The 57,671-nt window shown below is 63.1% G+C and carries 45 protein-coding genes and 11 pseudogenes (2 of these 56 running past the window's edge); 23 read left to right on the top strand and 33 right to left on the bottom strand.

Annotated features, from left to right (window positions below):
* Together JVH1_RS38660 and JVH1_RS38655 are read right to left on the bottom strand one after the other, a co-directional pair.
* Nucleotides 1–169: the 5' portion of a hypothetical protein gene (locus JVH1_RS38660; protein ID WP_009480258.1), read on the bottom strand. Its footprint begins 380 nt before the window's first position; 169 of the gene's 549 nt are visible here — the first part of the coding sequence; its start codon is at nucleotides 167–169; its stop codon lies beyond the left edge, outside the window.
* A 71-nt stretch (nucleotides 170–240) separates the two neighbouring features.
* The gene (locus JVH1_RS38655; protein WP_009480259.1) at nucleotides 241–729 is read right to left on the bottom strand and encodes a hypothetical protein; all 489 of its coding nucleotides are present in this window, start codon (nucleotides 727–729) and stop codon (nucleotides 241–243) included.
* A gap of 124 nt (nucleotides 730–853) precedes the next feature.
* On the opposite strand from JVH1_RS38655, the gene JVH1_RS38650 reads away from it, so the two are divergent.
* Entirely contained in the window at nucleotides 854–1,843 is a 990-nt protein-coding gene (locus tag JVH1_RS38650) for an IS481-like element ISRhosp6 family transposase (protein WP_009480260.1), read from the top strand.
* 55 nt (nucleotides 1,844–1,898) lie between these two features.
* Here JVH1_RS38650 and JVH1_RS38645 read toward each other — a convergent pair.
* From JVH1_RS38645 to JVH1_RS38625, 5 genes and pseudogenes are all read right to left on the bottom strand, one after another.
* A pseudogene (locus JVH1_RS38645) lies at nucleotides 1,899–1,997 on the bottom strand (DUF2510 domain-containing protein); the annotation flags it as partial.
* Nucleotides 1,998–2,142: 145 nt separating this feature from the next.
* Entirely contained in the window at nucleotides 2,143–3,864 is a 1,722-nt protein-coding gene (locus JVH1_RS38640; protein ID WP_009480262.1) for a hypothetical protein, read from the bottom strand.
* Nucleotides 3,865–4,060: 196 nt separating this feature from the next.
* Nucleotides 4,061–4,987, bottom strand: coding sequence for a hypothetical protein (locus JVH1_RS38635; RefSeq protein WP_009480263.1), 927 nt, complete (start codon nucleotides 4,985–4,987; stop codon nucleotides 4,061–4,063).
* Between the two features lie 113 nt (nucleotides 4,988–5,100).
* Entirely contained in the window at nucleotides 5,101–5,799 is a 699-nt protein-coding gene (locus JVH1_RS38630) for an IS6 family transposase (protein ID WP_043782594.1), read from the bottom strand.
* Between the two features lie 168 nt (nucleotides 5,800–5,967).
* A complete protein-coding gene (locus JVH1_RS38625; protein WP_009480265.1) occupies nucleotides 5,968–7,506 on the bottom strand; it encodes a LuxR C-terminal-related transcriptional regulator in 1,539 nt (512 codons plus the stop codon).
* Nucleotides 7,507–7,622: 116 nt separating this feature from the next.
* On the opposite strand from JVH1_RS38625, the gene JVH1_RS38620 reads away from it, so the two are divergent.
* Nucleotides 7,623–8,532 (top strand): IS5 family transposase gene (locus tag JVH1_RS38620; RefSeq protein ID WP_255284983.1). Its coding sequence is split into 2 segments (ribosomal slippage): nucleotides 7,623–7,973 and nucleotides 7,975–8,532, totalling 909 coding nucleotides; the frame shifts between segments, so codons are not numbered across the junction.
* On the opposite strand, the pseudogene JVH1_RS38615 reads toward JVH1_RS38620, so the two are convergent.
* Nucleotides 8,530–10,236: pseudogene (locus JVH1_RS38615) on the bottom strand (protein kinase); the annotation flags it as partial. The gene JVH1_RS38620 and the pseudogene JVH1_RS38615 overlap by 3 nt on opposite strands.
* A 744-nt stretch (nucleotides 10,237–10,980) precedes the next feature.
* Nucleotides 10,981–11,772, bottom strand: coding sequence for a winged helix family transcriptional regulator (locus tag JVH1_RS38610; protein ID WP_083849845.1), 792 nt, complete (start codon nucleotides 11,770–11,772; stop codon nucleotides 10,981–10,983).
* Between the two features lie 657 nt (nucleotides 11,773–12,429).
* On the opposite strand from JVH1_RS38610, the pseudogene JVH1_RS38605 reads away from it, so the two are divergent.
* Nucleotides 12,430–13,739: pseudogene (locus JVH1_RS38605) on the top strand (ISAzo13 family transposase); the annotation flags it as partial.
* Between the two features lie 15 nt (nucleotides 13,740–13,754).
* Here JVH1_RS38605 and JVH1_RS38600 read toward each other — a convergent pair.
* A pseudogene (locus JVH1_RS38600) lies at nucleotides 13,755–14,342 on the bottom strand (transposase); the annotation flags it as partial.
* Nucleotides 14,343–14,641: 299 nt separating this feature from the next.
* Complete coding sequence (locus JVH1_RS38595; protein ID WP_371113117.1) at nucleotides 14,642–16,015, bottom strand: APC family permease; 1,374 nt, start codon at nucleotides 16,013–16,015, stop codon at nucleotides 14,642–14,644.
* A 597-nt stretch (nucleotides 16,016–16,612) separates the two neighbouring features.
* Here JVH1_RS38595 and JVH1_RS38590 point away from each other — a divergent pair.
* Nucleotides 16,613–17,551 (top strand): annotated as a pseudogene (locus tag JVH1_RS38590) (IS630 family transposase); the annotation flags it as partial.
* A 63-nt stretch (nucleotides 17,552–17,614) separates the two neighbouring features.
* Here JVH1_RS38590 and JVH1_RS38585 read toward each other — a convergent pair.
* Together JVH1_RS38585 and JVH1_RS38580 are read right to left on the bottom strand one after the other, a co-directional pair.
* Nucleotides 17,615–18,103: pseudogene (locus JVH1_RS38585) on the bottom strand (SDR family NAD(P)-dependent oxidoreductase); the annotation flags it as partial.
* Nucleotides 18,100–18,297 (bottom strand): hypothetical protein, encoded by a 198-nt coding sequence (locus JVH1_RS38580; RefSeq protein ID WP_009478547.1) that lies wholly within the window; start codon nucleotides 18,295–18,297, stop codon nucleotides 18,100–18,102. The pseudogene JVH1_RS38585 and the gene JVH1_RS38580, both read right to left, overlap by 4 nt.
* 362 nt (nucleotides 18,298–18,659) lie before the next feature.
* Between JVH1_RS38580 and JVH1_RS38575 the strand changes: the two genes are divergently transcribed.
* Entirely contained in the window at nucleotides 18,660–18,872 is a 213-nt protein-coding gene (locus JVH1_RS38575) for a hypothetical protein (RefSeq protein ID WP_157174058.1), read from the top strand.
* A gap of 661 nt (nucleotides 18,873–19,533) precedes the next feature.
* On the opposite strand, the gene JVH1_RS38570 is transcribed toward JVH1_RS38575, so the two are convergent.
* The 6 genes from JVH1_RS38570 to JVH1_RS38545 form a co-directional block, all read right to left on the bottom strand.
* Nucleotides 19,534–19,662 (bottom strand): hypothetical protein, encoded by a 129-nt coding sequence (locus JVH1_RS38570; RefSeq protein WP_009478545.1) that lies wholly within the window; start codon nucleotides 19,660–19,662, stop codon nucleotides 19,534–19,536.
* Between the two features lie 465 nt (nucleotides 19,663–20,127).
* The gene (locus tag JVH1_RS38565) at nucleotides 20,128–20,520 is read right to left on the bottom strand and encodes a tautomerase family protein (RefSeq protein ID WP_009478543.1); all 393 of its coding nucleotides are present in this window, start codon (nucleotides 20,518–20,520) and stop codon (nucleotides 20,128–20,130) included.
* A gap of 1,063 nt (nucleotides 20,521–21,583) precedes the next feature.
* Nucleotides 21,584–22,327 (bottom strand): SDR family NAD(P)-dependent oxidoreductase, encoded by a 744-nt coding sequence (locus tag JVH1_RS38560; RefSeq protein WP_009478542.1) that lies wholly within the window; start codon nucleotides 22,325–22,327, stop codon nucleotides 21,584–21,586.
* Between the two features lie 475 nt (nucleotides 22,328–22,802).
* Nucleotides 22,803–24,185, bottom strand: coding sequence for an APC family permease (locus JVH1_RS38555; protein ID WP_009478540.1), 1,383 nt, complete (start codon nucleotides 24,183–24,185; stop codon nucleotides 22,803–22,805).
* A 167-nt stretch (nucleotides 24,186–24,352) separates the two neighbouring features.
* Nucleotides 24,353–25,258: a phytanoyl-CoA dioxygenase family protein gene (locus tag JVH1_RS38550; RefSeq protein WP_009478539.1), complete on the bottom strand. Its 906-nt coding sequence runs from the start codon at nucleotides 25,256–25,258 to the stop codon at nucleotides 24,353–24,355.
* Between the two features lie 40 nt (nucleotides 25,259–25,298).
* Nucleotides 25,299–26,063, bottom strand: coding sequence for an acetoacetate decarboxylase family protein (locus JVH1_RS38545; protein WP_009478538.1), 765 nt, complete (start codon nucleotides 26,061–26,063; stop codon nucleotides 25,299–25,301).
* A 340-nt stretch (nucleotides 26,064–26,403) separates the two neighbouring features.
* On the opposite strand from JVH1_RS38545, the gene JVH1_RS38540 reads away from it, so the two are divergent.
* The 5 genes and pseudogenes from JVH1_RS38540 to JVH1_RS38520 form a co-directional block, all read left to right on the top strand.
* Entirely contained in the window at nucleotides 26,404–27,036 is a 633-nt protein-coding gene (locus JVH1_RS38540; protein WP_009478537.1) for a TetR/AcrR family transcriptional regulator, read from the top strand.
* A 248-nt stretch (nucleotides 27,037–27,284) separates the two neighbouring features.
* The gene (locus JVH1_RS38535) at nucleotides 27,285–28,238 is read left to right on the top strand and encodes an NAD(P)-binding domain-containing protein (RefSeq protein WP_009478536.1); all 954 of its coding nucleotides are present in this window, start codon (nucleotides 27,285–27,287) and stop codon (nucleotides 28,236–28,238) included.
* A gap of 423 nt (nucleotides 28,239–28,661) precedes the next feature.
* Entirely contained in the window at nucleotides 28,662–29,516 is an 855-nt protein-coding gene (gene surE / locus JVH1_RS38530) for a 5'/3'-nucleotidase SurE (protein ID WP_051033773.1), read from the top strand.
* Nucleotides 29,517–30,132: 616 nt separating this feature from the next.
* Nucleotides 30,133–30,630, top strand: a pseudogene (locus JVH1_RS38525) (IS6 family transposase); the annotation flags it as partial.
* A gap of 83 nt (nucleotides 30,631–30,713) precedes the next feature.
* Nucleotides 30,714–30,992 (top strand): annotated as a pseudogene (locus JVH1_RS38520) (IS481 family transposase); the annotation flags it as partial.
* Between the two features lie 236 nt (nucleotides 30,993–31,228).
* On the opposite strand, the gene JVH1_RS38515 reads toward JVH1_RS38520, so the two are convergent.
* Nucleotides 31,229–32,236: a LacI family DNA-binding transcriptional regulator gene (locus JVH1_RS38515; protein WP_009478531.1), complete on the bottom strand. Its 1,008-nt coding sequence runs from the start codon at nucleotides 32,234–32,236 to the stop codon at nucleotides 31,229–31,231.
* 126 nt (nucleotides 32,237–32,362) lie between these two features.
* On the opposite strand from JVH1_RS38515, the gene JVH1_RS38510 reads away from it, so the two are divergent.
* The 5 genes and pseudogenes from JVH1_RS38510 to JVH1_RS38490 all read left to right on the top strand — a co-directional run bounded on the left by JVH1_RS38510 (nucleotide 32,363) and on the right by JVH1_RS38490 (nucleotide 37,704).
* Complete coding sequence (locus tag JVH1_RS38510) at nucleotides 32,363–33,634, top strand: MFS transporter (RefSeq protein ID WP_051033772.1); 1,272 nt, start codon at nucleotides 32,363–32,365, stop codon at nucleotides 33,632–33,634.
* Nucleotides 33,635–33,737: 103 nt separating this feature from the next.
* Nucleotides 33,738–35,411 (top strand): glycoside hydrolase family 13 protein, encoded by a 1,674-nt coding sequence (locus tag JVH1_RS38505; RefSeq protein ID WP_009478529.1) that lies wholly within the window; start codon nucleotides 33,738–33,740, stop codon nucleotides 35,409–35,411.
* A 655-nt stretch (nucleotides 35,412–36,066) separates the two neighbouring features.
* Nucleotides 36,067–36,785 (top strand): annotated as a pseudogene (locus tag JVH1_RS38500) (integrase core domain-containing protein); the annotation flags it as partial.
* Nucleotides 36,761–37,000 carry a DUF6308 family protein gene (locus tag JVH1_RS38495; RefSeq protein WP_371113116.1) on the top strand — a complete coding sequence of 80 codons (240 nt, stop codon included), beginning with the start codon at nucleotides 36,761–36,763 and terminating at the stop codon, nucleotides 36,998–37,000. The pseudogene JVH1_RS38500 and the gene JVH1_RS38495, both read left to right, overlap by 25 nt.
* 44 nt (nucleotides 37,001–37,044) lie before the next feature.
* On the top strand, nucleotides 37,045–37,704 hold the full coding sequence (locus JVH1_RS38490; RefSeq protein WP_043781396.1) for a histidine phosphatase family protein: 660 nt from the start codon (nucleotides 37,045–37,047) through the stop codon (nucleotides 37,702–37,704).
* A gap of 42 nt (nucleotides 37,705–37,746) precedes the next feature.
* Here JVH1_RS38490 and JVH1_RS38485 read toward each other — a convergent pair whose 3' ends face one another.
* The 5 genes and pseudogenes from JVH1_RS38485 to JVH1_RS38465 form a co-directional block, all read right to left on the bottom strand.
* Nucleotides 37,747–38,343, bottom strand: coding sequence for a Clp protease N-terminal domain-containing protein (locus JVH1_RS38485; protein WP_009478525.1), 597 nt, complete (start codon nucleotides 38,341–38,343; stop codon nucleotides 37,747–37,749).
* 969 nt (nucleotides 38,344–39,312) lie between these two features.
* Nucleotides 39,313–40,396, bottom strand: a pseudogene (locus tag JVH1_RS38480) (IS630 family transposase).
* 103 nt (nucleotides 40,397–40,499) lie between these two features.
* Nucleotides 40,500–41,177: a ScbR family autoregulator-binding transcription factor gene (locus JVH1_RS38475; RefSeq protein WP_009478521.1), complete on the bottom strand. Its 678-nt coding sequence runs from the start codon at nucleotides 41,175–41,177 to the stop codon at nucleotides 40,500–40,502.
* A 218-nt stretch (nucleotides 41,178–41,395) separates the two neighbouring features.
* The gene (locus JVH1_RS38470) at nucleotides 41,396–42,103 is read right to left on the bottom strand and encodes a class F sortase (RefSeq protein WP_043781328.1); all 708 of its coding nucleotides are present in this window, start codon (nucleotides 42,101–42,103) and stop codon (nucleotides 41,396–41,398) included.
* A complete protein-coding gene (locus JVH1_RS38465) occupies nucleotides 42,100–43,425 on the bottom strand; it encodes an ice-binding family protein (RefSeq protein ID WP_371113115.1) in 1,326 nt (441 codons plus the stop codon). Before JVH1_RS38465 ends, JVH1_RS38470 begins: the two co-directional genes overlap by 4 nt.
* Before the next feature lie 723 nt (nucleotides 43,426–44,148).
* Here JVH1_RS38465 and JVH1_RS38460 point away from each other — a divergent pair.
* Nucleotides 44,149–44,406: a hypothetical protein gene (locus JVH1_RS38460; RefSeq protein WP_009478518.1), complete on the top strand. Its 258-nt coding sequence runs from the start codon at nucleotides 44,149–44,151 to the stop codon at nucleotides 44,404–44,406.
* Between the two features lie 865 nt (nucleotides 44,407–45,271).
* On the opposite strand, the gene JVH1_RS38455 is transcribed toward JVH1_RS38460, so the two are convergent.
* The 3 genes and pseudogenes from JVH1_RS38455 to JVH1_RS38445 form a co-directional block, all read right to left on the bottom strand.
* Nucleotides 45,272–45,463: an EAL domain-containing protein gene (locus JVH1_RS38455; protein WP_009478515.1), complete on the bottom strand. Its 192-nt coding sequence runs from the start codon at nucleotides 45,461–45,463 to the stop codon at nucleotides 45,272–45,274.
* Nucleotides 45,464–45,700: 237 nt separating this feature from the next.
* Complete coding sequence (locus tag JVH1_RS38450) at nucleotides 45,701–46,465, bottom strand: hypothetical protein (protein WP_009478513.1); 765 nt, start codon at nucleotides 46,463–46,465, stop codon at nucleotides 45,701–45,703.
* 453 nt (nucleotides 46,466–46,918) lie between these two features.
* Nucleotides 46,919–47,418 (bottom strand): annotated as a pseudogene (locus JVH1_RS38445) (N-formylglutamate amidohydrolase).
* Between the two features lie 385 nt (nucleotides 47,419–47,803).
* Here JVH1_RS38445 and JVH1_RS38440 point away from each other — a divergent pair.
* Nucleotides 47,804–48,013 carry a hypothetical protein gene (locus JVH1_RS38440; protein ID WP_009478511.1) on the top strand — a complete coding sequence of 70 codons (210 nt, stop codon included), beginning with the start codon at nucleotides 47,804–47,806 and terminating at the stop codon, nucleotides 48,011–48,013.
* A gap of 134 nt (nucleotides 48,014–48,147) precedes the next feature.
* On the opposite strand, the gene JVH1_RS38435 is transcribed toward JVH1_RS38440, so the two are convergent.
* Both JVH1_RS38435 and JVH1_RS38430 read right to left on the bottom strand, forming a co-directional pair.
* A complete protein-coding gene (locus tag JVH1_RS38435; protein WP_157174057.1) occupies nucleotides 48,148–48,771 on the bottom strand; it encodes a TetR/AcrR family transcriptional regulator in 624 nt (207 codons plus the stop codon).
* 126 nt (nucleotides 48,772–48,897) lie between these two features.
* Nucleotides 48,898–49,533: a superoxide dismutase gene (locus JVH1_RS38430; RefSeq protein WP_009478508.1), complete on the bottom strand. Its 636-nt coding sequence runs from the start codon at nucleotides 49,531–49,533 to the stop codon at nucleotides 48,898–48,900.
* Nucleotides 49,534–50,603: 1,070 nt separating this feature from the next.
* On the opposite strand from JVH1_RS38430, the gene JVH1_RS38425 reads away from it, so the two are divergent.
* Both JVH1_RS38425 and JVH1_RS38420 read left to right on the top strand, forming a co-directional pair.
* Nucleotides 50,604–51,728 (top strand): LLM class flavin-dependent oxidoreductase, encoded by a 1,125-nt coding sequence (locus JVH1_RS38425; RefSeq protein ID WP_202803499.1) that lies wholly within the window; start codon nucleotides 50,604–50,606, stop codon nucleotides 51,726–51,728.
* A gap of 22 nt (nucleotides 51,729–51,750) precedes the next feature.
* Complete coding sequence (locus tag JVH1_RS38420) at nucleotides 51,751–52,410, top strand: NADPH-dependent F420 reductase (RefSeq protein ID WP_009478505.1); 660 nt, start codon at nucleotides 51,751–51,753, stop codon at nucleotides 52,408–52,410.
* A gap of 85 nt (nucleotides 52,411–52,495) precedes the next feature.
* Here the strand turns inward: JVH1_RS38420 and JVH1_RS38415 are convergent, their stop codons facing one another.
* A complete protein-coding gene (locus JVH1_RS38415; RefSeq protein WP_043781320.1) occupies nucleotides 52,496–53,002 on the bottom strand; it encodes a MarR family winged helix-turn-helix transcriptional regulator in 507 nt (168 codons plus the stop codon).
* Between the two features lie 73 nt (nucleotides 53,003–53,075).
* Between JVH1_RS38415 and JVH1_RS38410 the strand changes: the two genes are divergently transcribed.
* The 4 genes from JVH1_RS38410 (at nucleotide 53,076) to JVH1_RS38395 (ending at nucleotide 55,365) form a co-directional block, all read left to right on the top strand.
* On the top strand, nucleotides 53,076–53,297 hold the full coding sequence (locus tag JVH1_RS38410) for a BBE domain-containing protein (RefSeq protein WP_202803498.1): 222 nt from the start codon (nucleotides 53,076–53,078) through the stop codon (nucleotides 53,295–53,297).
* Nucleotides 53,294–54,211: an LLM class flavin-dependent oxidoreductase gene (locus tag JVH1_RS38405; RefSeq protein WP_009478502.1), complete on the top strand. Its 918-nt coding sequence runs from the start codon at nucleotides 53,294–53,296 to the stop codon at nucleotides 54,209–54,211. Before JVH1_RS38410 ends, JVH1_RS38405 begins: the two co-directional genes overlap by 4 nt.
* Before the next feature lie 235 nt (nucleotides 54,212–54,446).
* Nucleotides 54,447–54,884, top strand: coding sequence for a FadR/GntR family transcriptional regulator (locus JVH1_RS38400; RefSeq protein WP_009478501.1), 438 nt, complete (start codon nucleotides 54,447–54,449; stop codon nucleotides 54,882–54,884).
* Complete coding sequence (locus tag JVH1_RS38395; RefSeq protein WP_083849838.1) at nucleotides 54,874–55,365, top strand: FCD domain-containing protein; 492 nt, start codon at nucleotides 54,874–54,876, stop codon at nucleotides 55,363–55,365. Before JVH1_RS38400 ends, JVH1_RS38395 begins: the two co-directional genes overlap by 11 nt.
* Before the next feature lie 184 nt (nucleotides 55,366–55,549).
* Here the strand turns inward: JVH1_RS38395 and JVH1_RS38390 are convergent, their stop codons facing one another.
* Complete coding sequence (locus tag JVH1_RS38390; protein ID WP_009478499.1) at nucleotides 55,550–56,392, bottom strand: mycofactocin-coupled SDR family oxidoreductase; 843 nt, start codon at nucleotides 56,390–56,392, stop codon at nucleotides 55,550–55,552.
* Between the two features lie 1,216 nt (nucleotides 56,393–57,608).
* Nucleotides 57,609–57,671 carry the final stretch of a carboxymuconolactone decarboxylase family protein gene (locus tag JVH1_RS38385; protein WP_009478498.1) on the bottom strand. Its footprint extends 840 nt past the window's final position, so the window shows 63 of its 903 coding nt (coding positions 841–903); its start codon lies off the right edge, out of view; the stop codon is at nucleotides 57,609–57,611.

Below are 57,671 nucleotides of genomic sequence, written 5' to 3'. Positions count from 1 at the left end.
GAGCGAGGATCTCGTCCCACTCCTCGGACGTGCCCATCTCCTCGAGGGTGAAGTCTTGGAACGGGTTCTCCAGCCGGCTTCCCAGTTCTCCGACCACGATCTTCGAGATGAATCGGGTGGCTCGGGCGATGGTGATGTCATCCACGCCCTGCGCTGAGGGTTCGGTCATGTGGGCTCCGATGATCGTTGGGTAGAGGGGGACGTGCCTTGTCGATGCGCGCCGGCAGCCTATTTCGGCGGTTACGGGCAGGTCGCACCATCATTGAGGATGGTTGCAGCTTGGAACTTGTTGCGAAGTCCGGTCTGTGCAAGCCCCAGGTTGTCGAGCGCGAATGAGGACGTACCCAACCGTGTGCCTCCGGTCGAGTCGGCAGACGTACCGCAGTCGATGTTGACGTGCCACCCCCCGCTTTCGCTCGAGTGCAGGTCGACGACGTCCCGCATGACCTTGAGCATCTCGTCGCGGGGGTAACGGGTGGGGACGATGACCGTGATGTAGCGGGGGCCATTCGTCCGCATCCAGTATTCGGGGACGACATACGGTGTGATGGTCGCCGGCGCGGTGGTGAATCTGCTTGTCGATGGTTGCGTTGCCATCACAGGCATAGGCACCTGTGACGTGGTTGTCGGCGATGCGGTGGTGGCCTCGTCGTCGTCGGCGAGGTTCTGCAGAGCTGAGATACCTACGTAACCGGCGATGAGTGCTGCGATGAGGCCGACAGCGATCAAGTTGTTCCTACGTCTAGTTGTACTGACCACGGACGTTGGTGACGGCGTGGCGAGGTGACATAGAGAAGACCTCCGAGTGAAGTGCGAGCTGTCTAGGAACGCATCACTCACTCAGGAGGTCTTCGTGGTCCACCGTAATGCCCCGTTGTCCGAAACGGGTCGCCTGCGCCTTGCTCAATGTGTCGTTGATGATGGGTGGCCGCTGCGGCGGGCTGCTGAACGGTTCCAGGTCGCGGTCACCACCGCAGCACGCTGGAGCGCTCGCTACCGCGCCGAGGGGCCGGCCGGGATGGCCGATCGCAGCTCACGGCCACATCGCAGCCCGAACCAGACCCCGACGCGCACCGAGCGGCGCATCATCAAGGTCCGCGTCATCCGCCGCTGGGGTCCGGCCCGGATCGCGTATCTGCTGGGTCTGAATGTTTCGACAGTGCACAAGGTCCTGAGCCGGTACGGGTTGGCTCGACTGCGGTGGCTCGACCGCCCGACCGGACGGGTGATCCGTCGCATGCACTCACCGCACTGCGGCGATCTCGTTCATGTCGATGTCAAGAAACTGGGCAAGATCCCCGCCGGCGGCGGATGGCGGAAGGTCGGTCGCTCGGCAGGCAGCCGCAATGCCCGGGCCGACAAAAGCAGCGGCGAGGTCGACAAGTACTACCGTCCGGTCCGCGGCTACCACTTCCTGCACACCGCGATCGACGCACACTCACGGTTGGCCTACTCCGAACTGTTGGGCGACGAACGCAAAGCCACCGCCGCCGCGTTCTGGCTACGCGCCAACGCGTGGTTCACCGAGCACGGCATCACGGTCGAAAAGGTGTTGACCGACAACGGTTCCTGCTACCGATCACACGCGTTCCGAGACGCACTCGGTGAGATCAAGCATCGCCGAACCCGCCCCTACCGACCCCAAACCAACGGCAAAGTCGAACGCTTCCACCGCACCCTGGCCGACGAATGGGCCTACGCCCGCCTCTACACCAGCGACCGCGAACGCTGCGACGAGTTCCCGCGATGGCTGCACACCTACAATTACCACCGAGGCCACACCGCACTCGGCGGCCAACCACCCGCCACCCGCGTACCCAACCTCCCAGGTCAGTACATCTAGTCGTCGGATCGACGGGAGTCGGCGGTGCCGGCAGTGTCGGAGGTTGCTGCGGCGCGGCAGCTCTGTGGGTTTCCGAGGTCCATTGTTGGCCGTCCCACCAGCGGAGTCGCTGCGGTTCTTCGGGGTCCGGATGCCAGCCGGGCGGTGTTGTCATTGTGCATACATACCAGGGTGCGAAGATACTGCCCTCCAGTGTCATTCGCATGGACTACATCCCTGGAGCGGTCAGATGCGTGCCCTCAGGGCAAAGTCGAACCTTGCGCGCCGGCTCGACAACGCAGAAGTCATGACGAATGGGTTCACGCTGTTGCGGAGGTGTCGAGATCCTTCTTCGGGTGAAGCCGCGGAACCTCAGGGTCGTCGATCCCCGAGAGCTCCCACGGGGTGACCTCCGTCACTGTCTTGACGACATTGCCCAGGTAAGCCACGAAGACGGTGTCGTCGGTGCCCGTCATCCGGAAGGGGATGGAACCGGCCGCGTTTCGCTTCCCGCGGGCCTCGATCGACGTCGACGGGTGGAAGTAGGCGAGAGGGCCCGTGAGTCGGAGAGTCCTGTCGAAGAGCTGGACTGTATTCCCGAACACTGCCAGGGACGCACACAGCCCCGACTTGACCTCCCCGCCGGGGTGCGTGTGCCCGTCCAGTACCTGGCGGGGGATCGGCACGATACCGCCGTCGAGAATGATGCGCAGGATGCGGAGCCAGATCCGCTCGAGTCCGCTGATCTCCGTGGGCATCGCGAAGATGCTCCCTGTCCGGTCCTGTACCCGGTCCAGGTCGCGGGCGATGTCGGCGGTCACCGTGAAGTCGGCATCCTCGATCTCGCCGAATTGCTCATCGACACTCAGGGTGCTCAGCTTCTGGCCGTCCAGGTGGATCTGGATAGTCTCGGCTCGCCGGATGGCGTGCCTGAGATCAATGCCGCGGTACACCTCCCGTGGCTCGCAGCCGGTGGTGTCGAGCGTGATCGTGCTGCGGCCCTTCTCGCCGACCGTGAACGGCACCAGCATGGTGATCTCGAGTGACCGGTGGAACCCTGCGGTGATCGAGCAGCCATCGGACCCGTAGGAGCCGCGCGTGATCAAGCCTTCCTGGACCGTTGTTTCGAGGCCGGCGTCGTCGTACAGCGATAGCCGCACGGCCTTGCCCTTGAGGGCCTCGACCCCTTCGGCTTCGCCGATCAGCACCTTCGACAGCTCGCCGTCCGGTGACATGAACTCGGGGCCGAACCAGGTGAAGTCCTTGACGACCTCCGCGGGCAGCACGACCTCGCCTGGCGCACCGAAGCCGAGGACATCTCGAATGGTGCCGGCGAGTGCCTCGTCTGCTTCCGCAATGTCAATCCCGAACTTCACCCCCAACGGGCTCATTTCCGCCGCCCGAGGGTGCTTCGCACGGGGAGTCACGATGGTTGCTCCGCGGTACGAGGAGTAATCCAGGGTCCAATGCTCGTCCTGAGCGGCGACGACTCGGTCGAGGCCACGGATCCGAGAACCCAAGTCGGCGATGCCGCCGGTGAGCGCGGATTCCTCCGCGCGGTGCAACTTCACGAGCTCGTCGAAGTGACTGTCCCGCGAGAACATGTCCAGTAGGTCTGGATTGTCCAGGAGCTTCGCGTCCAACCGGGGTTGATCGAGCATGTCGAACTTCGGCTTCGGGTCCTCGACCTTGGCGACCAATTCGTCGGTCACGTACGTGACGATCGAGTCCTTGAACTTGCAGGGGACGACGAGGACCCATTCGTCCGGCCGCGGCGTCAGTTTCATCGCCTTCTCGAACGAACCCTTGATCTGCGCCTTGCGGGTGCGCTCGTTGCTGGAGAGACCGTCGGTGTAGAACTTGAGCTGGTAGACAATCCGTCGGTCCGGATAGTCGACGAGGATGTCGATTCCCTTGTCACCGCCGCGGTCATCGGGAATCCGCACGACCTTGGCCTCGCGGTGCTCACGGATCATCAGCTGCTCGACCACCCACTCGAAGTCTTCGCGTTCCGCGTACTTCCAGTTTGGACCGACGCCCATGCGTCCCCTCAATTGCGCCTCCCACCAGCGATTTCACGTAACAGTAGCGGAGCCTATCGCGAGTGATTCAGACGACATCGGCGGCGCGGTCCGGTTCGAGTGATCTGTCCGCGACGGCCGGCCGACAGCGTGCGCCGCGGACCCGCCGGTCCCAATCCCGCTGACGTGCCCCCGCGGAAATTGACAACCCGCTGTGTCAGCGGCGCCACGCGATGACCTTTTCCTTGACGATCAACGGTGCATCGTCCGGTCCCTTGACGTGTTCGTTGATCAATATCGGCTTGTTGGTCCCCAAGCTGGGATACCGCTGCTTGCGCCAGTGCCCGCGAACCACCCATCGGCGTGAGTACTGCACGGTGGTCGCAACATCGTCGCCGGCGCGCGGGTTCTGCTCTCGTCGCAGCGTGATGACGATGGTCGACTTCGGTTCTGTGCGGAACCGGCGTGCCGTCTTGCTCTGTTTGCCGGTGGGCTCGATGTCGCCGAGTGCTGCGAGCGGTTGCTGCATCAGTGTCCACAGAGCGCGTGCATGGCGGTTCAGGTTGATCGACGCCTGGTCGAGTGCGCCCAGGCGGAGGTCATTAGTCGAACGGAGTATCGCACCAGTGGGTAAGAACTCTCCGGAGAGAAGAGGGCTGAAAGGTCCGCTGAACTCCAGGTCTCCATCGTCCTCGGGCACCCGGTACCACTGCATCAGCGTGCCGTCGTCGACCTGGCCGGGGTGAGTTGCCGACTTCGGGACCGTCCGCCGAGCCGGCCGCCAGGCCAGGGCGTTGAGGTGGACGGCGCGGCCGAACTCCTCGGGGATCGGAAACACCAGGGGAACTGCGAACACGATGAATCCGTGCGGAGCGGGCGGGTGCTCGATGGCGACGTCGTCGTCAGGTATCGACCCCTGCGCGGTGACGAGAATTGCGCACATGTCCTCCGACACCCAGTAAGTCTCGGCCTGGTTCAGGCTCGCGATGTTGTCTGCGGGGCTGTCGGAGAGCCCTTGTGCTTCGTATCCGCTGCCCTGTTGCAGCGTGTACTCGTGTAGCTCTTGGGCTTCGGGAAGCCGTAGATGCCTGATGGCATCGAGTTTCGCATCGAGGGCGACGAGTGGATCGTTCAGCGGACGCACGAGCAGTAATCGTGCCAGAGCTGTCGATTGGGCACTGTCACGTTAGTCGAAACGCCCAGCAGCGACGCCTGTTTGAGGCAGGCTGTTACGGGACACCGCCGGGCCGTTCACTTTCAGGCGGCGGCGTCGGTCGCGGTGACTTCCTGCCAGACCGCGAAACGGTCGGTCATCTCGGTACGCCATTTGAGTGCTGTGAGCCGGTGTCGGCCGGGCCGGAAATACGGTGAGATGCCCGAGAAGGCGGACAGGAATCGTTGCGCGTGCCCGGGCGATGTGAACCGTTTCATAGCACGTTCTCGCTGCCTGGTGGGTTGATGCGAGTTCTCGGCTCGATTGTTCAAATACTTCGACCGGCGATGCTCGACCGAGGCCATTATCTCGCGGTGCGTCACTTGGTAGCTGCCGAGTTTGTCGGTGACGATCACCCGCGGCACATACGCCGGCCTTTCGAGCAGCTTGCGGAAGAATCGTTTGGCGGCGTTGCCGTTTCGGCGCGACTGAATCAGCACATCGAGCACGTTGCCGTGCTGGTCGACCGCGCGCCACAGGTAGTGCTGGGTGCCGTTGATGCGGATGAAGACCTCGTCGAGATGCCATGTGTCACCGGGCCGGGAACGCCGTCGACGCAACTGGTTGGCGTATGCCTGCCCGAACTTGGCGCACCACCGCCGGATCGTCTCGTAACTCACCACGACTCCGCGTTCGAGCATCATCTCCTCGACTTCACGGAAGCTGAGCGGGAAGCGGAAGTACAACCACACGCAGTGGTTGATGATCTCGACCGGGTAGCGGTGGCCCTTGTACGACAGCATTGGGGTGGTCACGCCACATTCTCCCAGTTTGCCGCGTTCAACAACGTGACAGTGCCTGCTCGGCGATGCGGCGTCGAACGGAGTGGTGACTGCTGGTGTTTCATTCGCTCCGTGATGCACTCTGTCGAGATCGCGACGCCCACTGCGCCTGAGCCCCCATCACGAAGTTCATGACGATTGCCTATCTTCTACGATCCAGGCTGCGATTTGTGTGCGTGAGGTGAATCCGAGTTTGGCGAGTACGTGCTCGACGTGTCCTTGTGCGGTGCGTTGGGAGATCACTAGGCGGGCAGCGATCGCCTTGTTGGTCAGGCCCTCGGCGATCAGTTCGGCGACTTCTCGTTCGCGTTTGGTCAGGTTCATCGATGGCCGCGGAGAGATCGGTGCTTTCGGGGGTTGCTCGCCGAGGGCGTAGGCGATGGCGGCGTCCAAGCCTAGCGCCTGCCCTTCGCTGCGGGCCGATTCAAACATTCGCTGACCGAGCGTTTGGCGTGTGGTTCGCTCACACTCGGCGTGGTACACGTCCAGGTTGGGAACGAACACCGGGGAGCTTCCTGCAGCGTGGCCTAGGTATTCGGCGGCACCCATGAGTACACCAGCCCGCTTGTGGTCTCCTCCGCTCCCGGCGGTCCAGGCGAGCGCCTCGAGGCAGTTGGCGGAGCCGACGGGGTCGTTGACAAGTCGCGCCAGTCGTAGCCCTTGCTTGAGAAGTTCGTTTGCTCTGCTGTGATTGTCCTGGCGCCACTGCGCAACTGCCATGGCCCACAGGGTGTACGACCGATACACCGATTCGCCCCGCGATTCCGTGATGGCCAGCACCTCCTCGTAGCACTCGATTGCCCGCACAGTGCTTTCATCGTGCAGCTCGTATGCCAAACCCAGCAGCAGCAGCGCTTCGACCTGCAGCATGAGATTGCCCGTTGCTCGAAACATCGTGAGGGCATCTTCCATGTGTGAGCATGCAGGACCGAGATCGCCGCTGAACAGACTGAGGAGGCCGTCGGCGTGGGCGACGAGAGCGTGGACCTCGGGGTCACTCGTATGCTCGGCGATAGAACGTCCTTCCTGCAGTAGAACACCTCCCCTATGAAGGTCGCCCTGTTGTTCGGCCAGTACGCTGTTTACATACAGTGCTTTGACCCTTCCAACGGTCGGAGAGCCGGTGTGACGGGCCAAGAATCGGTCGAGCCAGCGCCGACCCTCACTGAGCAGACCCCTCGTGCCCCAGATCAAATACATACCCGAAGCGATGCGCAGACCCGCCTGGACATCATCGTCGAGTTCCGACGACAGACAGAACTCCATCGCCTCCCGCAGATTCGGTTGCTCCCGGTCGTACCGGGCAATCCACTCAAGTTGTCGTGAACTGATCCAGTCGGCTTCGGCGTCCACGACGAACTGCCGAAACCAGTCCCGGTGTCGCCGGCATAGGCCTTCGTAGGCGTTACTCTGCTGAGCCTTCTCTCGGCCGTACTCGCGTAGAGTCTCGAGCAGCCGGAAGCGCACAACGGCGTTCGGTTCCTCACGGATCAGGATCGACTTGTCGACCAGCGAGGTCACGACATCGAGCAGATCGCCTGGCTTCATGTCGGAGCCGCAAATCTGTTCCGCCGCGTCCAGTTCGAAGCTTCCGGCGAATACCGATAGGCGACCCCATACCTGTTGCTCCTGTGCAGTGCAGAGTTCGTAGCTCCAGTCGATGCACAACCGCAGTGTTTGTTGCCGGGTCGGTGCGCCCCTGTTGCCCCGCGTCAGTAGTGCGTAGCGGTCCGCTAGGGCGTGTCTCCCAATGATTTGGGGTGTTGTGCTGCAGACTCTTCGCTGTGGCAGACGTTGTTAATCGGTTTGAGGTGTTGACGGACAAGCAGTGGGAGTTGCTTGCGCTGCTGTTGCCCAGTTCGGATGGGCTGCGGGGGCGGAAGTTCCAGAACAGCCGGCTCGTGGTGGAGGGGATGCTCTACCGGCTGCGTACCGGGCTCCCGTGGCGGGATCTACCTGCGCATTTCGGCCCCTGGAAGACGGTGTGGAAACGGCACCGACGCTACGCCGGGGATGGAACGTGGGATCGGGTACTCATAGCCCTGGCGGCGATGGCCGATGCCGGTGGCGACCTGGATTGGGCGGTGTCGGTGGATTCCACCGTGGTGCGGGTGCACCAGCACGGCGCCAACGCCGCGCGTGACACAGGGGGATCTACCGAATTACACGAATCTGCTTGACGAACCGGTCGATCACGGCATCGGCCGGTCCCGCGGCGGGCTGACCTGCAAAGTCCACCTGGCATGCGATGGCGACGGACGTCCCTTGTCGGTGCTGGTGGGTCCTGGCCAGGCAGGCGACAGCCCGATGTTCGGCCCGCTCCTGGAGGGCATCTGCGTGCCGCGCATCGGTGGCGGCGCACCCCGCACGCGCCCGGACGAGGTCCGTGCCGACAAGGCGTACACATCCAAGGCCAATCGAGAACTGCTACGCAGCAAGGGCATCAAGGCGGTCATTCCCGAGAAGTCCGATCAGGTGGCCAACCGCAAGAACAAGGGCAGCGCGGGCGGTCGGCCACCGAACTTCGATGCCGAGTCATACAAGGGCCGCAACGTGGTGGAAAGGGCCTTCAACAAGGCAAAACAGTGGCGAGCGGTGGCAACCCGGTATGACAAGCTTGCCCTGACTTACCGGGCTGGATTCCTTCTCGCCGGCATCGTCGAATGGCTCAAACTATTGGGAGACATGCCCTAGTCGCAGAAGGATCTGCTCGGGCGACATTGCCCGCAGCCTGGCCGCAGCCAACTCGATCGGCAGGGGCAAACCGTCCAGTCGGTGACAGATACGGGTCACGGCGACTTTGTTGCCTTCAGTGAGCTCGAAGTTAGGAACGGCGGCGGCGGCTCGAGCGGTAAACAAGGTCACCGCGTCGTAGCCCGGCAGTCCCTGTAACGAGGGCTCGCGGTCGGGATCGGGGACCGTGAGCGGAGGCACCCGCAACGCTACTTCCCCGTCGATCTCGAGGGGCTCGCGGCTCGTCGCGAGAATGCGCAGTCCCGGACACGTGCGTAGCAGCATCTCCGATAACTCAGCCACTGCGTCCACCAGTTGCTCGCAGTTGTCGAGGACCAGCAATAACTCTCGCGCGGCCAGGAATTCCGCAAGGATCTCGTATATCGGTCTCGCTGACTGGTCGCGTAATCCCAGCACACCGGCTATCACATCCACCAATAAGCTGTCGTCGCGTAGCTCACCCAATTCGACCAGCCACGCACCGTCGTTATAGCGCCGCTGTACGGTCGTTGCGAGCCGCAATGCCAGCCGCGTCTTACCGACCCCACCGATCCCCGTCAACGTCACCAGTCGGGACGTCGACAACAGGTTCTTCGCTTCGGTCAACTCGCGTCGGCGACCGACGAAACTGCTCAGCTCGAACGGGAGGTTTCCCGTGCCCTCGGCAGATGGGGGAGCAGCCCGGGCCCGCCCAGACGAAACAGATCCTTCCGCTTGAGAACCCGGATGCACGTCGGGAACTCCCTGCCGTCGCGTAGACCCCAACTCCGAGTGCAGCGCCATCTCGTCGACAGGGAGACCGTGCCGCACCTGGATCTCACGAAGTTCGTCCCCGAATTCCGCCGCCGATGGACGACCGTGCGGGTCACTCGACATTGCTCGCTCAACCGCCGCGCTCACGTCACCGGGGATGCCTTGGTCATGGAGATTCGGAACAGGCGAAGTAGTAATTCGTAGGAACTGGGCAATGAGTTGTTCCCCGCTGCGGCGCTCGAAGGCGGCGTGACCGGTGATGGCAGCAAACAGTGTCGCACCAAGACCGTAGGCGTCTGCGGCGGGGCTCGGGGAGTCCCCCGCCAGGACCTCCGGTGCGGTGAAAGCCGGTGAGCCCGTCACCACGCCGGTAGCGGTTTTGAAGCCTCCGGAGATGTGCGCGATGCCGAAATCCGTCAGTTCCGGCTCGCCGTAGTCGGTGAGCAGGATGTTTGCGGGTTTGATGTCGCGGTGCAGGATTCCGAGGCGGTGAGCGGTCTCCAACGCGCCCGCCATCTTCACCCCGATTTGAAGCGCGTCCGCCAGCGAAAGCGGACCATGGCGGCGGATCCGAACCTCGAGCGAATCCTGAGGGTGGTACTGCATCACAATGTACGGGCGACCGCTCTCGGTGGCATCCACCTGAAGGACGTTGACGATATTCGGGTGTCCGCTCAAGCGGCCCATCGCACGCTGCTCCCGGAAAAAGCGCTCCAGGTTTTCCTCGTCCAGGCTTGCGGCGAGTACCTTCACAGCTACCCTGCGGTCTAGGTTGGGCTGGGTACATCGATACACGACACCGAAGCCGCCGCGCCCGATCTCTTCGATATCTGAGAACCCGGCCGCGCTCAACTCCGACGTGACTGGGGCACCCACGTCGCGTTGTGTCGCGAACGGATCGACGTCGGCCATCGATCAGCTCGATTCATCCGGTCCGCAGCGCACTCGATGATGCAGCACTTTCTAACCTCTCGCTGAAGTCCAACCCAGAGTATCGCGACCCTCGACCCGCCCGCTCACGCTCGGAGCAAGACTGTGGCCGCGAGAAGCCGCAAGCCAAGGGGCGCAGAGCGGTTGCGTCGCCGGTAGCGCTCCGTCCGAAGTGGGACGGCACCGCAGGATTATCCTGCCAGGACCGCCGCAGCCGTTCGGGACCCGGATCGGTGGTGGCTGACCGATTCGGATGAGTCGCCCGAGTCTGGGTGCGGACGAGGCAGTACCTGTGGCGGATACCATCGCGCCTGCCCCGCTCAACGAAGTGGGGTGTTTGCGGCGCGGGTACGGGTGGGTACAACATCGATACTGCTATTCACCGAGTGCAGGTGCAGGTCCTCGCGGCGGATGGTCGGTGCGGCAGATAGCCTGCGCGTGCGCATAGTGCTGCGCCGCGGGGTGGACAGACGGGATGGTCGGGGTGGGTATTGAGCACGCAGAACACTTGCCCGCGCCGAGATGGTCCTGGGTCGGTTCCGGAAACAGCATTGAAGTGTGATCTAGAACTCCGCTTCTGAGACCGCAAAATCCGCGGCGCCAACATCGACAAGCGGGTCTCGTGGCACAGGATCTCGGCGACCACGCTCTCGCCATGCCATTTCGCATGCTGCCCGGTTCCGACCAGAGGTAGCGTCGTCCATCAAACGCACACTGTGCCGGCATTCAGATTGATTCGTGCAGAGCGAAACCCACTCCACGCATCGTCCGGATCGCGAGTGGGGCCCCGATCGACGCGAGCTTTCGGCGTAATGAACAGATATGTGCACCGACGACGTTGGTGGTGGTGTCACATGCGATTCCCCATACCACTAACAGGAGGTACTGACGTGAGAGGACGCGATCGGCGTTACGGATGAAGACTGATAGCAGATCGAGCTCGGTCTTGGTGAGCGCGATCTGGAGTCCGTCGTACTCGACGGTGCGACAACCCTCGCACACCGACAGCCGCGTACCTCGTGTCGTGAGCGGTGTGACCCTTACCCTACTGAGGGTGGAACGCACCCATGCAATCACTTCCCGGGCGGTTACCGGTACGTTCAAGACGTGGTCCGCGCCGGCATCGAGTAGCGCGATCCGATCATCGTTGGAGGCGAAGTCGCCGATGACGATCAGCGCTTCGTCGGACCGAGTGGTGGTCAAGATCTCGGCAGCCGCCAGCCTGTTGAGGTGGTGGGATCGAATGCCGACGATCGCGACCTCCGAAGGTAGCACGCCGGCTCTACGTAGAAAATCAACGTCGCGTCCGCCAGCATCCGAGTCGATGAGCAACACACAAGAAGGCGCCGCAGCCGCCTTCGGCAAAGGCTCAGATCCGCATGAACGACAACTCGTAGGGCCGTAAGAATTCCGGCGATGCCGACCGGTCGGTAGGAAATCGTTGATCGGCTGGCCGTGCCGCGGGCTCCAGCGGACAAGTTCCGCGGTCTCGTTTTGGTTGATCTCGTTCTCGGGCATTGTCACCGCTTGTTCTGGATGTGAGCTGATAATCGTTCTCGATCGGTCTATATGCGTTACGGGCGCGATGGCGCCAGCCGCACCGACACCGTGGTAACGGTCATACGGCTTTGAGTCCGCTCGGCATGGCGAAGCGCCACTGCCCCGCGGTACGGCGGTTTGCGGCAGCGGGTGTTACACATGCCGAGTCGGTTTCAACGTGGCGGGACCGTGCGCGTGCCTCGATTGAGGACGCCTCGGATCCGAATTGTGGTGTCACACGCGAAGATGGTTGGTCAAGAGGCTGGTCGGGAGTGTACATCGGTGATTGCCGCGGTCGCGAGATCAAGCTAGTCGCGCCCGGGGCCGACGGGTGGGCCGCTTCCGATCGGCAGGTTCGGGAAATGCCAATGCAACACCGGTACCTGCAGGTCGACAGGGTGTAACCGGAGAAACCGTCATCTGCCATCGCTGGCGAGACCGAACTACCTGGTCTTGATGAAGGGCATCTGAGTCGAACTCAGATCTTCTCGCTCGCTCTGGCGTCGTTCATCCCTGCCGTCGCGATAGCAACCTTCCCCGTGATTCTCGTGGCCACGGCAGGCAACGGTAGTTGGCTCGCTTCGCTGATCTCCGCGATTGCAACAACCTGCGTCGGTTTTGCCGTCATCACGTTCGCAGGCGCGCGGCGCCGCCGACTACCCGCACGCGCGCCGGCTGCTGATCACCGCCGACGCCGGTGGCTCCAACAGCTACCGGTACCGGTTGTGGAAGTCGGAATTGGCCGCGCTGGCATCCGAGACCGGGTTGGCGATCACGGTCTGTCATTTCCCGCCCGGCACCTCGAAGTGGAACAAGATCGAGCACCGGCTGTTCTCCCAGATCGCCATGAACTGGCGGGGACGGCCGCTGACCAGCCACGAGGTGGTGGTCAAGACCATCGCCTCCACCCGCACCCGCACCGGGCTGCGCGTGGACGCCGAGCTGGACACCGGCGACTACCCGATCGGGATCTCGGTTGGTCGAGACGAGTTGCGCGCGTTACCCATCCACCCGCACGCCCAGTGCGGAACGTGGAACTACACCATCGAACCCACCCACGCCGACGCCGCTCCGGTTCCCGGCCGCGACCGGGAAGGCGAGCGTGCCGTGGCCGTCGCGATGCTCGCCGACCCGCGTCTGACCGGCATGACCAGCGCCGAGCTGAACGCACTCACCGCACGGCTGGCACCAGCCCAGGCCGCGCGCGCCGAGCAACGCCGCTGGCACCAACGCGGCGGCCGGCGCCGCAATGCCCCGGGTGCAGGCGGGCGACGGCTGCTGTCGGACGCCGCGGCGCTGCTGGTCACCATCGTGTACCTGCGGCAGGTCTGCTCCCAGCGGGTGCTGTCGGATCTGCTCGGGGTGAATCCGAACTCCATCGGCGAAATCATCGCCGAAACGCGGATGCTGCTCGACGAACACGGCCACACGCACCCCGACCACCCGGCTGCGCTTCACCACCGCCACAGACCTCACGGGATTTCTCCGTGACGGCCCGGCACCCCACCTGACACCGAATTCGCCGCTCCCCGAAACATTGTCGCACCCGGCTCTGACCGGCATGAGTCGCCGCCAACTGGGCGACCTCGTCGAGCGCCTCGCCGTCCGGCAGGCCGCCCTGGTCGAACGACGCCGCTACACCCAACGCGGCGGCGAACGCATGCCCGGAGGCCGCGGCGGAATCTTCCGCCAGAAGATCACCGATGCAGAACGCGTCCTCGCCACCGTTCTGCACCTGCGCCAACTCTGCACCCGCGCCGTCCTCGCCGAACTGTTCCAGGTCAGCCCCCGCACCATCGGCAATGCCCTGCTCGACGTGCGGCCACTGCTCGAACAGGACGGCTACACCCCGGTACCGGTACCGGCACCCACCCGCTACCGCACCCGCCACCCTCCTCGCCGTCATACCACCGCACGAGGACGACACACCCGAATCGACACATTAATTCCTTACAGTCGCAGTGCGTCCGGCAAGCTTGCCACGCGGATCTTGGCAGGGTGGCGCCGATCGCGGGCACGAGACCGGCGTGCACGTTGACCACCCGCCCGTTCCCCCGGACCTCCATCACCGGGGCGTCGGCGGTGATGAACGTGTACAGGCCGGCGTCGAGCGGTCGGCTGCGGAACGCCTCGACCTGGGCGTCGAGGTCCTTGGCTGTGACGGACACCGGCGATCTCGACAGTGAGGTGATACTGAGGGAATCGACGAATTTCTCCATCCGTCGGGTCTAGACGCGAACAGGTAGCAGGTGGCCACCACCGAGGTCAGGGCACGTTCGGCACGCTTGCGGGCGCTTGCAGCAGCGAGTTTCGGAAATGCGAAACCCTGCCACAGCGTGGGGGATCACGATGTCGAGAGTTCCTGCGCGGGTATCGAAGTCCCGATGAGGTAGCCGTTTTCGGCTGTTGATGCGAGCCTCGGAGCGTCCACCGAAACCGGCCCCGCGCAGGCTGTCGGCCTCGGCGCCCGCGGCGCAGCAGGTCGGGGCTGGCGTCGGTGAGGTGGTCGGTCAGGAACTGGTGTAGTCGATATTGTGGACAGCGGTCATCGCGCGCTCTTTCGTCGAGTCGAATTGGTAGCTCTCTCGAAGAATCACGCGATGACCGCCTACTTTCCGGCTGACACGCCGGTCACGTCCTGATCCGGCTCGTACACCATTGTCATTGACGCAACCAGTATCGACCTTGGGGGCCTGCATCAATCGATCCGCAGTGGGTACGCGTGCGCACTGGGAGCGCCGAGAACTGTCGCCTGGTGGGGTGTATGCAGCTTGAGATGCGACGGATCGGTGGATCGGTGGATCGGTCGTGGGTCCGGGGACAGCGAGACGGCGTCAGGACCCCTCGATCAGACGTCTTGGCGTCCGATTCTCGAGTAGACCTCCGGCCGGAACTTCTTGTAACGCAGAGCCAGGGCAACACCGCTCAGTGCGACCACGGCAACGGCGGTAAGTGCAAGATATCCGGCGGTGTCGCTGCCGCCGATGACGGCACCCATGTTCTTCGCTGCGAGGAACAAGATGATAGCCAGACCGACGAGGGAAACAGATGGTGCGATTACCGATCGCCATACCCCGGCCGAATGGTCGGGGGTCCGGCGGAAGAACACGATGACCGCGACACTGGTGATCGTCATCATCAACAGCAAGCAGAACCCGCCGAAGCCGGCCAGTGAAGCGTATGTGATCACAGGATCAGTGCCCATGATGGCGGGTACGCCGTCGAGGACGAGGAACGCGGCGGCAACCACGATTGCCGCAACAAACGGCGAGCCGTGCTTCGGATGGACCTTGCCAAGTTTCGGGGACAGGACGCCGTCACTGCCGAGTGCATAGAGGTAGCGCGAGGCGATATTCTGCGTCGCGAGCAGTGCGGCGAAAGCGCTGGTGACGAGCAGTACGGTGGCGATATCCACGGCGGCGGTTCCGACGTAGGCGCTCAGGCTTGCAAGGAACGAACCCGACGGATCCGCGGCGGCCTCAGTGGGTGCGTCGGTCGGCCCGACAGCCACCACGTATGCCCAAGCTCCGATTGCGTACAACCCGGCGACGATCGCGACGGCTGCGTAGGTGGCGCGGGGGACAGTCTTGACCGGGTCACGTGTCTCTTCACGGAAAACGGCGACAGCCTCGAAACCTGTCACGCACAGCACGGCGAATAACAGGGCGAAACTCAGCGATCCCGACGTGAACGCAGAGGGCGTGAACGTACCGACGGAGTACCCCTCCGGTCCACCCTTGATCGCAACGGCAACCTGCCAGAGGACGACGATGGCGACTTCTGCACACATCGCTGCCCCTAGGACCTTTGCCGACAGATCGATCTCGAGCAGGCTCAGCGTCGACGCTGCGACCCATAGTACGAGCGACCAAACCCACCAGGGCAGTTCGGGGCCATGCAGCAGGCTGGTGACGAGGTCATTGACGAGAATCCCACCATATGCGTATGACGCTGCGCCGATCGTGAGGTATGCGGAGACTGCAACGAATGCGCCGCCGAGACCGGGGACCTTGCCGAGTCCTGCCGCGATGTAGCAGTAGAAGGCGCCGGGGCTCTTCATGAATTTGCTCATCGTGGTCAAACCAACGGCGAAAAGTAACAGCAATGCGCCGACGACGATGAACGTCGATGCCGCTCCCTGTCCGTTGCCGAATCCGACCACGATCGGTACGAAGCCGGCCATGACGGCCAGAGGCGCGTTGAAGGCCAGCACCGTGAACACCAACCCAGGGACACCGAGGTGCCCCTGTAGCTTGTGGGGAGCTGCCTCGGGTTGGGATGTAGAGCCCGTCGACGGTGGGATGTCCTTCAGTGTGCGGACTTCGTTCATATGAGGCTCCAGGATGTGGGCCGAGACGGGTGTTGTCGTCGGCATCCAGAAAAAGGGGGCTGATCCTGTGGGGTAATGCAGGGATAAAGGTGTGCAGTTGACTTGATCAAGTCACTTGTTCGTATGACTTGTGCAAGTGACCCACTGCACATTGATGATTGCTTCGGGCGGTCCGTATGTCAACAGGTGGTGGGTCTGGAAACGCTCTATTTACATGGGATCCCATGCAATGCATGGCTACTGGTCGGTTTCTGGAGTTCTGGGAGATACAACCCATCGGCAAGCGAAGTCGATGTTTTGATGAGATGCGGCTGGCAACGCTCAACATCCTGTTCGTCTGCGGCCTTCAGTGCCGGCGACGTATCCAGCGGAAACGGTATGCGCCGACGCAGCGCTACAGCAGCGCAAAACGAGATGGGTTGAAGGTCGTCGACTCCGACCCCTAGTGGTGCGTCTGTGAATTAACGAAGCGTTTTGTATGCTGTGTGCATGGTTGCAGCGGCGTTGTCTGTCAGTGACGAACAGCGGGCGGAGCTGGGGCGGATGGCTGGGTCGACGACGTTGCCGCACCGGAAGGTGGTCCAGGCGCGGGCATTGCTGTGGGCGGGCGACGGGGTGGCCAATGCCGAGATAGCCCGACGGTGTCAGGTGACTCCGGATGCGGTGCGGCGCTGGCGTTCTCGATTTGCTGAGGAGGGCACTTCCGGGGTCGGTGCGGTCGCGAAGGGGCGAGGCCGCAAACCGGGTTTGCCGGCGGGCACGGTCGAGGAGGTGCTGCGGTTGACGCATCAGGAGCGTCCGGCGGACGGCTCGACGCAGTGGAGCACCCGGACGATGGCCGCCCGCGTCGGGATCGGTAAGGACTCCGTCGCAAAGATCTGGGCGGACCACAACCTCAAGCCTTGGCGGGTCACGACGTTCAAGATCAGCAACGATCCTCGTTTCGAGGAGAAACTCGTCGATGTCGTTGGGCTGTACCTGAACCCGCCCGCGCGGGCGGTCGTGTTCTCTTTCGATGAGAAGACCCAGTGTCAGGCCTTGGACCGCACCCAGCCGTCGCTGCCCATGAAGCCAGGTCGTGCCGGGACGATGACCCACGACTACAAGCGCAACGGCACCATAGACCTGTTCGCGGCGATGAACGTCGGCACCGGGGAGGTTCTCACAGACCTGCGTAAGGGCCACGCCGGGACCGACGTGTTGCGGTTCTTCAAGCAGATCGACGCCAGCGTCCCGCGCTCGCTCGACGTTCACGTCGTGCTGGACAATCTTTCCGCGCACTCGACCCCGGAAATCAAAGCGTGGTTGGCGCACAAGAACCGTCGCCGGTGGCACCTGCATTACACCCCGACGTCGAGTTCCTGGCTGAACCTGATCGAACGGTGGTTCAAGGAATTGACAGACAAGCGGCTGCGCCGCGGCGTCTTCACCCGTGTTGACTCGGATTCGATCGCCCGCGAGTTCGAGCGCGACGCTGCGGGTCATCTGCCTGACGGCGCCCTTGGTGGCGGTATATGCGAGGTAGTCGGGATCGCCGACGTACCCCATGATCGACGCGATATTGATGATCGATCCGCCTCCCGCCGCGCGCATCGACGGTGTGACAGCGCGCATGCCCAGGAACGGTCCCGTCTGATTGACAGCGACGATGGAGTCCCACGCCTTGAGATCGGAGGCGATGCCTTCTCCAGGACCGGAGATCCCAGCGTTGTTGACCAGGACCGCGACGCCGCCGACACGGCGCTGCGCCAGTTCTACCGCGTCGCCCCAAGAGGTCTCATCGGTGACATCGAGGTGTGTGTAGTGGACGTCGAGTCCTTCGGTGCGTAGTTGTGCTGCGTACTTCTCGCCGACGTCGTCGAGCACGTCGGCGAGAAGTACCTGGGCACCGCGTTCGGCGAGGACGCGGCCGATCGCGGCCCCCAAACCCCGTGCCGCGCCGGTGACGAAGTGTCGGCGAACGATGGGCTGACGGCTCACAGGCCGAGGTAGTCCTCGATGTCGTCGTAGTTGACCTGCCAAAGTCCGGGGTAACCGTGGCTGTCGTCGTGGAAGGAACGGAAGCCGAGCAGCTGCTGCACCCGGGGCGACAGCGTCCGAGCAAGCTCGAGATCGATGACGTGCGGGTACGCCTCCTCGGGTACGAGGTATCCGGGGTTGAAGGTGAAGGCCACTCCCCGACGGCGATCTCGGCATGGTCCAGAAGTCGACGATGCGGAAGATGGCCTCGGATCGCGCTGATCGGCATCGGGGTGGGGGCACATGACCCGTTGCCAGCCGGTTCATCTCGGTGGTATGTCGAACTGTTTCCACTCCTGCCCAGCGCCGCAGCCGGTTTCGGTTGAACAGGATGTCGAGTGCGGCCGGGAGGACGATCGCGCCGGCCGCCAGTGCCCATACTCCGCAGGCTGCGGTCACGGCCAGCACGGTGTTTTCCCGACTGCCCGGGATGGCGCCGGTGGGGTTGCCGTCGGCGTCGACGCTGACGGTAATGGTTTGACCGGCCTTCGCGGGCTCGGCGGTGGGCACGGCGCCGGTGCGATCCCCGTGGGGTGTGGCCGTGCGGGCCCGGGGCGGTGTTCTGGGTGCCGACGGGGCGGATCGAGTACTCGGGGGTGTCGGGTGCGCGGTAGGTGTCCTCGAGCAGCACTGCGGGTACGTGGTGCACGCCGGCGCGCAGCGTCTGGGTCTGCTGTTCCAGCCGGGGATGCGTCGCGGTGCCGAACGCGGCCGCGACGGGGATCAGTAGCAGGATCAGAGCCGCGGTGAGCAAAACGATGGTGGCCTCGTAGCGATCGCTTCGGCGCATCAGGTGGTTACGGCTCCACGGTGCGAGCGGTCACCACCGGATCGGCGTGGGCACCGGAGTGACGCGGAGCTGCGTTCGGTATCGCCGGGGACGTCACGTCGGCTGTAGGTTCCACGGAACCGTGTCGGTTTCCAGATTTCATGTCGGTGGCGTGTCGGTTTCCGCATATCGTGCCGGAAGGTCGGACCCGACCTCTGCGTTTGCCCAGTTCGCAGCCTCGCAAATGCGGATTCGCGGCCTGACGCGTTCGAGGCTTCCGACAAGATGTTGAGAATCCCGCATCGACACGGCGATGGAAACACAGGTCAACGAATCACTCGACACTTAGCGCTGACAACGAGCCGGGCGCGCTCGGTGTCGTCTCAAGTAATCGGTCGCTGTGCTGATCAGTGGTGATGTGCGCCAAATGTGGATGAGACAGAACACCCAGGTGGCACGCTGGCATTCGTGTATCGCAGCCACCGAATGGGTGGTCTCACAAAAGGAGGTTGCCGTTCTTCTGGGATCGAGCGGAACAACGGTGCCCGGGTGCGCAGCACCAATTGCCGAGCGATGGATGGGAGAGTTCGATCGCCTACCTCGCATAAGGAGCAGATATCGGTCACCAGTCCTCCTCGTCACCGGTGTCGTCCGACATGTCGAAGAGTTCGTAGGTGCGTCTTGTGGTCAGTAGGTGATCGACAAGCCCGAGAGCGCGCTTCGCCAGGGCGGTAAGGAGTGTGTCCAGCATTCTTTCATTTCCTTGTGTGGGTGAGCCTACGAAGCGGCCATTTACTCAGTGGGCACATCGGGTGTTGGGGCAAGCCGACGGTCTCTGTTGGATCGGTTCGCGTACTGGCCCCCGGCCGTGCCCTTTACGGGGTGGGGATGGACCTCTTCTGTGAGGTCTGTCCGGTCGTCGGGGTGCCACCGATGCCTCGAGATGATGGTTGAGGCGGTCTCGCCAGCGTTTGCTTGATCGTGCCGGGCAGCGCGGCCGGACTCTGTTCGCGCAATCCGCTCGAGTCGGCGGAAGAACTCGTCGACCGAGATCCCGAATTCGACGAAGACCTCACTGGAAGGTGGTCCGCCGAAGTGTTTCCAGATCGCGTCGAGCCGGATCATTGCGGCGATGTCTTTGGGGCTCAGGGTCAGAGGTGGGGGTGCACCGCTGGGCGATTCGGTGGGTTCTCGACGCTCGTCTTGGCGTGCCATCTCATAAGTGCTCGTCATAGCTGTGTCCTCGGCCGGCGGTGAAGGACCAGTCGTGGTGAGTGTTTTCGACGATCGTGACGATGAGGTCGTTCTCGTTCACGGAGAGGCGGTCGTGGAGTTGGTCGGCGAGCACCCGATAGAGGGCACGCTTCTGGTCTGGCGTCCGCCCGGACTGGATTATCTCGACGACGACGATATCATCGGTTCGACTCTCGCTTGCGCCGGATTCGAATGTGATGATGCGTCCGGGCTTGTGCTCGGTGATGATCTGATATCGGTCGGTAGCCGCGGTACCGAATCCGTCGACGATGGCAGCGTGGATCGTGTCGGCGAGGATCTCCAGCTGTACGGGGGTTCGCCTGCCTTCGATGACGTCAATGCGTACGAGTGTCATTGTGGACACCCTCCTTCGATTTCGTGTGTTGTTGCCTTGACTGGGCTGTCGTAATGCGGGTGAGAGGACGATGTGGCCAGGCGATCTCGCGTTCGCGCGTGTTTGTGGACACCACGCTTGGTTTGTAGTTCGTCTGCAGCACGGCGTATCTGGACTGCGTCGATGCCGCATCCGGGAGCGTCAGCTCGGCGGTGGCTGAGTGACTGCGGCCCCCGAGAGGGTCTTTGCTATCAGGACCTCGGCGCATCCGTTCAACGAGATCCTCGTCATCTGTACCCGGGACGAGGAGCGGAAGGGGTAAGCACACCGCAGACGCGGAGGGCGGATTCACCAGCGCGACTTCGGACTCCCGCAGCTCCGGGTCATGGCTACCACGACAGCGACGGTATCCGCGCTCGATCTGACCTCGCAGTTCCCTCATCAGCACCTTCCTTCATCCTGTCGGGTCCCCGGCCAGCACCGCATTGGAACAGCGCCCGGGTGGTGGGCGAGTCACGCCACCCGGGCGCCTGCTTGTGGGGGACAGAACGCGCGGAGCTTCACAGCGCGACCACAGTTGCCACTCGTTGCTGCGCCCCCAAGCGGGTGGCAAGCGCATCCTTTTGGCTGCGTCCGGGAGGGGTGTTGCAAGCGGTCTTCCGGTGGAACGGAGTCACGCACATCCATCGAGGTCGTCGCGGCATGCGTGCTGCCACCACGCCGCTTGCGTTCTGCCACGACAATTATGTAAAGACAAATGACCGGAGGTGGACGTTTCGATCGATATGAGACGGGCGTCACGGATCACGGGTCCTGGCCGCCATCCTCCGACATCGTTGATGAGGTGAACTTGCGGTGGCAGCGAGATCCGGTGCGGTCTAGTGCATGAGGGGTCTCCTATGGCCCCGTTGCTGATGGCGACAGCCGGGCAACCCTTGTCCGACGGATTCGACTGGGGCGAGGGTGCCTGATTGGTTGACGCTGCAACTATCTGCTGACCGCAAATTTCGGGGCAGCTGAACATCAGAGATCAGGGTTGCTGTCGCTGAAAATCGTGGTCAACGCCCTCAACGTGATCGTCAATTCACTGCGCTGTGTATCCTCCGTCGACCAAAAGGCTTGTGCCGGTGATGAAACTCGCCTCGTCAGAGGCGAGGAAGGACACCGCTTTCGCCACTTCGAGAGGTGTTCCGATCCGGCCGAGCGGGTGCAGTCGGGGGATGCTCGGGTTCGCCTCGACATCGGAGCGGCCCATCGGGGTGTCGATGTAGCCGGGGCACACCGCGTTGACACGGACGTTGTGCGGAGCGTATTCGAGCGCCAGCGACTTTGTCATGCCGACGATGCCGTGTTTGGAGACGTTGTAGGACAACGAATCCGGAACACCTACAAGACCCATAATCGACGACATGTTCACGATCGACCCACCGCCGGTTTCCAGCATGCTGATGATCGCGTGCTTGGCCATCAAGAAGGAGCCGTCGAGGTTGACGCTCATCACCCGGTGCCAACTCGGCAACGTCACGGTATGGCCTAATCCGGGTAAACCGATCCCCGCATTGTTGAACAGGACATCACAGCCTCCGAATTGTTCGCGGGTGGTCGACATCACATTGCCGACGTGGTCTTCGTTCGAGACATCGGCTTCGATGAACACCACCCGCGCTCCCGCGCTGCGCAGTTGCGCCTCGAATCGAGACCCGGCGAGCGGATCGATGTCGGTGATCACGACAATGGCACCCTCGTCGACGAAATGGCGGACGGTCGCCGCGCCGATTCCTGATGCTCCACCGGTCACGATGGCGGTCTTGCCGTTCAGCTTGCCCATGGGCAGTTCCTCCTGCTTTGTCGCGTGATGGCGTCGGTGTTGCTCACTGCAACATTGGTGGTACGAAACGGCGTCCGGTGAGCGACGGCGTTGCGGCCAGTGTGGTGCTCACCGCGCCAGTCAGGTTCACTGCCAGGCAAACGGTTCCACTGCGCCACGCCGACCCCAATCTCCGTGCCTCGCAGCTCGATGCCGCACCCGTGACGGTGGCCGAATCCCTCCCCGTACGGATTCTGCCGTCGTCCGGGCGGCGCGGATGCCCCGGGTTCGGCGACGTCCGCATTTGCACGTACGCACCCGAGCACCACTCCCGATCCGCCGCGGTGTGTCGTCGAGACCTACACCGTCATGGTCGACAGCGACGATGACATGGGTGCGGCTCAGTTTCGACTGTGACAACATGGCCGAAGCTGTCATCTGACTCACCTGCCCCAGTGACGGGGGCGACCGCTTGCTTATTTGTTCATTCAAGGCATCACGGGTTGGTTGCATCGTGGATGTATCGGTGCCGGTGCGTCCGTGCGGTGGCGCGGCGGGCACGCGAGTCCGCCAAGTGAAAGGCGGAGCCCAGGACGGCCACTGCAATGACCGCAACGTAGGTCATGACGTCGATCGGAGATTCGGGCGGGTTGATGATGCTGTTGACGAAAAGCCACGCCATGGTAACGATGCCGATCACGGCGCTGATCACCACTCCGACAGTGAGCTTGTTCAGTCGCATCAAGAACACCACCGCTCCGATACCGACCAGGATGTACGGCAGCACCCAGAAGTAGACGGTCAACGTTGCCACCGCGGCGTAGACGGTGAAGATGGCGTTGGGGCTGATGAGCACAGTTGCAATCAGAATCCCTGCGGACAGTCCGACATTGAGAAGAATTGCATTGACAGGGGTGCCGACACGGGCGTTGATGGCTCGCAGGCCTGACGGAAGGAGACCGTCCTGGGACAGCGACATGGTGACACGGGAGGCGTAGTTGACGAATCCGATCAGGGAGGCGAACACCGCGACGGCGAGAACAATATCGGTGAGGCGCCCCACGTTCTCCGCCAGGCCTGCGCTCTCGGCAAGTGCCGCCGGTGCCGACTTGCCGGCCTCCAACGCATCGGTTGACGCCATGAGACCAGGCACCTGCAAGAAGGTGACGAGGAGGTAGGTGGTGCCGAGGACGACAGGCCAGGCCATCACCGCGGTCGGTACGTTGCGCTTGGGGTCGGAGGTCTCGGTCGCCAGCGATGCGGCGCTTTCGAAGCTGACGAGCCATGCCGCTCCGGCGGCGAGCCCGACGACGATCCCGGAGACGGAGGACCCTTCCATGGTCAGCTGGCGACCGAGTTCGAGTCCGGTATGCACCGCGCTGGCACCGCTGACAAACAGCAACAGGGGAACCGAGATCACCGCCAGTCTGACGGCGATCCGTACCGACGTGTCCAGTCCGCGGCAGGCCACCGCGGCGGGCACGGCAGCTGCGAGCACGAAAAGGCCGATCATCATCGGCGGGTCGCCCGCGGAGGCCATTCCGAGGCTGGTGGCGAAACTGATCGTGTACATCGCGAACAGCACGATCGAACACATCAGTTGGCCGAGATAGCCGAGAAACAGCGACGCCGCGGTCGCGGCACGTGCCCAGGGGTCGAACACCTCGACCATGTAGGAGGCGAGGGAACCGGCCGAGACGTAGCGGCGGGCGAACACGATGACGGTGCGGCCGATGCAGAAACCGGCAACCGCCGAGATCAACGCCGCCATCCAGCTGCCATACCCGGCGGGCCCGATCAGAAGGACCGGAAACGAGGCGATGCCGACGGCGGGCACGAACGACGACAATGTCAGCGCGACGAGTTGCCACCGGGACAATGAACCAGACGTCGGGGTGGTTGATGACGGGGTGGAATCGTGGACGCACCCAGTAGGGGATTGCGGCGCGTCCGAATGGAGCGCTCGAACCTATCTGGGTATGGCCCCGTAGAACGGGAGTGTCTACGGAATTGAGGAGGACGTGGGAATCGACATGTTTCCGGTGCTCAGGGTGTCGCAGGGCCGGTCGTGTTGCCGAAACCGCCGGCTTGGGTGGCCACCAGGGTGTCCTCGAGCACGGCAGACGGATCGGACATCACACCGTCGATTTCGATCCACCCCATGAGCGGCGGGCACGCCTGGTACCCGAGCAACTGGCGGACCCTCACCGGGTACTTCTTGACGACGTCGAGCGGAAGCGCCAAGTACAGGTTCTCCTCCTGCCGCAGGTACCCGAGATCAAGCCCGATAGACAGTCCGCGACGAGGTGCGTCGCTGACGTTCGCGCCACCAGCGTGGTAGGTCGAACCCGTCCAGAGCAGTGCCGAACCGGCCTTCATCTCCACCGGCGATGCCTCACCCAGCTCGGGCTGACGGTTGTCGTCCCATTTGTTGCTTTCCGGGATGACGAGGGTTGCACCGTTTTCGGCCGTGAAGTCGGTGAGTGCGACCATGATCTGCAGTCGCGCCTCGCGGCTGCCGCCCTCGGTGTGGCGCCACTGCCAGATGGCGTCGTCTCGGTGCAGTACCTGTCCGGTCTGGCCCGGGTGAATTTCGATGCAGTTGGTGGCACCCACCTGAATGGTCGGCACTTCAGCAGCTTCGTCGTCTCCGTACCACAGCGAGCTCGGCTTCTGCAGAATACGTTCCGCAGCACCGAGATACAGCGGATGCACCGTGATGTAGGTAAGGTGCATGGAATGCTTGTAGAGGGCGGCCACGCGCTTGGTCTTGTTACCGGCGAATCCGCCGGGCCCGAACGACGTCGCGTCGAGGACGGGCGACAGGTCCTCGTTCAGGCCCGCCAGCACCTCCGGGGTGAGGAAGTTTTCGATGACCACTCCGCCGTCACGCTCGATGATCTCGACCACGTCATCGAGTGCCGCGGTCGGTTGTACAACTGTCACAGTCATTTGGATCTCCATTTTCTGCTGCTGCCCGATTGCGGCACCGTCAGGCGGGGGTGTTGTAGTCCTTGACGATGGTTCCGTAGTCGAGTTCGAAGTTCATTTCCGTGTAGATGGCACTGATCGGCCCGAGAGGTTTGAAGGAAGCGATCGGGTCGAGGACGCCTTCGGGTCCGAACTCCACGGTGGCTGAGCCTGCATAGATTTCGGCCCGCCCGTCGGTACCGACAATGGGGCCGCCGTCGAAGTCGTCTTCGACCAACTGCAGGACCTCGGGACCCTTACCCTTCTCGGCCGACGGAATGTACTTGAGGCACAGTCCCGGGTATGCGGGGAGTTCGCTTGCCTCAGCGAACCGCTCCAACCGCATACGCGCTCCGGCGATCTTCGATCCTTCGGGCCGTTCCAGGGACGCGACGACCTCTTCCTTGACGAAGTCGAGTTCGACCTTGCCCATCTTCTTCGAGTCGCCCCAGAATTCGCGGCCGGCGGCCATCGCCGACTCGCTGCTGACCCACAGGAATGTTTCCATCATGTAGGCCTTGCCCTCGAACGAACACTCGAGGTAGCCGTACGCGGCCTCGTGCGGGCCGAAGGTACTGAAGGGACTCTTCTGGAACCACAGCACCATCCGCGGGTGGTCGTTCAAGGGTTCGACGCCTTCGGGCAGCTGGTCGAGAACCAACTCGGGGTCGACCTCGTAGCTGAGGATGAGGTTCTTGGTGTTGCGGTAGAAGTGCGGAGGCGCCGGGTACAGCCCGCCCCACGACGGTCCACTGTGCGGCATCTTGTCCAGTGTCATACGGCCCATGATCGGAACTCCTTCGAAAGTGATGCGGCGCCGCGAGCAGTCGTTTCCGAGTAGCGGGGCTCGGGTGCTTCGCGGCTGTGCGCTGAGGTGTTTGGCGGGGCATCCTTCGCCCCTTCCAAAACATGAATAAGTTTCACGTTTTAGCGTTGAGCAGGGATTTCGTGGACGTAACAAGTGCGTGTCGCATGTTTCCGGGCGGAGAAAACGGGTGGTACCGGCGTACATATGTCTGGTGGTGGCACGATAGGGAAGAGCGTGGGTTCACACATGGCAGCGCGAGGAGATGGCCGGCACACCGCACGAGCAGTGACCGCGGTCAACGAGACGAGAGGATGTGGTCGTGACCGAGTTCGAGGGGGGGCGTCTGGCGCTCCGCACTGAGCCCGCCCAACGCAGAAGCGCCCTTCGGACCGAGCGGATCCTCACCGCAGCCGGCAAGCTCATCGGACAACATGGCCCCGACGCGTTGAGCACGACTCGCCTCGCCAAGGAAGCCGGTGTATCGGTCGGATCGATCTACCGCTATTTCGTCGATCGTGAGGCAATCTTCGACGCCGTACTGCAACGCAATCTCGACATGTTGATCGACCGCTTGTTCGAAGTCGAATTTTCGCTGGCCGGCCCGGACTGGCGCGACAAGATCCGCGAAGCCGTCGACGTGAATGTCGATTTTCATCGCAACCGCGACTCGGGATACGTCGCAATGTGGTTCGCACGCTCCTTCGCCGGCAGGACCAACGAAGCGAACCGACGAGGCGATGAAATCGTAGCCAAACACCTGGTGGAAACGCTTCCCCCGGAGAGGCTCGCACGTCTCGGCCGGCATCCCGAAGCCATCGTGCACATGGCTATGGCGATCGGCACCAAAGGGATGGAACTGGCATTTGGTCACGACGATCCGACGGGTGATCAACTGATGATCGAAGAAACCAAGTGCGCGATGATCGCCTATCTCGAGCACTATTTCGACTGACGCGTTCGGCGAGCCACGCGTGTTGGCTGATGGTGTTGTCTGCGTGCGTGAATCATCTGGACCCGTCCCACGGCGGTCTTGTTCGGCCCATGAAGGCGTCCTCGGCGCAGCGACACGAGAACGAAACAGACGGGAAACGGCGCCAACACATCAAAACGTGAAACTTATTCACGTTCGGTGCTAGCGTCGGGGTGTTCAGTCACCGGGAAGTGCGACGGAAACAGCGGCCATGTGACACGGGTCGCTGAATGATCGCCGCGCGACCTTGCTTCGCCGAACCTCGAATCCGTACTCGACCGAAAGACGACACCACGATGTCTACTATCTCCGTTCTCGGCACCGGTCTCATGGGATCAGCGGTTGCCAGCACGCTGATCGACGCAGGTCACACGGTCACCGTGTGGAACAGATCAGCCGACAAGTCCGCGCCGCTGGTAGCGAAGGGGGCCAGGCGTGCGGACTCCGTTGCCGAGGCGATCAACGCCAGCGACATCACCTTCTCCCATGTCCTGTCCTCGGCAATGGGCTTCGACCTGGTCCGCGCAGCAGAGGGCGAGGTCGACTGGAACGGAAAGCTCTTCGTCAACCTGAGTACGGGCACACCGGACAGCGCACTGGCCTTCGGGGACTACCTCACATCCCACGGCGGCGGGTACGCCGATGGAGTCATCTCGGCGTACCCCGATGACATCGGAACCAATACCGCGATTGTCCAGTATGCCGCGGCCGACGAAGTGTGGGCGACGCTCGAACCCATTGCCAAGATCATCTCCCCTGCCGCATATGTCTACGTCGGCAGCCAACTCGACGCCCCTAACGTCATCGACCCCGCCGTCACCGGCGCGGTCTACTCGGTGGGGTACGGAGCGTTCCTCGAGAGCGCCGCATACGTGGCGTCACGAGGCATCGCCCCGAAGCATCTGATCGCCGGGGCCGACAAGATGATCGATTTGCTGCGTCACAGCATCCACGCGTCGATCGGATTGCTGGAGAAGGGGTCATGGGAGAGCGATCAATCGACGGTCGATGCGTACCACGCAGCGGTGATCCAGTGGCGCGACACGATGCTCGAGTCCGGTAACCGAGCCGCCTACTTCGGCGCTCTACTCGAGAATCTCGAAGCCGCTCGGGAAGCGGGTTACGGCCAACTCGGGTTTCACGCACAGTTCAAGACGGCGGTCGTGGCGCACGGCGCCGACTAGCGCACTCGAATAGCGAACGACGCGGTTGGCCCGGTGGCGCACCATCGGATCCCGCCTCGACCTTCCGGAACCGAGCAGGTCGCACTTCCTCTTGCGAAGCATCGTGGTGCGAAGCAGCGCGGATTACGTTGGGTGCCAGCAATTCCGAAGACAATGGCAAGTGGTGAGGTAGTCATCATGCGGCCGCCGATTCGGCTGCCAGGCCACTTCCAAAGGAACAGTCCATCGAGACCGAGCCTGATGCATTCGGCGAATCGAAAACTTCTCATCTGTGGACAACGTCCCCAACATACTCAAGGAGAAACTATGCGCCGCCTCAGTGTCGCAGTCATACCGCTAACCGCAACCGCGCTGATACTCGGAGCAGGCTGCAGCAGCACTGCAACCTCGGAAGAGACGTCGGCTTCCTCGTCATCCGTCGCAGTGAGCGAGTCGAGCGGAACTCCGGCCAGCCTCCGGATCCTCCTGACGAACGACGACGGTTGGAACGCACCCGGTATTCGCGCGGTGTATGCCGCGCTCGAGGGCGCCGGGCACGATGTCACGGTCGTAGCGCCGCTGAAGAGCCAGTCGGGCATGGGTGGCAGAAAGCTCTACTACGGAACACTTGCGGTCACCAACCCCGACCTGACGCAGTATCCCGAATACAACGGTGCAAAGGTATGGGCCGTCGGACCGGGCGAGGGAAATACAGCAGGGTCACCGTCAGATAGTATTTCCTTCGGGCTATCCAATGTGTTCAAGGACGAGAAGCCGGATCTTGTCATTTCAGGAGCAAACTTCGGCCAGAACACCGGGCGCATCATCAACAACTCCGGCACAGCCGGCGCCGCAGTCGAAGCCGCAGAAACCGGAATCCCCTCCATAGCGATCAGCAATGAATGCAACGCGGACTACGATCCGAAGGACGAGACCGAGCCGGACTTCGCCGGGTCAGCGGCATACTTGGTCAAACTGGTGGACAGTCTCACCTCCGCATCGCCGGACGGCGCAGTGATTCCGACGGGCACCGCCCTGAACGTGAACTACCCCAAGTCCCCGTTCAAGGGCACCAAGATCGTCTCGGTGGATTCCGTCGATCCCATCCCGACGTCGTACTCCGAGGTCCAGCCCGGCGTATACGACGTGGGTTACTCCTACGTCGGGCACCAAGACAACGGTGCCGTCGACACGGGCGCGCTGGCTCAGGGCTATGTCGCCCTCACCCCGATCGACTCGGACTTCGGGCGTGACGATGAAAAGCAGTGGCTCGAACCACTTGTCGCGCAGTTGAACTGACTTTCCGCGTCCGCTCCCACCCGAGCATCAACCGAACGAGTGCGTGCTCGTTGATTCAAGTCGCCGTTTTCTGGACCGGTGGTTCCTGGTTCAAACCAAGTCTTCGATCTTGCTATCGCTCGGGGGAGTCGGGAGGCTTTCGACGATAGCTCGTCGAGCCCCTGTGTAGTTCGTCAATCGGTGGCCTGGCACGGTCTCGCCCTGCCAGGCCACCGTCGAGAACGCTGAGGTTCCTGGTAAGTCGCCGTTCATCGATTGATATAGATGGAGTCAAGTGCACCAGCATGATCGAGTTTCATCGCCATCCGGGTCATTCGCAGAGGTCGCCGATACTGCACACGATCGTGCCATCGTCGGGACTGATCCACACGGCGTGCCCGCCCCGGACCTCTGGCTTCAGCAAGCGCAAGGGGCTGCGGCTCGAAACGGGCCAGAATGTGTGTTCATACCCCGTGAACCAGTCCTGCATCGCTTCGGCTATCCCTGCCGTGATGTGGTGGATAGATCGACGTCAACCGGGGCCCGAAACCATGGATTCCCCCGTGTTAGGCCTTGAGCCCGATGGACCAGCCCCCGAAGACTTTGGTTTCGTCGACTACAAGCCAGCTCATCTCACCGAGCCGCCTCAGGTGACAAATGGCACCTCGATGAGGTGTTCATCCGCATCAACGGCACCCAGCACTACTTGTGGCGGGCGGTCGACCAGGACGGCGACGTGCTCGACGTGCTGGTCCAGTCGCGCCGAAACGCTGTTGCGGCCAAGAAGTTCTTCCGCCGCCTGCTCAAAGGCCTGGAGTCGCGGGCACTGATCACCGACAAACTGGGCAGCTACACCGGCGGGCACCGCGAGCTGCTGGGCTCGGTCGAGCATCGCCGCTCGAAGTATCTGAACAATCGAGCCGAGAACTCGCACCAACCGACGCGGCAGCGCGAGCGGGCGATGAAACGGTTCACATCACCCGGGCACGCGCAGCGGTTCCTGTCCGCGTTCAGTTCGATCTCACCGCACTTCCGGCCAGGCCGGCACCGGCTCTCGGCGCCTGAATGGCGTACCGAGATGGCCGACCGGTTCGCGGTCTGGCGGGAAGTCACCGCGACCGACGTTGCCGCCTGAAAGGCGAACAACCCGATGATGTTCCGTAGCACCATCTCAAAAACCAACTGTGCCGCTATACTTTTCAATCAACGTGACAGTGCCCAAAGAAGTGCCCGTCGAAGCTCACCGACGAGGCCAAGGCTCGGGCCGTGGCAGTGCGTGCGGCGCTGGAGGCCTCCGGGCTAGACCACGGGCCGATCAGTGTGCACGACAAGATGCGCGCGATGGGCCTAAAGCAAGTGCCCTCGACGGCATCGCTGACATGGATCTTCCGCGAGGCTGGCGTCGCTCGTGTCGAGCCGAAGACGAAGCCCCGATCGGCATGGCGACGGTTCGTCTACCCGTCCCCGAACGCGTGCTGGCAACTCGACGCCACCGAATCGAACGTGGAATCGTCGAATACTGCGGCGCCACACTGGGATCGGCCATATTCGTCCACGAGTCGGACACAAGGGTCGTGACGTGCTCGCCGCGCGGAAGTACGTGACGTCGGCGAGAACATCGCGGCACGCATCACCGGCCTCGACAGCATCGATTCCGGTGCCCGACACCAGGACAGTGCAGGCGTCCGGTCCTGAGGAACGGGCACGCAGTCCGGCCCGAGAGCGTCCGACAATCAGGCGGATTCGCGCACGACGATTTCGGCAGTCGTCGGTTCCAGAACACGGGGCACAGACTCACCGGCCAACGCTCGCGCCACGGCGTCGGCAACTTTTCGCGCCTCCGAGGAAAGGTCGGTCGCGACGGTGGTGAGCGGCGGAACGGTAAGAGCCGCCGCCGGAATGTCGTCTGCGCCGATGACAGCGAGGTCTTGCGGGGCACGGAGGCCCAGCACGCTCAGTCCCGCGAGAATGGCGAGCGCGGTGTCGTCGTTGTATGCGCACACACCTGTCACCGGCGGAGTCGCAGAACGCCAACTGCGGATCGCCTCGGCCGCGGCGTCGGCATCCATGGGAACTGTCCTCACCAGCGGCTCTGGGACGCCCCTGCCTGCGCAGACTTCACGAACACCTGCCAGACGCGCCTCGGCAACGAGTCGAAGTCGGTCGTCGTCAGGGAGTGCGTATCCGATGCGACGATGGGAGCTGGCCAGATACTCCGCTTGTAGCCGGCCGATCGGCGCTTCGGGCATCGTCAATTCCCTGGATCGAAGCCGAGCAGTGGACCAGGACAGCACCGCCACCTCGATACCGGCCGCGCGCATCGTGGCGGCGTCCTCGTCGGTGATCTCCTCCAGCGACACCACCGCCGCAGGTGAGATTGCCTTCCACACGTCAGCAATCGACTGGGTGCCGTGCATACGCGGGTGCACGAGGAACGTGAGGTCGTGCCCTGCAAAAGCGATGGAGAGATCTTTCAGGTAACGGCCGAGGGTGTCACCGACCGGCAGATCTGGCAGCAAGCACAAGACGAGGTTCGATCGACCGCTGCGCAATGCTCGGGCTGCCGCTGAGGGGGCGTACGCGAGTAGTGCTGCTGCCTCCAGTACGCGTTGTCGAGTGGCGTCCGGAATGACCTGGTGAGGAGTGTCGTTGAGGACGTAGCTCACGGTGGATCGAGAGACACCGGCCTCCCGTGCCACATCAGTGCTGGTCACTCTGGCCTTGCGTCCGTTGGACGTCATGTTAATTCCTTGTGTTCCTGTTGTCAGCAATGAATCCTATCCTCTATGTTCTCACTTACACGTGTTACTGACACGTGTAAGTGAGAGAAAACCCTAACGAACAGACAGTCCAACAACAGGACGAGGATGGACAACGTGGTGAATGCTGAAATTACCGAAGGCGGTGAGGGGCAGACCTTCGATATTCCACAACCGAAGGCTCCCCGCGGATTCATCACCAAGATCGCCACCGCGCAGTTCGGTGTCGTCGGTGCCTTGTACACCCCCATTCTGGTCACGCTGGCGCTCCGCATCGCGCAGGTCGACCCTGACAACGAGGCCGGGAGCCTGAGCATTGTGCTCGCCACCGGTGCGCTGTTCGCGCTGTTCGCCAACCCACTGTTCGGACGGCTGTCCGACCGCACGAGATCCCGTTTCGGCCGCAGGCGTCCCTGGATGGTCGGGGGCGTGGTCGCAGGGCTCATCGGTCTCACACTCATCGCCTTCGCGCAGACGATCCCGATCATCCTCATCGGTTGGGTCATCACTCAGTGCGCTTACAACGCATGCCTTTCCAGCATGCAAGCCACCGTCGCAGACTTGGTGCCTTCGAATCAGCTCGGGAAGGTGTCGGGAGCGATCGGATTCGCCCAGACCGCACCGGCTATCGTCTGCATTCCGATTGCCACGCTCATGCCGGGTGCTCAGCTGAAATTCCTTCTCCCCGCGCTGTTCGCCGTTGCTGCGGTGGCGTTCTTTGCAATATCGCTACCCGACAGACAAGTCAGCGAACAGCGCGACCGGTTCTCGATCAAAGAGTTCATAGGCAGTCTGTGGACGAACCCGGTCGAACACCGAGACTTCGGCTGGGCCTGGATCTGTCGCTTTCTGGTCAGTTTCGGTGCGATGGCTCCTCCCGCTTACCTCTTCTACTACCTGACAGCTGATTTCGGTCTTTCGGAGGACGACGCAGTCGGCCAGGTCACGCTGCTCATCATGGTCAGCTACGTGGTGATGGCCGGCGCCGCCCTCGTCGGCGGTTGGCTCTCCGACAGGATCGCAGCCCGAAAGCCCTTCCTCATCGCCTCCAGCCTGGTGCAGTTCGTCGGCCTGGTAGTACTCGCCGCTGCCCCAGACTTATGGACGATCATGTTGTCGCAGGTGCTGGTAGGTATCGGTGGCGGCATCTTCTTCGCCGTCGATATGGCCGTGATGACCGAGGTGCTGCCCAACAAGGCGGACGCCGCCAAGGACCTCGGCGTCATGAACATCGCCGTTGTTCTACCGCAGGTCCTGGCACCGACGGTCGCGGTATTCATTCTCGGCGGCACCGACAACTATGTGCTCTTCTTCGTGGTCACAGCCGTCGTCAGTCTCTGCGGCACCTTCACCGTTCCTCGCATCCGGGGCATCCGCTGACCAGCGACTACCGCCCTCATCGACACCACTCGTGGTCGGCAGCGAATCTGCCCGACGCGAGAGATCTTCAAGGAAAGACGCTATGACGAAAAGGAAAGACGCTATGACGAACCCGAGTACGACCGTGGACCGCTATAACCGGGACATCGACGACCCAACGGCATGGTGGAAGTCGGCGATCGTCTATCAGGTGTACATCCGCAGCTTCGCCGACGGAAATGGCGACGGCATCGGCGATCTGGTGGGGTTGCGATCACGGCTTCCGTACCTCGCGTCGTTGGGCATCGATGCAGTGTGGATCAACCCGTGGTACCCATCGCCGATGATCGACGCCGGGTACGACGTGTCGAACTTCCGTGGAATCGAGCCGACCTACGGATCTTTGGACGACGCAGAGGCATTCATCACCGAAGCCCATGATCTCGACATCAAGGTCCTCATCGACATCGTGCCGAATCACGTCTCGTCCCAACATCCCTGGTTCGAGGCAGCACTGGCCGGCGAGATCGGGGCACGCGATCGTTTCCACTTCCGCCTCGGGCGTGGCGCGAACGGCGAAGAGCCGCCCAACGACTGGAGCAGCTACTTCGGAGGACCGGCATGGACACGACTCGACGACGGTTCCTGGTATCTGCACCTCTTCGCTCCTGCACAACCCGACCTGAACTGGGAGCAGGCAGACGTTCGGCGAGAATACGAAGACATCCTGCGCTTCTGGTTCGACCGTGGGGTCGACGGATTCCGAATCGACATGGCCAACGGACTGGTCAAGCATCCTGATCTGCCGGATGCCGGGCCGATCCCCCTTGGGCTGGAATTTCTCGACCCACATCCGGCGTGGGATCGTGACGGTGTCCACGACATCTATCGCGGGTGGCGAGCCGTCGCCGACTCCTATGGCTCCGACCGTGTTTTCGTGGCCGAGGCGTGGGTACCGAACAACGACAGACTTGCCCTCTACCTCCGCCCGGACGAGTTGCACACGGCGTTCCAGTTCGATTTCTTGAGGGCTCCGTGGCGGGCAGACAACATGCGAACAGTCATCGACAGCGCGCTCGAGCAAGCACGATCGATCGGCGCTCCGGCGACGTGGGTCCTGTCGAATCACGATGTTCCCCGGACTGTTACGCGCTATGCACGATCACAACCCGACCACTTCGTGGAGGTCGAGTGGGAACGCCAGCGATGGTCGAAGGAAGTCCCTGACATCGACCTCGGCAGGCGACGAGGACGGGCAGCTGCCCTACTCCAGTTCGCACTACCGGGTACGGCGTACATCTACCAGGGCGAGGAACTCGGCCTCGAGGAGATCGAGTCGATCCCGGACGAGGCCCGCCGGGATCCGACCTGGATCCAATCGGGCTTCACCGATGTCGGCCGTGACGGGTGCCGCATACCCATTCCGTGGTCCGGTGATGACGTGCCGTACGGATTTTCGCTGCCGGCATCGGCCGCGGACGCGTGGCTCCCTCAACCCGCACATTGGGGCTCGTCGACCGCCCGGTCTCAAGACACCGATCCGGCGTCCATGTTGTCGCTGTACCGACATGCACTGGCGATACGCAGCGAGATCTTCGCAAACGACGAGCCTGTGATCTGGATCGACAGTCCGGTGGACACGTTGGCGTTCTCACGTGGAAGAGCCCAGTGCTGGGTCAACTTCGGCGAAGTGAGCATAGAGCCGCCTACGGACATGAAAGTTGTTCTCTCCTCGAACCCGAATACACCTTCGGAGCTACTGGCGGCCGACGAGGCGGTATGGCTGCTGTCGGAATAGGGGGGACTCTTCTCGGCGTCGGGCGGCGTTCTGAGCGCTGGCGTGTTGCTCGCACGCGAGGCCGCGCACGCTTTCCATCGCGGGTTCGACTCGGCAAGTGTCAGGTCGCGCTTGACGACGGTGAGGTCGGCCTGCCAGACATCTCCGAAGATCCAGTCCGAACTCGACTTCCGAATATCGGTCCTCGCGATATTTGGCGTCGGTACGCTCAATGCAGCATGAGGACTGCGACAGATAACCCAACTCTGCCCGACGGAGCCGGCCCAGGCGGCCACGGTGATCGAGCGCGTGTCTTTCAGCGACGCAATTGAACGGGCGGGTTGCCAGCGGGAAACTCACAACGGCCTGTGCGGAACAGCCTCGGCTGGAGTGTCTCAGTGCCACGGAAGTCGCATGAGTGCGGCGCACCGAATTCGCTGCTCGCGCCGTAATCTCTGCACCCACGCGCGCTACGAGGCGGATAAGCCCCACGCCATAATGAGCCATCCCGGCAGGACATCGGTGACACTTCAGGTGGTCTTGGTGGTGACACTTCAGGTGGTCTTGGTGGTGACACTTCGGGCCTGAGGGTTTGGGGATGGCTGCCCCTGAACCCATCGATCCTCGTGTCCGGCTCGCGATCTCGCAGTGGCCCGATGATGCGCCACGCGGGGCGGTGACAATGTTCTGTGCTGAGCACGGCATCTCCCGCAAGTCGTTCTACGAGTTGCGCAAACGTGCCAGGTAGAGGGCCGGCCGCGGTGCTCGAACCCCGGCCCCGGCGGCCAACGACGAGCCCGTCGAAGCTCACCGACGAGGTCAAGGCTCGGGCCGTGGCAGTGCGTGCGGCGCTGGAGGCCTCCGGGCTGGACCACGGGCCGATCAGTGTGCACGACAAGATGCGCGCGATGGGCCTGAACCAAGTGCCCTCGACGGCGTCGTTGACATGGATCTTCCGCGAGGCTGGCGTCGCTCGTGTCGAGCCGAAGAAGAAGCCCCGATCGGCATGGCGACGGTTCGTCTACCCGTCCTCGAACGTGTACTGGCAATTCGACGCCAGCGAATACGTGCTCAGCGGTGGGCGCAAGTGTGTGATCTTCCAGCTCATCGATGACCACTCCCGCTACGCGGTCGCGTCCCACGTCGCATCCAGCGAGAACTCCAAGGCCGTGATCACCGGCAAGCCCTACACGCCGACCACCCAGGGCAAGAACGAACGCCTCCACCAGACCCTGTTCCGTTACCTCGATAAGCAGCCGATCGCTGAGTCGCTGGCCGAGCTCCAGGCCCAGGTCGACCAGGTTCGATTACATCTACAACACCGAGCGTCCGCACGAAGGGCTGCCCGGGCGCGTCACGCCCCTGACCGCGTGGGAAGCCACTCCCAAAGCAGAGTCGTCAGTCAGGTCCTGGGCACCGAGCGAGCACATCTGAACCCGGTACGGGAGGCCCTCCGCGCCGACGACGCAGCGCTGCACCGCCGGTTGCTGTCGATCCGGAAGGAGGCCGGACTCCCCGAAGAGATCTCCGCGCTTCGCGTGTTCGATGTGATCGCGTGGATGGACGGCAAGAGGCGCGGCCTCGAAGAGCGCTCTGACCTGGAAAGATGACACGTCCCGGTGTCCTCGCGTGAGTGGGGTTTATGGTGCCGTTCATGCATGAGCTGTTTGTCGTGACGCATCCGCATGCTGAGCACACCGAGCGTGATCTGGTGGGCGGCTGGTTCGATTCGCGGCTGACACCGCGGGGACGTCGTGATGCCGGATTGGTCGCGCAGGAGCTGTGTCGTCGCCGCGAGGGGGTGGGGCGGCGGCTGCGGATTACGACGTCCGATCTCGCACGCGCGGCGGAGACTGCGCAGATCCTCGCCGACGCACTTGGTGCTGAGGTGAGGGCGGATGCGCGGTTGCGGGAGATCAGTTTCGGGGAGGCTGAGGGGCGACCGAACGCATGGTTGTCCGGCCGGCAGATTCCGGCACCGGATGACGATCGGCTCGATCACCGGGGACCGGTCCCGGGCGCGGAGACTCGCCGTGAGGTCGCGACGCGGGTGGAAGCGTGTGTGCGGGAGTTGATGGCGGACCGCGATCACGACCACGTCGTCGTGACCCACGGCTATGCGCAGACGTTTGTCGTCACGACGTGGCCGCGGGTTCCGACGGAGGCAGTCGGGTTCGCGTCGTTTTCGACCAGGCCCGGCGCGATCACCCATTTGGCGCACGACGATTACTGGCGCAACAGGGCGGTGGTCGCTCTCGCGGATACCGCCCACCTGGACGATGGACTGCAGGATCCGCAGCGTAAGACCATCTGAACTGGTCTTACGACACGTCCTGGTTGATTCGCTATCGGCGATTCAACCTGTTATTCGGGTTGTGTGAGGGCGTCGGTGATGCGGTCGTGGACCGGAGGTTTCGAGGTTCTGGCCGGCGGTGTAGGCGGCAGCGTGGGCGCGGGTGTATTCGTCGTCGCTGAGCCGGATGGGGATGCCGTGGGCGGGGCCTGGGGTGGGCCTGTGGGCGAGTTCGCGTCTGAGGTGCTCACGCATCTCGCCGATGCTAAGGGATGCAAGGTCGGTGAGGATTTGAGCGCCGGTGGAGGCAGGGTCGTCGAGCAGGGCCAGGAGGAGATGGTCGGTGCCGATTTCTTCGTGCCCGAGCAGGGCGGTCTGGCGCAGGCTGGCTTCGAGGACCTTCTTCGTCTTCGTCGGTGATTGGGATGTGCCCGGCGGCCGGGGCGGATGCCGCCGTGCGCTGGTGCCCTGGAGCTTGCTCTCGAGTGCCGGGGCGGTGACGCCCCATGAGGTCAGTGCTGCCGTTCCGGGGCCGCCGGCGTCGAAGATTCCGACGAGCAGGTGTTCGGTGCCGACGGAGTTCTGGTGGTGGGTGCGGGCGGCGCCGGCGGCGAGGACGACCACTTGACGGGCTTGATCGGAGAATCTCTCGAACACCATGACGCGCTCCCTCCCCAGGCGTCGCCGCGAGCGACGCGATTCACTGCTGAATGCGCTGCTGCCCATTCTGGGCGGTGTGTAGGTGGTTTTGGGTGGGATCGATGCGACGTCGGCACCCGCGGGCGTAATGGTGCTGTGACCTGGTTTGATGACAGGTGTCGGCGGGCGCGCGGGTGTCTTTTCCGGCCGGTTTGGAGACGACGACCGCTGTCCCATTGGGTCCGTTCGCCGGTCCGTGCCCGGAACACTCGCGCCCGTGCGGGGACTGGGCGGGGTTGGCCTGCTCGTACAGCGTCGAACAGTATTGCCGCCAACTGGTCCCAATCCTGGGTACGGGCGTCGCTCCGGTTCCGTGCGGTGTGTGCGACGTCGATGGCCGGGTGCTCGATCCGCAGGAGTGCGGGCACGGTCACGTGGCGAAGCGCCATGCCCTGCCGATGCCCGCTCCTGGCCATGACGGAAATGGTCCTGCGCTCGTCGCGCCCGTTCGGGTACAACCGATGTCGGGCACAGCTCATGACGACGGCGCCGGAGCGGATCCGGTCGGCACTGGAACCGATCCTGGGGCGTCCACCGACCCTGATCCGGTCGGTACCGGAACGGTGGGGGGGGACGGCGGAGGCGTTGGAACCGATCCGGGTTCGGGGTACAGCTACACCCCGCGGTGTGATACGGCTGAACGTGCCTCCCGTCGTTTGCCATGGGTTTTAGGTTGAGTTGCCGTCGGCCGCAGGATCGCCTCGATCTTGCGGCCGACCGCAGTGCGTTTCGAAACTGCCATTTCGTGACAACGCGGCACGGGGAGGGCGTCCAGCAATCCATCCTTTGGCCGGACCCGGCAACGGCGGCAGAACCCCGGGACGATACGTACCGGCCGAAACGGTGATCTGTGACTATCGGAGTTCTCTGGCGAGGAGTGCGGTGGAACCCCACCACCTCAGCCGCACGAGCGAGTGCTATGTCTCTGAATCAGCTGATCTTTTCGTGTAGACGGGCGACTTTCGTAAGGATGGAGTGGGCGGTCGCGGTCCAGACGTACGCGTGGGGATGGTCGTTGTGCGGGTCGAGGTAGTCCTGGATCGAATCGATCAGGTCGGGTACCGAGTGAAGCCACCGCGCCGCAGCGTTGTGTCCGTCAACTCCCGGAACCAATGCTCGACGAGATGGAGCCACCACGAGGAGGTAGGTGTGGAATGCACCTGGAACCGAGGATGTTTGGCGAGCCAGGCTTGGGTTTTCGGGTCCTTGTGCGTGGCATCGTTGTCCAGGATCAGGTGGATCGCCAGGTTCTCGGGTACCTCACGGTCGATGGTGCGCAAGAACTTCACAAACTCCTGATGCCGGTGCCGGTGCCGGGGTAGGGGTAGGGGTTGGCCGATCATCATGCGAGTGAGCACGTCGAGTGCCGCGAACAGGGTCGTGGTTCCGTGGCGCTGGTGATCGTGGGACATCGTCTCGCGGCGCTCCTTGACCGTAGCCGGCGACGCTGCGCGCGGTCGAGGGCTTGCGCCGACGACTTCTGATCCGCGCACACCGCGATCGCCTGCTCCGGCGGGTTCAGGTACAGCCCGACGACGTCGACGAGCTTCTCCCCGAACCGAGGGTCGTTCGGGTACGTGGCGGTGTCGACCCGGTGCGGTTTGAGGCCCCGGGCCGACCACACGCGCTGCACGGTGTCTTTCGAGACCCCGACTGCCTCGGCCATTGTCCGGCAACTCCACTGAGTTTTGCCTTCGGGGCGATAGTTTTGCGTCAGATCCACGATCTTCTCGATCATCTCCTGCGGAATCGACGCTTTGCGGCCACGGCCCTTGCGGACGTCTCCCAGCCGTGCCACCCCGTCCTCGACGAACCGTGCCCGCCAGTTCGATACCGACCCGGGCGAGACGGACAACGCCCGTCCGATCGCGGCATTGGCCTGGCCGTCGGCTGCCATCAACAGCGCCTTGGCACGCACCACCTCACGATGGGCACCTGACTGCGACCGGGCCACCGACTCGAGCACCTCACGTTGACCCGGGGTCATCTCCAGGGCAGCGACCGGCTTTCTCATGTGGAAGTCCTATCCACCACGATGACAATGATTTGCGAGACGCAGTATGAGTGGGTACGCCCGACCCGAGTGCAGTCGAGTCGCTTGTCGGGTACGGCCACCATTACCGGACCGGTACGGTAGCGCGGGGCTTCATGACCGACCACAACCTTCGGGCTGCGAATTGCCGGAAGTACTCTTCTTTGGGTGCGTCGACCAGCGCCGGCAGAAGGAGCCGCCACGAGGTCGCCATGCCTTCGAGCAGGTGGTCGGGGTTCTCGGATGCCTCGGACAGCAGACGAATCCCGTAGGCCATGTGCACGAGGAGGAGTCCGAGCTCGTCGGGATCGCTGTCGTCGCGCAGATCGCCCTCCGTGAGCGCTCGGCCCGCGAGCTCCCGGCACGTCGTTATCCAGTTGTCGAATGCCACCGTGCGTGAGCCTCCTCGGTAGTCACCGATTTCGGTGACGAGCCGGAACGCGGCACGGATGACATGATCGTCTCGTCCGTAACCGGCCATCGCATAGGAAATTTCGATGAGCAATTCGAAGGCGCGGGGGTGCGATTCGATGCGCTGCGCGTATGCGCGTTCGAATCGGGTCAGGCCCTCGTCGATGACAGCTCGGGCAAGAGTTTCCTTGGAGCTGAAATGAAAGTAGAGGGCACCCTTGGTGGCGCCGGAACTCCCGATAATGCCGTTCAGGGTTGCGTGCACGTAACCTTGCCTGGCGAATTCGATGGCTGCGTGCTGTAACACCGTATCCCGGGTAATTCGTGCTCGCTTCTGCATGACGATGACCATCCATCTCCGCACTCTTCCGGTACCGAGTACCGGGCTCGAGTATGACTGAATCGGGGTATCTCCGAGGCAAGAGTGCGCCACACCAACATTGGAGAGACCAGCGACAGGCAAGGCGCCTGCCCCCGACTGGCAGACGCCTTGTGTCACACCGTAGGTCCTGAACAACTTCCTGACCGGACCACGCCGCTACTTCCCGAGAACTTCCCTGGTCGGCCAGGTCATTTCTGGCCGGCGGCGGCCGGAGCTTCCCCGTTGTCGGTATCGACCAGAGAGGTGTAGGCGACGATGTTGGACAGGTAGCTGCGGGCGTCCGGGTCGTACTCTCCTCCACAGGTGACCAGTTGCAGCGTTTCATCACCGTGCGAGCCGTACACCTCCTCGGCCGGGAACTCCGTCTTCGGATATGTCTGCACCTTGGTGACCGCGAAATGAGCGATGGTGCCGTCGGTCAAGCTCACCTCGATCGAGTCTCCCGCCTGCAGGTCTTTCAATCGGTAGAACACCGCCGGACCCTGATAGGAATCGACGTGCCCCAGGATCACTGCCGAACCCAGTTGGCCCGGAGCCGGCCCGAACTTGTACCATCCCGGCTTGTCGAAATCGGTGGGCACCTCGACTGTTTCGTCGGGATTGAGTCCGAGTGTGATGAGTGTTTCGTCCACCCCCAGTGCAGGGATCCGGAGCGCGACCGGTGCCGGGCCGGACGCCCCGTCGGAGGGCGCCGGCACGGTGTCGGTCACCGGTGGCGGTCCGAGCTGCGGATCTCCCGAATCCTGATAGCTGCGTAGGGCGAGGACAGCCGTCGCGATGAGTATCAGGACGGCTGCCAGCACCCACCAGCGTTTCGTCCTGCCCATCGCCCCCTCGGGCCCTGGCCACTCGGGGCCCGGGACGGGCTCGGGGTATTCAGGGCTCGGGTCGCTCATCGCTGCCTCCTGCGCAGTCGGGCTCCCTGGCCTGCCGCTATGGCTGATCCGGCCAGGGCCAGACCTGCGAGGGCGCGGAGAAGGGTGTTGTCATCGGAGTGGGGAGTGGTGCCGCCCGCCCCGGTTTCCGGATGCCCCTTGGGGATGATGTATCCGTTACCGCCGGGGCCGCCCTTGCCTCCGCCGCCGGGTCCACCTTGCTCACCGGGTCCGCCTTGCTCACCCGGGCCACCTTGCTCACCCGGGCCACCTTGTTCGCCGTCACCAGGTCCGCCAGGACCGCCAGGACCGCCGGGGGGAGCGGGGGGAGCGGGGGGAGCGGGGGGAGCCGGAGGAGCCGGAGGAGCGGGGGGAGCGGGGGGAGCCGGAGGAGCGGGGGGAGCCGGAGGGCCGGGGGGTGCCGGCGGGCCCGGAGGAGCGGGAGGGCCGGGAGGAGCGGGAGGGCCGGGAATTCCGGGGACACCGGGGATGCCGGGGACACCGGGGATGCCGGGGATGCCTCCGCCGGGGGGGATCGGAATGGGGATGGGGATCGGAATGGGAATCGGAATGATGGGACCGTTGGTGACGGTCGTAGTGGTGGTGGTCGGCGGTGCCGTGGTCGTGGTTGTCGTGGTCGGCGGCGGTGTCGTCGTGGACGTCGGCGGCGGCGTGACGCAGTTGGGCCGGGAGATGGTGTTGTTGTCCAGGGTGACCGCACCATTGCGTGCCAGTACGCGTCCGTTCACGGTGGTGCCGGTCTGCACCGAGATCGAGGTCAACGCCATGATGGTTCCGACGAAGGTGGTGTTGGTCCCCAGGGTCGCTGAGCTACCCACCTGCCAGAACACGTTGCACGGGGAGGCCCCGTTGATGAGGGCGACCGTGCTGCCCGACGCGGTGATCAACGTGGACCCGGCCTGAAAAATGAACACCGAGTTGGGATCACCCTGCGCATCGAGGGTGACGGTGCCGGTCAGTCCCATCGGGCCGGCCGTGTTGTAGGTGCCGTCGACCAGGGTCAGGCCACCGAGATCGGGGGGCGCCGCCGCGGTGGGCGGCCGGCCGGCCGCATCGTTGTAGGCCGTCGTCAGATCGGATTGAGCTTGCAGCGCAACGGCATCGGCAACATGTTGGGTGCCGTTGATCACCGTTCCCGGCGGAAAGCCGGTGACCGCGCTGCCCGGACTGACACCCAGGTCCCCGGAGATGATCGACGGGCCGGTGTTGGTGACCGTTTGGCCCGCCAATATCGCGAAGGAGTTGGCGGTCCCCAGTCCGACCGGGGGATGAGCCGCTGACGCGACTCCACCAAAGACGATCACAGCCGCGGCGGTCGCCATGGCCGCCCCCGCCACAAACCAGCGACGCGGAGTATGCGCCTGGGTCGAAGTGTGCACCGGTGTCACGAATTTCCCCTCACTAAATGGAGCGGTTGACGGCAGGAATCATTCGCAAACCAGCTGGTCTGTGTCAACGACCCCGTCGGTGTGTCGCTTAATTGACTAATTCCCACCCGGGATGGTGGACGTACTCATCACGAGAATTGTCGAGATTGAATTACCGCCGCCCGGTAGTGCAAATCCTTGCCTTTCGTAAGAAATAGAATTCGTTGCGTCCTCGAAAAGTTGAGGTGTAGCTGCATGCTGCCTGGTAGAAAGCTTTTGGTTAACCTTGTTGGACGTACAGGAAGTTTATTGTTGGTTTGTTACCAACCTACATTGCATGCTTTTTCGTACCTCAAGTTCATCGATGGGCCTCCTACCGTTTATGCGGCAGGAAAATGGGACGTTTTTCGGCCGATCGTCACATTTTACTAAACCATTACTTTGCTGGTAACAAGTTACGTTGCCGTCAATCGTGCTATCTTTCGACGCGTCAGCTTCAGTTCTGGCCCGTTCGTGAATGTGGTTAACAATCATTTCCGTTACTCGGCGTAACTCTAAAGCGTGTCCGCAGTGCCTGTATCCCTCAGGTCTTTTCGATTCCGGGATGGGCACGGGAGGTCTGGCAAGGGTCGCCGTTCTCGTCGACAGCTACCTCATCGGTTCGTCAAGGAGATGAAGATGTCCAAGGACCAACCCGCGGGAGTATTCGCCAGTGCGATGTCGCATGCGGTCCCCGATGGTGATGCGGATTCGCTCGCGCCAATGACTTCAGCCGAGCCCGCCGAACCGTCCGTGGGCGCGACGAAGCTCCCGCAGTTCTCCGCACGGGTTGACCCCGACTTGCTGCGGCAGGTGAAGATCGAAGTAGCCACCCGTGGGACGACGTTGCAGGCCGCGACTGCCGAGGCATTCCGGCTGTGGCTGTCCTCGAAGTAGGCACATCGAGGACAGCTCTCGCCACACTGTCGGACAGATTCACGGTGAGTGTCAGTGGTTGTTGTCCACTTTGATGATGACGCCATTGACGATCCCAGGGCGCCAAACGGAGCCGCGAGTCTGCCCACGGTCGCACGCGGTCTCCGCCCGATAAGGTACGGGGGACAGCGGTAATAACTGTCCGGTGAGGGGTAATCCCGCGGATCCGTTCTTCGATGGCATCCGGATCTCTTCATCGATGGCCGGTCGCGGATTTACGCAACTTTTCCGCTGAACCTACTTCTCGCGAAGTCTTTCCAAGAAATTCGGTAGGTGCCATCAGCGAAGCTGAGGTCGCGCACAGGACGGCATCTTCCCGCCGCGCGCGTGGTGCCGTTCTGAGGACACCTCCCCGCAGAATTGCTCTGAGGGCACCCCTGCGCTACCCCGGATGCAGGGGTGTCTCATTGTTCGGGCCCGGATCGCGTCGGCGACAAGGCGTTCGAGGAGGATCAGCGCGTCGAGTTCGAGATCGGATGGCGCAGGAAGGTCCGGAGGCCCAGAACGCGTGTGCCGTGTTGCCGATCGTCGTCGGAATTCATTGTGTGCGGCGCGGAAGACGCGGTGTTCGGGCACCGTGAGAACGTTGCAGCGCTACAACGCCCGGTAGGCGCTGTTCACCCGCCAACTCTCCGACGCAAGGGAGGGTGCATTTCGGGGACGTCGCCGGTCGTAGTAGCTCAACGGAGGTACCGGCGGAGGAGACGCTGCGTGAATGTTGTTCGGGATCACCCGTCCTTCTCGCCGAGCAGGTGGCGCTGTACTTCAGGTCAGTGAGCTCGACGAGCCATCGTCACTGACCGAACCAAATGTGACCTCAACTCGCTCAGAATGGGCGCGTGTGTGTGGGTGGGTCCTGGTTCAGGAAGGTGGTGCAGTTGTCTGCGGTCATCGGTGGTGTGAGGAAGAAGCCTTGCGCGAGGTCGCAGTCGCAGGCACGCAGTGCGTCGAGTTGGGCACGGTTCTCCACACCTGCTGCGGCCACTTTGGCGTGGAAGGCGTGGGCGAGGGCGACCACGGCCGACACGATTGCGGCGGAACGCCCACCGCTATTGGCTCGGGCCCGGAGCGTACGGTGCAGCCCATGAGGCCAATTGCGCCGCCGGTCTCCGCGAAAAGTGGTGATGAACTGCGGATATGACACGTCCCCATCTCTTCTGGGCGACGACGACGCGTGCCGCCTTACAGCGGCGGCGGCGGTTCGTCCCCGTGGACGAGCTTCCACCACAGGGTCGCGGGCTGACGAGGGATCGGGTCAACGATGATCACGTCGGCCCGATCGGCGGCGGCGAGCATGTAGGGCCGGCGGCGCTCGCGCCATTGCGCGGCGACATCCCCGGGGACCGTCGATGCTCATCGGACTGTCGAGGGTCTCGCACGCCAGTTTCAGCCACGGGACGAGGTGGCGTTCGGCTTCCCGGCTGATTCCGTCACCGGCGAGGGCGTTCTCGACGAGGAGACTTGTCAGATCGCGGCGGATCCGCCACCGCAGTTCAGCTTGATCGACAATGCAGGACCGCCCGGTGGCCCGGTCGTGGTCGGCGCCGGCCGAGTCGGCGGGGGCGGCGCGAAGCCGTCGGGTGGCTCTGCGGGTTATTGCCCCGAACATCTCGGGGCGTTGGTGTTGATCGAGGGTGCGGGCATGGGTACAGGCGTCACACAGTTCGGTGAGCGCGGGCAAAGACGGCCGCCGGTGGGTGGCGAGTTGGGCGAGCATGTCGGCGCCGAGGTCTTCGGCGCGCGCAAAGACTTCGAGCCCGTGCCGGTAGCGCATGACTGCGGCGTTCTCCCAGTGGCCGGCGAGTGTGCGCTCGCGGCGGGGGAGCGTAGCGGCAGCGGCGAAGAATCGTTGCTCAGCTACGAGTGCTCTGTTCCGCAACTCGGTGGCTGCGGCATCGCAGTGGTCGGGGGTGATGCCGTGCAGCGGAATCAGCGCTTCCCGGAACGCCTGCGCAGCGTAAGCGAAGTTTTCGAGATCGACGGGGAGGGCGCGCGTGCGTCTCAGCAGTCCAAGCGCCATGTCGGGCAGTCTAACCCGACCGGATTGGGATGCCGGTCCGCGCCCGCGCCGGTGCGCGCGGACCGACACGACCTCGGTTCCGGCGATGGCGATCGACGTCGAATCCGCGCCAAAAGGTGCGTGACCAGCAGAAATAACACGTCCCCTGCCCCGGTCTGTCGTAGTCGGCTTCAGAAGTGGCAATGAGCTTGTGGCACAACTATATCCATGTGCTGCAAGCGTCCCGGGTGGAACAACCGACTCGATTCCGCCCCAGGACGCCGTTCTCGTCTTCCGAGGCCGCGGCGACTGACTGTCTGTGGCAGGGGGCCGGATCGAGACGGATGGAGGATCCACATGAGCGAGCAGCAGCGACGTGACTTCAAGGTCGCCCCCTTCGCAGGACGCGCAGATCGGACACCGGTGGAAGCGGCGCCCGCAGACAGCGGCGCAGCTCCCGGCCTGCCGGCCGGGTCAAGCCGTCGTGGGAATGGTGATCTCAGCTCTGCCGTCGATGGCAGATAGCAGGTAGTGCGGGCAGGTGACCACCTGCTGAGGCACGGGAATCGCCTGCCGGTCGGTGTCGAGGTAGAGGCGGTAGCGAGTTGCCCGGGTCGATGGCCGCCGGTGTCCGGGTCGACGGCGCCGAGGAAGTACCCGTGCACGTTGTCGACGGTCGAGAAGATCGCGCGCGCCCACTCGGAGGGCTCCGCGGACGGCAGATGGCGTGGCCGGCCCGTCGCGGCGTCGACGGTGTACGCGATGACCGTGACGGCGAACCCGGCCGCAGCGGGGAACCACTGCTCTGCCGCAACGTCGAACGGTGCGATGTACGTGTGGATCCGCAGCTCGACATCCGTTCCGGTACGGGCCGCCGCTGTAATGATGTGCGGATCCACCGCGACGTCACCGGTGGTCAACTTCGGCAGCGCCTTGTCGGAGTCGGCGTGGATGCTGCCGGGATCAGCGGGCATGGGGCAAGGGTACGGGCCGCCGATCCGCGGCCGGCGGGGTGACGCGATTCGTCCGACCGACGACTGATCCGGCAGAATGAAGCGTTGACCTGCAGTGACGGCAGGTCGCCTAACGGAAGGGCTGGGCCGGTACCGGAGTGCGCGCAGGTTCGTTCGTGTGGCTGCATGAGGTATCAGCCGATTTCGGCTGGTCATGACATCGCGCGCAGCTTTTCGAACTACCGCACGATTCTGCTCGTAACTGATGATTCCACGAGTTACGCGTGCAAACCGGGAGTTGTTAGCGGATTCCGATACTCGTCCAGTGGCCCACAGGTTTCTGCACCGTTTGACGCACCCCGCTCTCTATCGGTCGTTGCAACACCTTCGATGACGTGGTGTTGGAATGGCGAAGAATGCGGATGCTGCTGCTCAGGCTCGGTTCCTCGGTTTGGTGCGAGAGGGATCGGCCGAGGCAATCGTCGGCGTCAAGGTTGGCCCCGGGGCGAATCAGCACGAGAACTACTTAGCGGAGAAAGGCGTGTTGCGACGCTTCGGGTATGTCGCCGCGGCCGAGAACCTCACCAACTCCGAGACCCCTACCTATAGGCCCTGACGAGAGTAAGCGTCCAAGGTATACCCAGTTCGGCCACGATCTGTCCCTCACAACCAACGACCGGCAGCCCGCCCGCGCCTGATTGAACATGGAACAGGACCGTCACCGTTCGTGATCTCCATCAAGCGAGTGTCCTACTTGCGACCGGGTCGTAGTAATAGCTCGGCGTCGACGGTGTCGTCACGAGCACGCCGGTCAGTGCAGGCTGACGGGTCTCCCTGACGAAGGGCGGCGACCAGCATCTCGACGAGGCGATCGGGCCTCTCGCGATCCCGTTGTCCATCAGCGACGAGACCGATACCTACCAGAGCTATGAGCACATCATCCGGTGCGATACCGAATCGCACGGCCCCGGTCGCGGTGGCCGCATCGAGAAGTGCCGACATGGCCTCAGTCAACCGGTTTGCAGTGCGCAGGCACGACCTCTCCCTGCCGGATATGATCACCTGAAGTGCCTCTGCCATCCCGGGAGTGGTTACCAGGAACTCCGCAAATCGGTGCATCCATCGCACAAGCGCGTCGCCGGCCCCACTGGAGGCCGATAACCGACCAGCGGTGGCGATCAGCCCGTCTAGCTCGGCATGGAACGCCGCTTCCACCAACGCGGCCCGTGTCGGGAAGTGCCTAAGTAGCGTCGTCTTGCCTACGCCGGCGTCTGTTGCGATGTCGGTAACGGTGGCATCCAACCCGTCACGGGCGAACACCCGGACTGCAGCGTCGGTGATCCGGGATACGTTGTGTTGCGCGTCTGCTCGCACGAAGGTCGTTCCAATCCAGAAATGTCATGGTCATCGAACGCAGATGACCTTCATCGACCCGCCCGGCAGGGGCGTGCACGCGGGCGCTGACACGCCGCGGCACAGCTCCCTGGCGGTCCGAGCCGATTATGCGGGGCTTGGGAGTGTCAGTATGCCCGCGGATGCTGTTGCTTTCTCGAACCTGTCCGCAACGTCAGCCCAGTTCACCACGTTCCAGTACGCCTTGACGTAGTCGGCCTTGATGTTCTTGTACTGCAGGTAGAACGCGTGCTCCCACATGTCGAGCATCAGAAGGGGGACGATGCCGATACTGATGTTGCCTTGCTGATCGGTCAGTTGCTCGATCACCAACCGTCGCCCGATCGTGTCCCACGCGAGAACGGCCCAGCCGGATCCCTGGAGGCTCGTGGCGACCGCCGAAAAATGAGCGAGGAAGTGGTTGAAGGATCCGAAGTCGCCTTCGATTGCTGCAGCGAGATCACCCGTCGGCTTGTCTCCTCCATTGGGCGACAGATTCTTCCAAAAGATCGAGTGATTGGTGTGGCCGCCGAGATGGAAGGCGAGATTCTTGCTCAACAGTGGGGCCTTCGCCGCGATCGTCGCATCCTCGCGGGCCTCGGCGAGCTGCTCGATGGCTAGGTTCGCGCCGGCCACATAGGTGGCGTGATGCTTGCTGTGGTGCAGCTCCATGATCTCCCCGGAAATGTGGGGTTCGAGCGCCGAATAGTCGTAGTCGAGTTCGGGGAGCACGTACGTTGCCATCAGATAGTCCCTTCGGTGTTCCGGTTGTGTGTCGGCGTGACAGACCGGTGCTGGCGGCCCGCTTCCTCCGGCGTGGGGGCTGCGGGAGGCGCGGAACGGTTGCTGGTGGTCCGCCCCGCTTTTTCGACGAAACCGACGCTAGTACCTCAACTGCAGTTGAGGTCCAGTCGATGTGGCGCACGGCACAACGCGCAGTCCTTGTCGAGTACATCCGAGGTTCGGCGGGGTAGCGGTGTCGCGCAGCGCTCCGTGGCTATCCGTTGGGACCAGCCGCGGTCGTTCTGCATGCGCGCCGTCGGAGCGCGGGCGAAGGTGCCCGGAGCGGCCGGGCATCGCGTGAGATGAAGTGAATAGTTGCCGATCGGGCGGCGTAGCGAGTGCGGCTCGAATCCGCCCTCATCGAAAGTCGAATTCGCCTCGCTGTCAAGGAGTGTGACGAAGAGGTAAGAAAGTTGACCCATGTTTGCGTATGCCTGAGTGTTCGGATAGTAGGCACTCGGAGCAGGCTCGAAAATGGGCGTGGAGCGGTCACTGCAGTGCGCCGCAGCCTGTGGCTGCAGATTCTACGGGGAGCGCTGGGAATAATGTCGCCACCAAGATGGTATTGCACAAATATCATCTGCGTGACAGCATAATCGTGGGAGAGTGCAGCACACCTTTGTCGGCATGTCGCCGACCAGCTCCCAGGGAAGGGGCGACCATGTCTCTGGCTTCCGCCTCCGCGGGCGTTGTCGACCGACGGATCGTCCACGCGCAGGATGCCACTGTGGTCCAAGATTCGGTCAATCATCGTGCGCGAGCGGCGGGTCGACGGAAATGGGAACGGCACGATCCGTTCCTGCCCATGTTGGAAGGCGACTGCGCGTTCGGACCGCCCCCACCCGAGGGCGGAGACAATCTCTGAAATCGAAGGACGTTTCACTCATCGCTGCAGGTAAGTCGCAGCATGAACCCGTTGTAGCGAGCGGACCAATTCTCATGAACACAGACGGCGAGCTGCGGCAGGCCATGTGCGACTGCCCAGGCAGGCGCGCTTCCACCACACCACCGCAGCACCCAGTAGGTCCACTATGACGCTGCGCTGCATATCCCTCAAGAAGACCTATCCTCGACAGGAGTACGACGTGGAACTTGGCATCTACAGCTTTGGCGATGTTCAAAAAATCGAAGAGACAGGCGAATTGGGCTCGACGGCAGAATCTATGCGCAACCTTGTCGAGGCGATCCGGGTGGCCGACCAAGTCGGACTCGACTACTTCGGCGTGGGTGAACACCACACTCGTGAGATGCCAGCGTCGGCCGCAGCCACCGTCCTTGCGGGCGCTTCTACCGTCACGCACAACATTCGCCTTGGCAGCTCGGTGACAGTGCTCAGTACAGATGACCCCGTCCGGGTCTTTCAGCAGTTCGCGACAGTCGACGCGCTCTCGAACGGGCGCGCAGAGATCACTGCCGGCCGGGGATCGTCGACGGAGTCCTTCCCCCTGTTTGGTTACGACCTCGGCGACTACGACACGCTTTACACCGAAAAACTCGACCTCCTCCAACTTCTCAACGAGTCCGAGGACCTCGCGGTGACGTGGAACGGCACCGTTCGTCCTGCGCTGCACAACGCAATCGTCGTTCCACGCCCGGAATGTGGATCGCTGCCTCTCTGGGTCGGAACCGGGGGTACACCTGCCTCCTCCGTGCGAGCAGGCCTCCGAAAGCTTCCGGTCATCTATGGCATCATCGGCGGTGCGCCCGCGTCATTCGCGCCACTCGCCGACCTTTACCGCAGGGCTGCCGCACAGGCCGGCACCCCTTCCTCGCAGACCCGAGTCGGCATCGCAGTGCCAGGGTTCCTCGGAGACGACGGTTCCTCGACCAGAGAGAAGTGGTGGGGGCACTGGTCGGGTCTCATGGAAACTGTCTCCAAACAGCGCGGAGCCCCGATGATGAGCTACGACAGCTACCGCCAAGCCACCGCGGCAGGAGGGGCCCTATTTGTCGGGGAACCCGAGGAGATAGCCGAGCGCATCGTCGCCCTACACCGTGTACTCGGACACGACCGACAGATTCTGCAAATGGACATCGGACACGTGCCCCAGAGAGATCTCCTGCATTCCATCGAGCTACTCGGCGCAAAGGTCAAGCCGCTCGTCGACGCCGATCTCGCCGCCGCACCGACCTCACCGGCAGTCGCACGCGGCTGAAACCCACCAAAGGAGAGAGGCAATGCCAAAATCTGCACAAACCATCGGCATCCTGGGGGCTGGACGGGTCGGCACCGCAATTGCACGCCAGGCCCTCAAGTCGGGATACGACGTCTCGATTGCGACGTCGAAGCCGCCAGAGGACATTTCTCTTCTGGTCGAGGTCGTCACTCCGGGAGCGACTGCGACAACGGCAACGGACGTTGCGACGGCCGACATTGTGATTCTGGCGATCCCACTGCACAGATACAAGACCTTGTCGGCCAGTTCCCTGACGGGCAAGGTCGTTGTCGACGCCATGAACTATTGGGCACCGACCGACGGTGAGATCGATGACTTCGAGGCCGACGATCGAATCAGCAGTTGTGTTGTCCAAGATCACCTGCGCGATGCCCGAATTATCAAGACGCTCAACCACATCGGATACCACGACTTGGAAGAAGAGTGGCGTAGTCCAGGAGCTGCCGACCGTCGAGCATTGGCGCTTGCGGGAGATGACACAACTGCCAAGTCCATCGTGAGTACTTTCATCGACACTCTCGGATTCGACGCCGTCGATGCGGGCCCGCTCACCGCGGGTGCGTTGTTCGAGCCCGGCACCGAGATTTTCAACGGTAAACACACTCAAGTTGAGTTGGAGAAGCTCCTACGCCGATCTCGCAGCTACGTCCCATCGAACTGAAGACCGGGCAGCAACCCCAAGTCGACAGTCAGGCACGCAGAGTGGCTTCGAGTGAGCGATGGTGAATTTCCGAGAAAGGCGGGTGTCACGGCAAGTTGTCCATCGCTTCGCAGGGGCTCGCCCCTGGTTGCTCTCGATGCACGATCATCGCAAGGCGGTGCATGGTCGATTCGAGTTCACTCGCCTCGCGCTCAGACAACCCCGAGAGGAATTGACGCTCGACAGCAGCCATCCGCTGTTCGAAATCCGCCAAACACCCCTCGCCCTTGGTGGTTGGCACGACCTTGCGTGCCCGGCGGTCTGAGGGATCAGGAATCCGTTCGACGAGTCCGGCTTTCACCAGGGTATCGAGAAGATAGGTCATCACTGTCCGATCGATCCCCAGATGACTCGCCAGCGCCAATTGGTTGGGCGGATTACGGTGCACCACGGTGGACAACACCTGATAGCCCCGAATCCCCCCGGGGAGGTCGGAAACTGTGTCTTCGAATCGCGTCTGATAGCCCCGCAAAACCATTGCGAGATGCCACCCGAGATCGCCCGGAACGACGGACGGTTTCGAGGCCGAAGGGGTATCTGCGATAGAGGCCATGAAACCGATTCTATCGTACAATAGGCATCCGACCAGATGATTTGTCAGTTAGATGATCTAATCTGCAGATTAAATGGCTAGGGCTGCGCGCACGACGCGAGCTGCTCGACACGTTGCGGAAGCAGATCCACCCGCACCTGGCAAGGCTGTACCTGAGCTTCGACAGCGACCGACGCCCGGAACGCCTCGCCGACGCGCACCTCTATTCCGGCTGCGCGACCTCAAAGCCAAGTACGACCCGGACAGCGTCTTCCGCGACAACTTCCGCATCGCCCCCGAGAGGAGCGCGTCATGACCGACCTCGGACACAATCTGATCTTCGGCAGCTTCGTCACTCCGGCCGTGAGCCCGCCGCACCATGCCGTTGAGCTCGCCGAACTCTCCGAGCGCGTCGGGCTCGACCTGGTCACCTTCCAGGACCACCCCTACCAGGCCACCTACCACGACACCTGGACGCTGCTGTCCTACGTGGCTTCGCGCACGCAGAGGATCCGGCTCAGCGGCAACGTGCTGAATCTGCCGCTGCGCCAGCCCGCCGTGCTCGCCCGCGCCGCGGCGAGCCTGGACCTGCTCAGCGGCGGCCGGGTCGAGCTCGGGATCGGCGCCGGCCGGTTCTGGGACGCCATCGAGGGCATGGGCGGGCGCCGGCTCACCCCCGGTCAATCGATCGATGCGCTGGACGAGGCGATCTCGGTCATCCGCGGGATCTGGGATACCGAGACGCGCGGAGATGTTCGCGTCGAGGGCTCCTACTACCAGGTCGAGGAGGTCAAGCGCGGGCCCGCGCCCGCCCACGACATCGGCATCTGGGTTGGTGCGTACAAGCCGCGCCTGCTCCGCCTCACCGGCCGCCGCGCCGACGGGTGGCTGCCGTCGCTGCCATACCTGCCCGATGGGGTCGACTCCCTCACCGAGATGAACAAGCACATCGATGACGGCGCGCAGCATGCCGGCCGCGACCCCGCCGCGATCACCCGACTCCTCAACATCACCGGGCAGTTCACTGACACCGGTGCGGGACTGCTTGTGGGAGCACCCGCCCAGTGGGCGCAGGAACTGGCCGGGATCACCCTCGACCACGGCATCTCGGGCTTCATCCTCATCGGCGACGATCCTTACGCCATCGAGGTCTTCGCTGCCGAGGTCGCGCCCGCGGTGCGGGAGATCGTCGCCGCCGAACGGCGCACATCGGGAACCGCGCACCGGTGAGCACCGGCCCTGCCCGCCGTCAATGCGGGCAGCGGGCAGGGCCGGATCCGCCAGCGGCCAGGATCGCCGGCGGCTGGTGATGATCGTGGTGTCGAACAGGGACCCGACGCCGCCGATTTGGTGGCGTCCAGGGCGAGGGTGACCCAGTAGCGGCCGGTAGAAACTCATCGAACCTCGTCGACCGATGGGGAGGTGATGGGGGAGGTGATGGGCGCTCGGAGCTAACCATCGAACCGTGCATGTTCCGGTAGCCTCTCTGTATGCAACCGGTGCAACCAGCCGAGCGGCCCCACGAGGCCGTCGCTCGGCAACTGCCATCCTCAGTCGACAGTATCGTCCCGGCGAGCGTCTGCCGGTCGAGCGCGAACTGATCGAGCGCTTCGCCGTCAGCCGCTCGGCGATCCGGCAGGCGCTGCTCATCCTGGACCAGCAAGGGCTCGTTCGCGTCCGGCCGGGGGTGGGTGGGGGCCCCTTCGTGGTTCGCGAAGCGCTTCCCGCCGCGGTGGCGGCGTTCGAGAACGTGCTGGCCGTCGACCCGGACGAAGTCGCGGAGTTCGCGCGCGCCAAGCTAGTGCTGGAGCCCGCAGTGAACGCGTCGGCGGCCGAGTCGATCTCGGACGAGCAACTCGCCACCCTGGAGGCCAAACGTCGCCGCTGCTCGGATGGGACTTGAGCGTGGCGAGCCGGTGAGGCACTTGATGATCGAGTTTCACTCGATTCTTATCAACTCGACCCGGAACCGGTTCCTGGCGCTGGTCGTCGAGCTCATGGGCCGCACCTTGGACCGGCTGAACCTGCCAGACCTTCAACCCGAGAACCGGTGGCGCATGTTGGAGGAGCACAAGCGCATGCTGGAGGCGCTGCGCCGCCACGACGCCGAGGAGGTGCGATCGCTCACGGTCGCGCACCTCTGCGGCGTCTGGGAGCAGCAGATCTCACCTTCCTCGTTCGAGAGACCGAAGCAGTGGGTATCGGCGAAGTTGAACTGGATGACCGTGTCCCTCGTATCTCACGAGGAATTCGTTGTCGGTGCGATGTCGTGTGCGAGTTGCCATGTGTGGGGCGCGAATTCGTTGTCGATGCCACATCGACGCTGTCGCCGCCGCTCGGGCTACAACGAAGCCATCGTGGAGACGATTGAGTGCAACGGTTGATGCTCACTGACCGTCGGACCAAGAAGCGTTGGGCCGCACCCGAGTCACGTGCTGGGTCGACACGTTGTTCATGATTCGCCTTCGGTGCTGCGCCGGACTCGAAACTGGTCGGCGGGTTGCGAGCCAAAAGGAGCTGTGTAGCCGGCACCGGCGTGTACCGGTGCCGGGCCACTGGAATGTTCGGCTATTTCTTGAGCAGGAATCCTGCGTCGACGGGCAGAGAGATGCCGGTGATGTAGCGGGCTTCGTCCGAGGCGAGGAACAGCAGGGCATTGCTGATGTCGACCGGGGAGACCCATGGAATCGGCAGGATGTTGGCGGCTACGTAGCTGGAGTCTGGTTTCTCCGCGTCGGCGCGGGTGGGCTTGTCCAGATGCGGCATGAACAGCTTACGAACCGTTTCGTTCTGGATCATCTCGGTGTCGACATTGGTGGGCAGGATCGCGTTGACCCGGATGAGGTGCTGTCCGAGTTCGAGCGCAAGGGTTTTCATCAGGCCGAGCATGCCGTGCTTCGCGGCGGCGTAGTGGGCGAGGTTCTGCACGGCCGTGACCCCGAGTGCGGAGCTTGTGAACACGACCGATCCACCGCGGCCACCGGCGATGATATGCGGAATGGTCACGGCGGCAGTGTTGTATGCGCCGGTCAGGTTGATGTCAATGACGTCGTGCCAGGATTGTTCCGGCATAGCGAGGGTCGGGTGTATCGACGCGATGCCGGCGTTGATGGAGACGATATCGAGACGACCGAGTTCGTCCACGGCCTCGTTGACCGCGCGGTTGAGCGCGTCGCGGTTGCGCACGTCCGCTTTGATGGTGACGATGCGTCGGTCCAGCTTCTCCACCTCGAGCTCGGTTTGGCGCAGGTCCTCCTCGGTGGACATGGTGTGGTTGGCCGATTCGATCTGCGCACAGATGTCGATCGCGATGATATCGGCGCCTTCCTCGGCTAGCCGAACAGCGTGGCTGCGGCCTTGGCCGCGGGCGGCACCGGTGATGAGTGCGACCTTCTTTTCTACTCTTCCCATGGTTGCTCCTCGTGGTTGCGGGGTGACGCTCGGAATTGGGCGGTGGTAGCGATTCCTGCGGGTTCTCGGGTCCGCTCGCGGCCCGATTTCCGGGAAGGCGCAGTCGTTCATCTGTTCTATGCTGGAACTGAAGGTGTGGTTGATCGCTACGTTCGACACCAATGGTGCGTCTATCGTCATTGATTGTGCTGGAGAGGATTTCGTTGACTTACTTGAGGAGTATTTGTCCTTTCTGTTCAGTATGAACGCGTCGGTCGCCGCGCGCCCTTGTGTCCGGGCGCGTAGTTGAGCACAAACGTGAACGATGGTCCATGAAAGTCCCAGCCGAAGAACGGAATCCGATACGCAATCGACTGTCCGCGAAGATGGGCACTGACCCATACGATGTCGAGTCGCAGGACCTTTATCCGTCAGCCGTGCTCAGGGTGCTGCAAGGGATGTGCCCGCGGACCTAGTGCGGTGTGGGCAAGTTTGACGGTCAAGCTGTCGCGAGCCACTAAAATCCTGATATCGATTGAGAAGGCGCCTGCAACGATCCGGCGCGGGCCCTCCAATCGGCTCCCCGAGAGAAGCGTAAGTCGAGAATGACATTCTCGTTATGGCTGTTCCACATTTCTTCCCTGCCGAAGTTTGCTTACTCTGATTTCGTCCACAAGTTGTTGGGACCTGTCGGACCGCCTGGGCCGCCTGGGCTGCCTGTTCAGCGGTGGTGCGGGTATGCGCTTGCTAAAATTCGAACTTCGCTCTGGGCACAGTTCGATTCAGGGATGACCTGCCACAGTCGCTCGATGAACCGGCGCGTTGTCATTCCGAAGTGCACAAGTATTTCCTCGTCGGTAGCGCCCCCAAATGGCGCCCACCTGATGGCGAACTCGATGAGGCGCTCAACCTCGTTGTCAGGATGTTTGCGCTTGCGGTTGGCTTCGATCCAAGAGGAGCGACGTCTATGCCGTGATTGCTGATACTCACGAGAGTTCATGGGAATTCACACATCTAATCGGGACTGCGGAAGCCGTGGAAGTTTGGGGGACCTCGCCCACGCGGGAGAAATACGTGCAGCGCCAGTTGCTCTCACCCTGACCGTCAAATTACTTATGTCACAACCCACTAGCAACCGCTTGCATGCTCGACGACGCGAAGGATACGCGCGGTCTTGAATCTCGCTGGACTCTGAACAGGTCGATCAAGGTTCGGTTAATCGGTACCGATCTCGATGTCAGTGCACCGGCGCGAGCGGATTCCCGATCTGGATCGAGCCGTTGCGCCCGATGGTGAAAGC

This window comes from Rhodococcus sp. JVH1, assembly GCF_000280725.2.
GTDB classification, from domain to species: Bacteria; Actinomycetota; Actinomycetes; order Mycobacteriales; family Mycobacteriaceae; genus Rhodococcus_F; species Rhodococcus_F jostii_A.
This window is presented reverse-complemented; position numbering and strand designations above follow the sequence as displayed.

Excerpts from the sequence above, each read along its gene's own strand:
- JVH1_RS38640 (WP_009480262.1), bottom strand. The coding sequence starts at position 3,864 with ATGGGCGTCGGTCCAAACTGGAAGTACGCGGAACGCGAAGACTTCGAG.
- JVH1_RS38630 (WP_043782594.1), bottom strand. The coding sequence starts at position 5,799 with ATGCTGTCGTACAAGGGCCACCGCTACCCGGTCGAGATCATCAACCAC.
- JVH1_RS38610 (WP_083849845.1), bottom strand. The coding sequence starts at position 11,772 with ATGCCCGAGAACGAGATCAACCAAAACGAGACCGCGGAACTTGTCCGC.
- JVH1_RS38570 (WP_009478545.1), bottom strand. The coding sequence starts at position 19,662 with ATGCTGGACACACTCCTTACCGCCCTGGCGAAGCGCGCTCTCGGGCTT.
- JVH1_RS38565 (WP_009478543.1), bottom strand. The coding sequence starts at position 20,520 with ATGACACTCGTACGCATTGACGTCATCGAAGGCAGGCGAACCCCCGTA.
- JVH1_RS38560 (WP_009478542.1), bottom strand. The coding sequence starts at position 22,327 with ATGGGCAAGCTGAACGGCAAGACCGCCATCGTGACCGGTGGAGCATCA.
- JVH1_RS38550 (WP_009478539.1), bottom strand. The coding sequence starts at position 25,258 with ATGACTGTGACAGTTGTACAACCGACCGCGGCACTCGATGACGTGGTC.
- JVH1_RS38545 (WP_009478538.1), bottom strand. The coding sequence starts at position 26,063 with ATGGGCCGTATGACACTGGACAAGATGCCGCACAGTGGACCGTCGTGG.
- JVH1_RS38535 (WP_009478536.1), top strand. The coding sequence starts at position 27,285 with ATGATCGCCGCGCGACCTTGCTTCGCCGAACCTCGAATCCGTACTCGA.
- JVH1_RS38515 (WP_009478531.1), bottom strand. The coding sequence starts at position 32,236 with ATGACGTCCAACGGACGCAAGGCCAGAGTGACCAGCACTGATGTGGCA.
- JVH1_RS38510 (WP_051033772.1), top strand. The coding sequence starts at position 32,363 with ATGGACAACGTGGTGAATGCTGAAATTACCGAAGGCGGTGAGGGGCAG.
- JVH1_RS38505 (WP_009478529.1), top strand. The coding sequence starts at position 33,738 with ATGACGAACCCGAGTACGACCGTGGACCGCTATAACCGGGACATCGAC.
- JVH1_RS38490 (WP_043781396.1), top strand. The coding sequence starts at position 37,045 with ATGCATGAGCTGTTTGTCGTGACGCATCCGCATGCTGAGCACACCGAG.
- JVH1_RS38485 (WP_009478525.1), bottom strand. The coding sequence starts at position 38,343 with ATGGTGTTCGAGAGATTCTCCGATCAAGCCCGTCAAGTGGTCGTCCTC.
- JVH1_RS38475 (WP_009478521.1), bottom strand. The coding sequence starts at position 41,177 with ATGGTCATCGTCATGCAGAAGCGAGCACGAATTACCCGGGATACGGTG.
- JVH1_RS38470 (WP_043781328.1), bottom strand. The coding sequence starts at position 42,103 with ATGAGCGACCCGAGCCCTGAATACCCCGAGCCCGTCCCGGGCCCCGAG.
- JVH1_RS38465 (WP_371113115.1), bottom strand. The coding sequence starts at position 43,425 with ATGGCGACCGCCGCGGCTGTGATCGTCTTTGGTGGAGTCGCGTCAGCG.
- JVH1_RS38460 (WP_009478518.1), top strand. The coding sequence starts at position 44,149 with ATGTCCAAGGACCAACCCGCGGGAGTATTCGCCAGTGCGATGTCGCAT.
- JVH1_RS38450 (WP_009478513.1), bottom strand. The coding sequence starts at position 46,465 with ATGGCGCTTGGACTGCTGAGACGCACGCGCGCCCTCCCCGTCGATCTC.
- JVH1_RS38440 (WP_009478511.1), top strand. The coding sequence starts at position 47,804 with ATGGCGAAGAATGCGGATGCTGCTGCTCAGGCTCGGTTCCTCGGTTTG.
- JVH1_RS38430 (WP_009478508.1), bottom strand. The coding sequence starts at position 49,533 with ATGGCAACGTACGTGCTCCCCGAACTCGACTACGACTATTCGGCGCTC.
- JVH1_RS38425 (WP_202803499.1), top strand. The coding sequence starts at position 50,604 with ATGACGCTGCGCTGCATATCCCTCAAGAAGACCTATCCTCGACAGGAG.
- JVH1_RS38420 (WP_009478505.1), top strand. The coding sequence starts at position 51,751 with ATGCCAAAATCTGCACAAACCATCGGCATCCTGGGGGCTGGACGGGTC.
- JVH1_RS38415 (WP_043781320.1), bottom strand. The coding sequence starts at position 53,002 with ATGGCCTCTATCGCAGATACCCCTTCGGCCTCGAAACCGTCCGTCGTT.
- JVH1_RS38410 (WP_202803498.1), top strand. The coding sequence starts at position 53,076 with ATGGCTAGGGCTGCGCGCACGACGCGAGCTGCTCGACACGTTGCGGAA.
- JVH1_RS38405 (WP_009478502.1), top strand. The coding sequence starts at position 53,294 with ATGACCGACCTCGGACACAATCTGATCTTCGGCAGCTTCGTCACTCCG.
- JVH1_RS38395 (WP_083849838.1), top strand. The coding sequence starts at position 54,874 with ATGGGACTTGAGCGTGGCGAGCCGGTGAGGCACTTGATGATCGAGTTT.
- JVH1_RS38390 (WP_009478499.1), bottom strand. The coding sequence starts at position 56,392 with ATGGGAAGAGTAGAAAAGAAGGTCGCACTCATCACCGGTGCCGCCCGC.